This is a genomic window from Nitrosomonas sp., assembly GCA_031316255.1.
Classification (GTDB): Bacteria; Pseudomonadota; Gammaproteobacteria; order Burkholderiales; family Nitrosomonadaceae; genus Nitrosomonas.
In genome coordinates this window covers 461,374-519,044 of the sequence record JALDQW010000001.1, presented here as the reverse complement: position 1 = coordinate 519,044, position 57,671 = coordinate 461,374, and the positions used below count along the sequence as shown (strand labels likewise).

Below are 57,671 nucleotides of genomic sequence, written 5' to 3'. Positions count from 1 at the left end.
ATATTTGAAGCGCCGGTAGCCTCCAGCCTGATCGGACATTTTGCTGCGGCGGTCAGTGGCAGCAACCTTTATCGCAAATCTTCTTTTCTGTTGAACAGCGCAGGTCAAAGGATTTTTGCAGAAAATATTAATATTCGTGAATTGCCACACTTACCCAAAGGACTGGCCAGTAGCGTATTTGATGATGAAGGTGTTGCGACTGCTGAGCGTAGTGTGGTTGAAAGCGGTGTGGTTAAGGGTTATTTTCTGAGCAGCTATTCAGCGCGCAAACTCGGTATGCAGACGACAGGAAATGCCGGTGGCGTCCATAATCTGATTATAGATAATGGCAATCCTGTGGATTTTGACGCCATGCTTAAAAAAATGAATAAAGGCTTGCTGGTCACCGAATTGATGGGGCATGGCGTTAATTCGGTAACAGGCGATTATTCACGTGGCGCATCCGGATACTGGGTGGAAAATGGTGAAATCTGTTATCCGGTCGAAGAAATCACTATTGCCGGCAACCTCAAAGAAATGTTTGCGGATATTACAGCCATTGGTAACGACATTGTGGTGCGTGGTTCAAAACAAAGCGGTTCGATTCTCATAGACCATATGACTATCGCGGGCGGATAAGTATTGCGGGTTATGGGTGCCTTGCGGAAATTTGAGCGGGTGATTGGCCGGATATCGGGTGCTTTCGGCTGGCTGGCCGGTTGGCTGTGCATTCTCATGATTGTAATCGTTTTTGTTGACGTTATCGCACGCTATCTATTTGAGTCGGGCTCGATGGCCATGCAGGAAATGGAGTGGCATCTTTTTGCCGCGGTTTTTTTGCTGGGTGCTGCGTATACCATGCGTGAAGACGCCAATGTCCGTGTTGATGTTTTTTATGCAAAAATGTCCAGGCGCAAGAAAGCTGTCGTCGATATTTTTGGTACAGTGTTTTTTGTCATCCCGATGTGCACGTTGATTGTGTACAGTTCTTACGATTTTGTTGCATATGCGTATGAAGTTCGGGAAGTATCTAACGATCCGGGTGGACTGCCCTATCGTTTTGCGTTCAAGGCGCTGCTTCCACTCGGTTATTTTCTGGTTTTGATTCAGGCATTCGCTGTTATTTCACGAAATATCAGAATACTGGGCGGCGATACCGAAATGCTGGCCCATATTACATCAACGCATCAGGAAAAGTTATGATCGCAGTGGTCATGTTTGTTGTCTGTCTGTTGATGCTGACGCTGGGTTATCCTGTTGCATTTACCTTTGGCGGCGTGGCGGTGTTTTTTGGGTTGTATACCCAGGGCCTTGATCTTTTTCTGCTGATCGCCTATCGCATGCACGCCATTATGACCAATGTCACGTTAATGGCGGTGCCGCTCTTTATTTTTATGGGCTTGATTCTGGAGAAATCCGGCATCGCGGAACGAATGCTTGAATCCATGGGATTGTTATTCGGACATGTCCGTGGTGGACTGGCGGTTTCAACTGTTGTTGTGGGCATGCTGCTGGCCGCATCGACCGGAGTGGTCGGTGCTTCGGTTGTGACCATGGGGTTGATCGCCCTGCCCGTGATGTTGAAATATCATTATGATAAACAGCTGGCCAGTGGCGTAATTTGCGCTTCGGGGACATTGGGTCAGATTATTCCACCATCAATCGTGCTCATTATTTTGGGTGATGTTTTGCACCAGCCGGTTGGCGATTTTTATCGTGCGGCGCTGCTGCCGGGGCTGTTGCTGGTCGTGCTCTATATATTTTTTTGTCTGGCCGTTGCCTATTTGAATAAAGATTCTGCACCCCCTTTGCCGCGTAGTACGAAACTTGCCGCTTTGGATTATTGGCGCGCTTTTAAGACGATAGTACCTGCATTGATGCTGGTTGTGGTGGTTTTGGGTACCGTTATTGCAGGTGTTGCCACGCCGACCGAATCAGCAGCAATGGGTGCTGTCGGTGCTATTATTCTTGCATTGCTTGGAGGTAGCCTGCGTTTTTCAATGCTGCATCAGGTTGCAATGGAAACCACGAAAATCAGTGCCATGGTTTTTACCATTCTGGCGGGCGCGACATTTTTCTCGATGGTGTTTACCTATACGGGTGGCGATGAAGCGGTTGAAGCAATTATGGTGCATATCCCGGGCGGTCAATGGGGTTTTGTCGTGCTGATGATGATCATCATTTTCTTGCTGGGGTTTTTCATAGATTTTGTCGAGATTGCCTATATATTCGTTCCTATGATCGCGCCAGTTCTGCTTAAACTGGGTATTGATCCGCTCTGGTTTGGTATTCTAATTGCTTTAAATTTACAGGCTTCCTTTCTGACGCCGCCATTTGGTTTCTCATTGTTTTATTTGCGTGGTGTTGCATCCGAAGCCATCAGCACGATGGAAATTTACCGTGGCGTGATTCCATTTATTTTTTTACAATTGATTGCACTGGTCATTGTGATGCTGTTTCCAGGGATTGTTCGGGTATTCTGATGCAGGTGCTGCAGTTATCAGTGACTTGAGAACTGTTAAGATGGGCCAATGCGTTGAGCAGGGCAGAAATCATGAATAACTCGCTCAGTCCTTCTTTATGTGCTAAGCCGGTCGAATTGACAAACTGAAGGTGTAAACGGTAAGTCAATCAGCGATTGTTTACCATTTTATAAGGTAGACTAATTCTAATTAAACTGATCTCGTGGAATCGCTATGGAAAAGAAAGAGACATCAAATATTTTGGAATCAAACAAATCCACTGATATGCGCAGGCGGTATCGTATTGTCGATGAAGGTGATATCGCGCCGGAATTAACTGAAAATGACATTGAATCGTATGAAGTGAATGAGGCGATCAAAGCGGCGCAAACTTCCAAAGAGACAGAGTTACAAGATATTCTGAGTAACATCAGACCTGGTGATACTGCAGAATTGGCCAGAACGCTTGACGCCGTGATTGGTGGTATGTCACCGGATGACGCCTATCGGCTGCGCAATGAATTAGTAAAAAAAATTCCGTTGATCACCCGGAAAAAAGTGAATTCTGATGAGGAATTGGCGAAAGACTGGCGGGAAGGCGGCTACCCGTATAAGAATTTGATGACGCGCAAGAATTATGAGAGGGACAAATATCAGTTACAAGTCGAGTTATTGAAACTGCAATCCTGGGTCAGAGAGAACAAGAAGCGCGTTGTTATTTTATTTGAAGGGCGTGATGCGGCCGGTAAAGGCGGAACAATCAAACGGTTTATGGAACATTTGAATCCACGGGGCGCACGCGTGGTGGCACTGGAAAAACCATCGGAAATTGAACAAGGCCAGTGGTATTTCCAACGCTATATCCAGCATCTGCCTACAGCCGGTGAAATCGTGTTGTTTGATCGTTCCTGGTATAACCGGGCGGGTGTTGAGTGCGTTATGGGATTTTGCGCTGAAGAGGAATATTTGGAGTTTATGCAGCAGGCTCCTGTGTTTGAGCGTAATTTAGTACGTAGCGGCATCTATCTGATTAAGTTCTGGTTTTCTGTTAGCCGAAAAGAGCAGCGCCGCAGATTTAAGGAACGGGAAACCCATCCTCTAAAACAGTGGAAATTGTCACCGATCGATAAAGCGTCGTTGGATAAATGGGAAGACTATACTCGCGCCAAGGAAGCGATGTTCTATTACACCGATACAGCCGATTCACCCTGGACTGTAATTAAATCCGACTGCAAGAAACGGGCGCGGCTCAACGCCATGCGCTATGTGTTGCACAAATTGCCGTACAAAAATAAAAATCCTGACCATATCGGTTCGCTTGATCCGCTATTGGTCGGGCGTGCACATGTTGTGTATGAAAAAGGCGAGAACAGTCAGCCAATATTGTAAATTCAAACGGTGCTTTCTTGTTTTCTGCTCAAATTCATTTTATAGACCATTTGAGCAATGTGTAAGGTTATTTACAAGACTATCCAACATTCATTTATAAAAAGTGGGTATCGCAAACTGTCGATTAAGAAGTAAGCCAGAATGGCGATTGCATGCGACGAGTAATCCAAATTCTGACTCAAGTTGGACGGTGAGCAGACGATAAGCAATGGATATGTAAGATAGATCAGGGACACACAGGATCAGATATGAAAGAAGTCTTTCTTGGCAGACTACCAATACTGGACAGCAAACAAAATATCGTGGCATTCGAACTGTTATTTCGTTCCAATCAGCAGAATGAAGTGAATGTTACCGACAATCGGGCGGCATCAGCAAATGTCATTATCGATACATACGGACAAATAGGTATTGAAAATGTCATGGGTAAGCGGCGCGCTTTTATTAAAGTCGATGCCCAATTTTTATTGGGTGATTCGATTTTCCTGCTTCCAAAAAACCAAATTGTTTTTGAATTATTAAGAGATGTTGAAATTACCGATGAGATCATGCATCGTTGTTCCGAACTAAAGAGCAAAGGTTATCAGATAGCGATTCCCAATGAGATTCATATGGACGGACAATTTGATCGTCTGATGCCACTGGTTAATGTGGTTAAAGTGAACGTAAGCGCGTTGGAAGATGGTGAGTTAGCTGCATTGGTTAAGAAAATAAAACGGTGGCCAGTATTGTTGCTGGCAGAGAAAGTTGAAAACCGCGATATGGCCAAAAAATGTAAAGACTTGGGTTTCAGCTTGTTGCAAGGCTTTTATTTTGCAAAACCGGAGATTATTTCAGGAAAACGTGTTGATCCATCCAAACTGTCCTTGTTGAAATTGCTTTTGCTTATCGCGAAAGACAGCGATGTTTCAGAAATTGAGAATGAGCTTAAATATCAGCCTGGCTTAAGTTATAACCTGATGCGTATGGTCAATTCAGCTGGTACGGGAGTGTCAAAAACGGTAAATTCAATAAAACGGGCCATCATGATACTGGGCCGCAAACAACTCCAGCGATGGATACAGATATTACTCTATACCGCCAAGCAAAAAGACGGCAGTTCATCGGATGCGTTAGTACATACAGCAGCAATTCGTGGGAAGTTACTCGAATCGATTGCAATAGCAGACAGGCCTCACGACAAGAATCATCAAGACCGTGCGTTTATGGTGGGTGTATTATCATTACTGGATACGTTGCTAGGCATGAAAATGTCCGAACTCGTGGAAACGCTCAGTATTCAGAAAGATATGAGTGAAGCTTTATTGTCGAGACGCGGATACCTGGGACGTCAACTGGCTTTGATAGAAGCGCAAGAAAAAGGTGAATTTGATATGGTTTCAACGATGCTGGCAGAATTGGGTTTCCTCAGTATGCGTGAATTTACGCAGCTGGAACTGGAAGCGCTGGCCTGGGCAAGCCGTATCAGCGAAATGGTTAATTCGTCCGGTTAACCGCCGTCAAGTCTAAATTACTACATGGCCGTACTAACATTTGGAAATTTCCATATCTTGCAGCGCTTTTAATTCAATTGCTGTAAAGCCCGCCTTCTGTCTCGCTTCATGATGAAAAGGGCCCGACAGCTGGCCGGTATAATATCGCTTTAGCAATTCGCGGAATGTTTGATCGGAACTCAATCCGCGTTTTTCGCAGAAATATTTAAACCAGTGCGATCCGATTTTTACATGTCCGATTTCGTCCCGTAAAATAATCTCCAGAATCGCGACGGTTTTTATGTCATCAGCACTGCGTAAACGCTTAATAATGCCCGGTGTAACATCCAGGCCTCTGGCTTCCAGAACGCGCGGGACCAGTGCCATACGGACCATTGGATCGAAAGCTGTTTTTTTGGCCATTTCCCATAAACCGTTGTGAGCCGGAAGATCGCCATAATCGTGACCAAGCGCATTCAGCCGTTTGCGTAATAATTGAAAATGATGCGCTTCCTCTTCGGCGACATGTATCCAATCGCTGTAAAATTTATTGGGGAGGTAACGAAAACGATACACCGCATCCCAGGCAAGATTAATGGCATTGAATTCGATATGTGTCACCGCATGTATGAGTGCCACAAGCCCGGCTTTTGTGCCTAAACCGCGCTTCGGTACGTTACCAGGCATAACCAGTTTAGGCCTTGCGGGGCGCCCCGGTTCATCAATAGGTTCAGGTATGTTTGTTGATTCGATCGATAAAGAGCCTTCCCGCCATGCTTGAACGGTTTGCTGTGTCAGGCGCAGTTTTTCTTCGATCTCGCTGGTTTTCAAACAGCGGTTGGCTGCTTCGTGCAGGGATTCCATAAGGATTGGTCATAAACGGATGTATTGTAAGCCGGTATTGTCGCTCTTTTTTTGTTCAGGGAAAAGTTATCCTTGAATCAGTGTTCCAGATGACAAATTTTTTTATCCTCAGAAAAGTTGTATCGGTATGAAGCCGTCAATTCAACTCAAAACGAAATGCTTGATTGCCAGGTCGTTTCGGAGAATTGCGGAGCGGGCTTTAACGCGTTATTGTTTCATCAAATACTGTTTGAATTTTCCCGGTGTCATGGGTCTCGCATAATGATATCCCTGTCCCAAAACGCAATGCTCCGATGCAAGAAAATCATGTTGTTTTTTTGTTTCAACGCCTTCGGCTATCACTTCGAGCCCTAGAATGTTACCCAGGCCAAGAATTGCTCTGGCAATTGCGATATCATTGGCATCATTAGGAATATCTCTGACAAAAGACTTGTCCAGTTTTATCTTGGTTACGGGCAGGCGTTTCAGATAGCTTAATGACGAATAACCTGTGCCGAAATCATCAATGGCAATGCCAAATCCCAATTCACGCAATTTATTCAGTGTGTTAATTGCACCCTCGCTTTCTTTCATAATAAAACTTTCGGTGATTTCAAATACAATTTTTTCCGGCGAACACTCAGAACTTTCCAGAATGTGATGAACCTGGGTTATAAAATTGTCTGAAATTAATTGCTTGCCCGATACATTTATCGATAATATGCCCGGGTCAATATCCGCATTCTGCCAGTCCCACATTTGCCGGCAAGCGCTTAGCATAACCCATTCGCCAATGACATGAATTAAGTCGCTGTCTTCGGCGATGGAAATAAACTTATTTGGAGGCACCCAGCCCAGATTGTGATGTTTCCAACGCAGCAATGCTTCTGCGCCTACATGCGTTTTTGTGTGAATGTCAATGATCGGTTGATAATAAAGCTGAAGCTTGTTTTTATGCAATGCCTGGTGCAAATCGGTATACAGCAGCATCCGTTCTTGCATTCTATTAGACATTTCCTGTGTATAAAAATGAAAGTGGTTGCGGCCGGCTTCTTTGGAACGATACATTGCCAGATCGGCATGTTTGAGTAGCGTATCGACAGTCTCGCCATCATCCGGGAAAAGCGCCAAACCTATACTGGCGGAGATAAATGTTGATCCATCGGGTAATAATTTAAATGGTTTTGCAATTGTTGTCAGGATTTTCTCCGCAATCAGCCGAACTTTATCTTCATTGATTTGGTCTTCGATCAGAATTGTAAATTCGTCGCCACTGTGTCTGGAAACGGTATCACTGGACCGCATAATAGTGTTCAAACGGGCTGCGACCTGACAGAGCAATTCATCGCCCACTGGGTGTCCATGTGAATCATTGATATGTTTGAAGTTATCGAGATCGATGAAGAGTATCGCTAATTGGGTGTTGTTTCTTCTTGCTTTTGCAATGGCATGTTCGAGACGTTCGGTAAACAGAGTGCGGTTCGGCAGTTTGGTCAGCGCGTCATAATGCGCCAGGTAGTTAATTTTTTCATTATAATGCTTTTGTTCGCTCATGTCGTACATGACAGCGATGTAATGGTCTGCTTTGCTGTTGTCCTTTTTTAAGGCAGAAATGCTCAGCCAGATGGGCACGAGATGGCCGGTTTTGTGTCTGTCCCAGACTTCCCCGTGCCAGGAACCTTTTTCGTTAATGTCATGCCACATGGCGGCATAGAATGCTTTGTCGTGGATATGAGATTTGAACATACTTGTATGTTTGCCGATCACTTCTTTTGCAGTGTAGCCAAGAATATCTTCAAAAGCGGTGTTTACTTTGATAATTCGGGCATTTCCGTCGGTAATAATAATGCCGTCTAATACATTGGTAAATACACTTGCGGCAAGCCGCAGCTCATCCTCCGCTTTTTTCTGTTCAGTGATATCTTGAATGAGTGAAATAAAATAATGCGGGGTATTCGCGCCTCTGTTTACCAGCGCTTTATTTAGATTAACATGAATTATCTGGCCGTTTTTGTGCAGATAACGTTTTGCCACAGCAATACTATCGAGTTCGCCATTGAGCATCTGATGTTGTTGCTGCTGGTGCTCTGCCAGATCGTCCGGATGTATAACCGTTCTGATATCGAGTTGCAGCAGTTCGTCTTTGGTATAGCCCAGAATCTTGCATAATGCTGGATTGACTTCAAGTATGGCATTGTCAGTTGATTGCAGGGTAATTCCGATGGGTGCATACAGCATGGCTTTGCGAAAAATATCTTCGCTTTTGCGTTGAGCGGCTTCGGCGATATGTTGAGCACTGATGTCGTTAAACAATAATATTGCGCCAGCGATTTCGTTTTGTGCTGTGCGGTATGGCATTACGTGTAATAGAAAAACTTTATTTGTATCTGGATGGCTAAGTATCGTTTCAATACGGGCGCCTTCTCGTATTGCTTTCCGGACTTTTGAATTTAAACCCGGTATTTCCAATAGCCACTGGATGCTGTTCAACGAACAGCCTTCAATCACGTTTTCAAATGCAATAACCATTTTGCAAGCGGTGTTTGCCTGGGTGATGTGTAATTGCCTGTCTACAACGATCATTGGGTAATCCAGGCTTTGCTTGACGTTGACAAGATCGGTGGTGATTTTTTCCAGTTCCGTTGTTTTAACCTGAAGTTCTTCATTTACGGTTAGCAATTCCTCGTTGGTCGATTGCAATTCTTCGTTGAGGGTTTGCAATTCCTCATTGGTTGATTGCAATTCTTCATTCGATGAATTTAATTCTTCATTCAGTGACTGAAGTTCTTCATTAGAAGTTTCAAGTTCCTCGATAACGCTATTAAGGTGAGCGCGAGAATTGGCAATTTCTTCCTCAAGCTCTTTGATAATGAGAGTGTCACGTTCAACTGTTTTTTCAGAAACGGGTTTGTCGGTTAAGCTCTGATTAACAGTCTGTGTGAGAAATGATATCAGTAGCGGTGATTCCCGGGTGTCTTCAAGTGGGCGGATGACAGGAATTACCTGATGAGGTTTGTGGTTAATTTCAATCGGTCTGGCTATGCCTTCTGTCGGTTTGGACTCGCGACGGCAGCGATATATAAGCGCCCGCAATTCTGCGCGTAAAGCTGGGATAACCATGTTAAATAAATACATTCCCGCTGTGCCGCTGGGAAAATTCAAATAGGGCTTGAGATCACCATAAAAGTTGAGGATATTGTTAGTTTCATCAATGATTACAGAGGGTGGTGCATAGAATTGCGTTAACTCAACGAGCGCGCGATTGCTGATGTAGTCAGTGCTTGCGGCCGTATCATTGTGTAATTTTTTTCGTTTGGGTTGCGATATTGAAGTGACTTGGGTTTGAGGCAGCATATAGTGCGTTGAACCCGGTTGCCTGCTGTAAATACATGCCTTTTTATTGACTAATTTGAATAAATCTTTGTGTGAGTCAATGCCCTCTGACTTTCCTAAAAAAAGGTAACCGTCAGGATTCAGCGCATAGTGAAATGCTCTCAACATCTTTTTTTGTGCGTCCGGATTCAGATAGATCATCAAATTCCGGCAACTGATGAGATCCAGGCGTCCAAAAGGCGGATCCACGATTACATTTTGATGGGCAAAAACAATTTGATTGCGGACATTTTTCAAAATGCGACGATGTTCACCCTCATTTTCCGTATAGGTTTCCAAAAAATGTTTCGGTACTGTTTCAAGTGCGTTATTTGAGTATAGCGCTGTACGCGCTTTTTCTATTGCCGCTTCGTCCAGATCGGATGCGAAAATCAGATACTGCAGATCTGACCTTTTTTGCGTGCGTAAGGCTTCCTCAAGTAGCAATGCGATACTGTAGACTTCCTCTCCTGAAGCGCAACCAGGTACCCAGCATCGGATAATTTTATGGTGAGCCTGTTTGCGGACGATGTCTTCAATGATTTTTTCGAGAGTAGTAAAGGATAATTGGTCACGAAAGAAAAATGTAACGCTGATAAACATACTGCGAACCATTAACCGGGATTCTTCCTGATGGTTTCTGAGGTGTTCTATGTACGCCTTGAGCGAATGAATACCTAAAATACTCATGCGGCGTGCAATTCGCCGTTTTACTGTACTTTCTTTATAGGCATCAAGTTTGAAAGCGGTAAATTTCTTGACCAAACTATAGATCTGACTGTAATCATCGAGTTTCTGATCACTTTTACTGGTGTTGAAAAATTCCACGGGATGTTTCAGTAGGCGCATCAGTGCAGGTCCAATTTCGGTGCAACTCAGAATTAAATCATTATGTCCCGTATTAATAGCTGCTTTTGGCATGCTGTCATATTTTGCGGTTTCCGGGTCCTGAGTAATCGTAATGCCGTCTGATGCCTTGATAGCAGTTATGCCAGATGCACCGTCTGTGCCTGTGCCTGACAAAATTATGCCAATGGCATGTTCTTTGAGTTCGTCTGCGAGTGAACAGAAAAAACGATTTATAGAAGGTTTGGGTCCAATCGTATGTTGTGGCTTAGTAAGTATCAATTGGCCTTTTTCGAGTACGACATCGTTATTGGGTGGCGTAATATAGATAAAGCCAGGTTCCGGTTTTTGTTTTTTCTCGAGATTTCTGACCTGAAGCGGAGTTAGCGGTGCCAGCAAATTGATCAGCATGCTGACATGACTTGGAGAAACATGCTGAGCGATAACATAAGATAGGCAGTCAGATTCGGGTAATGAGCCTATTAAATCGCGCAATGCTTCAAGTCCACCAGCGGATGCACCTATTCCGACCAGTCTGACGGAGTGCGAACGGACCTTATTGCTCTTTGATGTCATTTTCACTAAATTGCCTCCTACCCCAGAAGTTTTTGCTGTTATCTGTAATGCTAGTGCGGCTATCCATCTGATATTGTGCTAAACGCTTGTTAAGAAACTGATTTGACGAGCGTTTGGCTATTTATACAAGTACAAAAATAGTGTTTCCAATCTGTCGATTGGTATGTATGCACATTACAACGCGTAATTTTCAGGCGTATTTGTACAATAATGCGGATAACCGTGCAATTTTAGGCATAGTTAGTTTTCGTCAATAAATCTTTGTTTTTCGACTTAGTGAATAATAGATATAGATAAAAAGTATATGGTATTCAGTTGCTTTTCATTGCGCTCAAAATACACTTTTCAAATATTTGACCATTTCTCAATTAATTGATTATGGATTGAATACAGCGCTAAAAATGACTGCATAATTTGTTGTAATCAAAAGTACTAATCGTAATAATCAGTAGTGTTTTAAATTCCTGAGCACGGTAAAGGGTGTCTTGGTTGAATTAAGTTGAGTTAATCTTGATTGAATTAAAATTCCTAAGAAATTGCATATCCATGTTATTTGATTGGGCGATCAAAAAATTGGCGTACAACAACAGTTATAAATCCACTATTCCACCATAGGATGTGATCAGATTTATAGTTAAAATTGCCATAGATTACTTCTATTTATGTCATAAATGCAAATATAATTGTGAGCGTTAAATATTGAAATCCCCTAGATAACAATATTTACAAGTTTGCCCGGCACCACAATAATCTTCCTGATTGTTGCGCCTTCGATGAATTTTTGTACCTGTTCATTTTCTAGCGCAGTCTGTTCGATGGTTTTCCGGTCCGCATCCTTGGCGGCATTAATTTGTCCGCGTAGTTTTCCGTTGACCTGCACAACAAGCTTGATTTGATCCTGTACCAGTGCTGACTGGTCGGCCTGTGGCCAGGGTTGGTCGAGCAATTCAGTGCCCGGACGAAGTTCGCGCCATAATGCATGGCAGATATGCGGTACGATGGGAGAGAGCAGCAGTACAATGTTTTCCATTGCTTCCTGCAACAGGTTACGGGCAGCAGGATCGGTTTCATGTACTTTTGCCAGATTGTTCATTAATTCCATGACGGCAGCGATTGCCGTGTTGAAGGTGTGGCGCCGCTCAAGATCATCGGTGAATTTTGCGACGGTGTGGTGTAACTGGAAACGCAGGGTTTTAAGGTCTGCAGGCAGATTCCGATGCATGGCAGGGTCAACCGTAACGATACCTTGCTCGACATGTGTGTATACCTGTTTCCACAAGCGCCTGAGAAAACGATAGGCGCCGTCAACACCCGTGTCAGACCATTCCAGTGTTTGCGTCGGCGGACTAGCGAACATCATGAACAAGCGAGCGGTGTCCGCACCGTATTCCTCAACCAGTTTTTGCGGGTCGACACCGTTATTTTTGGATTTTGACATGGTGCCGATACCATCGGATTCGACAGGTTGCCGGTCTGTAAGCAATATTGCGCCACACCGCTTGCCGTCTTCGTCAAACTGTATATCGACTTCAGTTGGATTGTAATAGGTAATGCGCCCGCTGCCGGTCTTGCGGTAAAAAATTTCGTTCAGAACCATGCCTTGCGTGAGGAGGTTCGTGAATGGTTCGTCTGTATCCAGCAGACCGGTGTCGCGCATGACCTTGCTCCAGAAACGCGAATACAGCAGATGCAAAATGGCGTGTTCAATACCCCCGATATACTGGTCGACCGGCAGCCAGTAATTCGCGCGTTCATCGGTCATTGCCTGATTCTGCTCAGGACAGGCATAACGCGCGTAATACCATGAGGAATCAACAAAGGTATCCATCGTGTCCGTTTCCCGCCGGGCGGCATTGCCACATTGCGGGCAAGTACATTCGTAGAAAGACGATGTCTTGCCCAGTGGATTTCCAGTGCCATCGGGCACCAGATCCTGTGGCAGAATAACAGGTAACTGATCGTCCGGTACCGGTACAATACCGCAAGACTCACAGTGGATCAACGGGATAGGACAACCCCAGTACCGCTGACGCGAGATTCCCCAGTCACGCAGGCGGTACTGAACGCGTTTGTTGCCGAGCCCCTTTTTCTGTAAAGCCGCGGCAATTGCATCTATTGCGTCCTGAAATTCGAGATCGGAGAACTCTCCTGAATCGAAAGTGATGCCATGATCAATATACGCCTCATTCAAAGGGTGTTGCAGGTCCTCGTGAAGCGGTTTGATCACAGCTTTGATCTGCAGTGCATATTGTTTGGCAAATTCGAAATCACGTTCGTCATGGGCTGGTACCGCCATGACTGCGCCTTCTCCGTAGCCCATTAAAACATAGTTGGCAATCCAAATCGGCAAGCGCTTTCCATTGAGTGGATGGATTACGAACAGGCCGGTGTCCATACCTTTCTTTTCCTGAGTAGCCAGATCGGCTTCTTTAGTCGCACCGAGTTTGCATTCCTGAATAAAATTATGCAGCGTCAGATTATCCTTGGCGGCGTGCAATGCAATCGGGTGCTCTGCGGCGACCGCAACATAAGTCGCACCCATCAGTGTATCCGCACGCGTGGTGAACACTTTCAGGTTTTGTGGTGTGCCGGATTCCTTGTCGGCAGGGAATGTAATATCGACACCGTAGCTTTTTCCAATCCAGTTCGCCTGCATGGTTTTGACGCGTTCAGGCCAGCCCGGCAACGTGTCGAGCGCTTCCAGCAACTCGTCGGCGTATGCAGTAATTCTCAGGTAATACATTGGAATTTCACGTTTTTCGACCGGTGCGCCGGTGCGCCAGCCACACCCGTCAATAACCTGTTCATTGGCCAGAACGGTCTGGTCGATCGGGTCCCAGTTGACGGTGCCGGTGGTCTGATAGGCAATCCCCTTTTCCAGCATGCGCAGAAAAAGCCATTGGTTCCAACGGTAATAATCCGGATCACATGTTGCCAGTTCGCGATCCCAGTCTATGGCCAGCCCGAGACTTTTCAGTTGTTTGCGCATATACGCGATATTGTCGTAAGTCCATTTAGCCGGGGAAACATTATTTTGCATCGCTGCATTTTCAGCCGGCAGGCCAAAAGCATCCCAGCCCATCGGTTGCAGGACGTTATAACCCTGCATGCGACGATAGCGCGACAAAACATCACCGATTGTGTAATTGCGAACATGCCCCATATGCAGTTTTCCCGACGGGTAAGGGAACATGGACAGACAATAATATTTTGATCTGTTTGTGGCTTCTACCGCTTTGAATTGGGCGGCCTCTTCCCAATAGTGTTGCGCTTTTTTTTCGATTTCCTGGGGATGATATTTTTCTTGCATGGACGTTGACTTTTTTTACTTTTAAAATCGATCATTATACCGTGAAGTGTAAAGGTAAGAACATGTGGCGCGTTATAATAATTGCCATTACTAATGTTTTTCGTAATTCGTATTTCAACCAGGCGGGGGATCAATGAAACGATTATTTGAGTATAAAACTTGCATATTATTGATAGTGTTCTGTGGTTTGAGCGGCTGTTCTGCTATTTCGGCCAAACCGGAAGCACAGTCCGTAGTCATCTTAAAAGAAGCACCGGATGCCGAACGGTGCCGTTTTCTCGGTGAAGTGGCGGGATCGCAGGGTAACTGGTTTACCGGTGCGTATACTTCAGATAAAAACTTGCTGATGGGCGCCAGAAATGATTTGAGAAACGAAACCGCTGAACTCGGTGGTAATACTGTGTATATTCAGCATGTCAGCAACTCGGGTAGATATGAGGCTTCAGGCAATGCCAATACAACGATTATCGGCAATGCGTATGACTGTAATTAAAATCGTTGTGCTCGACAATTGATTTGACGTGTCATGTTTAATTGTGTGTCGTTGTTGAAACGATAGGATTATTGTCGGTACCTGAATTGTCATTGGTAATTTCATTGTCTGTTTCGATATCAGCGATTGCAAATTTGTGAGCTCCCAATGAGGCGGTGAGTTTTAGAAAATAAAATACTAAAAAGTGGAGTCAGTCGAGAACGAATGACAATAGGTGTTTTTATCGGTCAAAGCCTCGATTCGTAATCGCCATCAAAAAACTGCTCATGGTCCGGATTTTTCATGCGTGTGATCTTTAGAAGCGCCCGTTGATATTGAGGAATCATCATCTGGATTCTGGTGTCCGGCTTGCATGTTTTGCCGGAATTTTGCTTTGCCATCGGTGTCCTGGATATAGCTGTCTTCAGAGCTATCTTCTGTTTCATTTGGATGGCGGTTTATTGTTTTCAAAGCGGATTACATCGATATCTTGAGCAAACTGGGAATGTTTCAGTTCAATTTTGTCAGCAACAAACCGGTTATCTTCGATTAGATGACCGATAATCTGTATACGCTGATTCTGCTGCGGATTCTCATGCGTTACACCGGTAATTTCACGCCCTGTCTAATGTTAATGTTTTGGTTGTTTACTCTGAGTGTCTGTTCATCTGTTGCATGAACATAGCCTTCCAGAACAATATGCTCAACATTCCCCAGAACATGCCCCGTTGGATCGATTTGTATTGCCTGTGCATGAATATGCGCACCGTCCCAGTAGCCCTTGATTGAAATCTCCATGCCTTCGGACAGATCGGTCGGCTGAGACTGCGGATCAAATTCAACGCGGGTACCATCAACGATCAGTTCACCGGGATTAATCTGTGTAATTCGCCCGTTAATGTCGATATGTGTTATCGGACCAACAGCGGCATGCATAATTGTAATATGTTTGGCGGTTAACGCCTTGCCAAAGCCCTCGGCGCGAACTACGACAATCTGGCCTGTTGCTAATTCCATTAAGGTTGAAGGCGATCCATCCATCGTAAATGGCGTGTCGGCGGTGTAATGTATTTCAGTTCCATTCACACAAATGCTGGCAAAACCGGTAATGATTCCAATGATGCCGGTGCCGCCAATTCCACCGCTCTGGGCCATTTTTCCATGGGAATCAACGATGTTGTTGATATTACCCGGACTGTCGTTGTCGATGCCTGTGCCACTGATTCCGGACTGCATCGATGCAAGTGGATTGAGTGGGGAGCTTCCTGTATCGCACATATACTTCCCTTGTGCGACTAGAGGTACAACCAGGATCAGAGTAATAACAGCGTGATTTACGGTCCGGGATAATGCGTTCAGTAATTTCGTGTGCACATAGATATGTTGCTGTCTTGTTACGGTATTTTGAGTGGTGGCAATAATGCCATTATTCGGTGACTTGGTTGTTTTTGCCATCAGTATTTTTGGGTTCAACAGGTACGCTGTAAAAATAAATACCCATTGTCATACGATGCCGTATATCTTTTGTCTGCGTGTCCTCTTTCTCAAGTTCCATGGCTTTTTTATTAATCGCCAGAAGTGCATGCATACCCATAAGCTCGGATTGTTCTGCGAGTATCCTGACCGATTCAGTACTTAAAGCATCATAATGTACACTTCGTTCTAGGAAAGGCAGTTTTTCACCAATCAAATTCGATGCGGCAGCGGCGAAATGATCATGCAGGTTATGACCAAAGTAATATGCTTTTTCGTCAAAACCTTTCGCCGGAACAAATGCTTCTACATTCAGGCAAACACGACGTTGATCATCAATATGAACGACGTCCAGCCGTAGCCATTCATCCAGTACAACACGCGAGCGAATATCTTTACTGATGCTGGCAACGAGTCCTTCAAAAGAAATTTTTCCATTGTCTCGCATAAAACGCGGTAAAGGCTTTGGTGCGTTGTTTTCATCGAGATAATCTGGATCGCTAGTCCACTGGCTGACGAGCCGGGCACCCATTGATACTGTTTCTGGAACAATCTCGGCATTTGTATTGACAGCGGGACGCAATCGTTTGATGTCCTTGCGGTGTATGCCGGTAAGCAGGCTTAAGTGACTGTCCGTTGTGGGTTTATCGTTCATGCGAAATTCTTTGTCTCCTACTTCCACATATATTTTCTTCAAAATATCTGTCAGGTAGATATATGTCACGCCTTTGGCCAGCATGAGCTTTATCAAGGGGCGTAGTACTTTACACAAGGCAGAAATGAGTGCTGGAGAAACAGTGGTTACACCGGAATTCTTTTCGGAGGAGGGTGTTCGCATTAATGTTAAGTTGAAAGAGTAAAAGTTAAAAGATAAAAGGATAATTTTAATATACGTGGGAAATATTTACAAATATTGATGCTGATTGGTGTTTTTCGCACATTATATAGTTTTTTCAAGGAATTCTTGATATGAGTATTTTGAATCCTTTTGATATTGTACTGATGAGATAATTGATGTTGTATTTGCACGGAGCATCTGAATCACATTCATAACAATCTCAATAAGTTTTTAACAGCCTGCTAAAATAACCATAGACAGGATGATTAAGAGGAAGTGGCATATGTGTACTGATTGGCTGTAACTGTTGAGATGTCTGAATATATTCGATTCTTGTCGAAAAAGGTGCTCGACCAGATGCCGTTGACGGTAGCTGAAATCACTGGAAGTATTGAGCGTCTGATACTTGAACGCAATCAGGGTCGAGTTTGGAATGCACCCAAAGTTGTGATTACGCCGCCTGACGGAAGATATATGATGGCGACATTGGCGGCCGCAGATGACCCACAGATTTTGGCAGTAAAAACATTGCTGCTGAATCCAAGAAATACCCTTCGTGGTCTGAAAAGTATTTATGCTTTGGTGACATTACTCGATAGTGACACCGGCTTGCCGCTGGCGCTATTGGATGGCGGTTGGGTGACAGCGGTTCGAACAGCCGGTTTGAGCGCTGTAGCGGCGAAAAGACTGGCCAGAGAAGATGCAACGGTTGCAGCATTTGTTGGGTGTGGCGTACAGGCGCGTAGTCACTTAAAAGCTTTTGCTGATCTGTTCGCGTTAAAGGAAGTGCGTGTTTTGGGGCGTGGTGCTGAAAATAGAACTGCGTTCTGCAAAAGCGTAACGGAAATGGGGTTAACCGCAACTGCGTGTGAAACAGCCCGGGAAGCGTTGTGTGACGCAGATTTGATTGTAACTTCGGTAACAATTTCGCCTGAGTTGGTGCCTTTTTTAAATGCGCGATGGTTAAAGCCAGGTGCTTTTGTTACCATGACTGATCTGGCAGCCCCCTGGCTTGCAGATGGTATGACGATCTTTGACCGCATTGTTATTGATGATCTGGAACAGGAAGCGCAGATGTCTAAACCTTTGGTTTGTCCAGATCTGGTTTCGGGTGATTTAGCAGATCTGGTCAGTGAAAAGATTCTGGGACGCACGAATGCGACCGAGCGTACCGCATTTATCTTCCGTGGTCTGGCATTAGGTGATTTGGCGCTTTCAGCGTTAGCGTATTGGCGTGCCTGTAAGATGTCGCAGGGCATATTGATTGAAATTTAACCGGTCAATGAAAAACGATCTGCGTTGTCTTGCTGCGTTAGAAGCAGACTCAAGCCACTAATTTATTAAGTACGATTCCATTTATTGACTGTTTTTGTCGTGTATTGGCTGCTTCGGGAACGTTTTTTAACATCCTGCTAATGTTTAAATCAGAATTTGGAAGTTGTTGTAAAAGTGTACCAATTTCATCGCCTGTTCCAGGAATCTGTTACGTGAAGCGCAAATTGATTTATAATTTGCAGTTTATAAGAAGAAAAATTCTGTTTTATTCATAAAAAAGTTTTTGTTTGCAAGCTTGTTGGCAAGATAAGGGAGATCATCAATGCATATAGGCATACCCGCAGAGATTCGCGGGGGAGAAACACGTGTAGCAGCTACACCGGAGACCATTAAAAAATATACTGCAAAAGGTGTACACGTTGTATCTGTGCAATCAGGTGCGGGTGTAAAGGCAAGTATACCTGATTCGGAATTTGAAGCCGCAGGTGCAAAAATCGTTGCGGATGCGCAGTCGTTGTATAGCCAGGCGGAAATTGTGCTCAAGGTACGTGGACCGGAAGCGGATGAGTTAGCCATGATGCGTAACGATTCAGTGCTACTGGGTCTTTTGGCGCCGCATCAATCAAATGGAATCGAAGCGCTCGCCAAGCATGGCTTAACCGCGTTTGCAATGGAAAAATTGCCTCGGATTACGCGTGCCCAGAATATGGATGTGTTGTCATCGCAGGCAAATATTGCCGGCTACAAAGCGGTGATTATGGCGGCTGATGTTTATCAACGTTTTTTCCCGATGTTGATGACTGCGGCGGGAACAGTTAAAGCCGCGCGCGTGCTGATTCTTGGTGCCGGTGTGGCGGGGTTGCAGGCGATCGCTACCGCAAAAAGACTGGGTGCTGTTGTCGAAGCTTTTGATGTGCGTCCGGCTGTAAAAGAACAGGTTGAAAGTTTGGGTGCTAAATTTGTCGAAGTGCCGCTGAGTGATGAAGAAAAAGCCAGTGCAGAAACGGCGGGTGGTTACGCCACAGAAATGTCGGAAGATTATAAACGACGTCAGGGAGAACTGGTTCATGAGCGGGCTGCAGCTGCAGATATAATTATTACCACTGCATTAATTCCAGGGCGTCCGGCGCCTGTCCTGATAAAAGAAGAAACCGTAAAAGCGATGAAACCCGGTTCTGTTATAGTGGACTTGGCCGTTGAGGCTGGCGGTAACTGTCCGTTATCCGAACTGGACAAAACAGTTGTCAAACATGGTGTTCACTTGGTTGGCATTGCTAATTTCCCTGGTTTGGTTGCGGCTGATTCCAGCACGTTATACGCGCGTAATTTAATGAATTTTCTGAATCTGATTGTCGATGTTGAAAACGGAACGTTAAACATTAACCGCGAGGACGAAATTGTAGCCGGAACACTGGTTTGTAGTGATGGCAGTGTCTCGATTCAGGCATAGTTTTGATGGAAGTACGAAATACTGCTGTTATTTTTTCTTCTACCTTAAGGCATATAGTTAACGAATTTAAAAGGAGTGAATATGATAGGTGATATCGATCCACTTATTATCAATCTAACAATTTTTGTACTGGCAATTTTTGTCGGCTACCATGTGGTGTGGAATGTTACGCCTGCCCTGCATACACCGCTGATGTCTGTTACCAATGCAATTTCAAGTATTATTATTGTGGGTGCTATGCTGGCTGCGGGCCCTGCGGATATGGATTGGGGCGTCTGGTTAGGCGCAATTGCCGTAACCCTTGCGGCAGTAAATGTATTTGGCGGGTTTCTGGTCAGTCAACGGATGCTGGAAATGTTCAAGAAAAAAGATAAAAAAGGAAGTGCGTAAATGTCAGCAAATATGGTAGCACTCGCATATTTGGTTGCCTCAGTGTTTTTTATACTGGCGCTAAAAGGCCTAAGTTCTCCGGAATCTGCGCGTCGTGGAAACTTGTTTGGTATCGTCGGTATGATAATTGCTGTTGCTACCACAATGACCCTGACCGAGAACTGGATGTTGATTGTTGGCTGTATAGCCATCGGCGGTACAATAGGTACGATTATTGCAAAACGGGTACAGATGACAGCAATGCCGGAGCTGGTGGCTTTTATGCATTCACTGGTGGGGCTGGCGGCAGTGTTTATTGCAATTGCAGCGATTAATAATCCTGTTTCGTTTGGCTTGCCGGAAGTATTGCCTGCGGGTAGTAAGCTGGAATTGTTCCTGGGAACTTTTATTGGCGCCATGACATGGTCTGGATCGGTAATCGCATTTCTTAAATTATCGGGCCGTATGAGTGGCACCCCAATTGTCTTCACTGGTCAACATATGCTTAATTTGTTACTTGCAATTGTGATGATCGGTTTTGGATTGTGGTTCTTCTTCAGTGAAACAACAAACTGGACCGCGTTTATCGTTATGACGGCGATCGCTTTTCTGCTGGGTTTTCTGATTATCATACCTATCGGCGGTGCTGATATGCCTGTTGTAATTTCAATGCTCAATTCGTATTCCGGCTGGGCTGCTGCAGGTATCGGTTTTTCTTTGGGAAATCCAATGCTCATTATTGCAGGCTCACTGGTGGGCAGTTCAGGTGCGATTCTCTCGTATATCATGTGTAAAGCGATGAACCGCCCATTTTTATCGGTCATTTTAGGCGGTTTTGGGAGTGATGGTGGTGCGGCAGTTGTTGATAGTGGCGAGCAAAAAACCTATCGCAGTGGCAGTGCAGAGGATGCGGCATTCTTGATGGGTAACGCAGACAGTGTGATTATTATTCCGGGTTATGGTTTGGCTGTTGCCAGAGCGCAGCATGCTGTTAAGGAATTGGCTGAAATGTTGCAAGAGAAAGGTGTCAATGTGCGATTTGCCATACACCCTGTCGCAGGGCGTATGCCCGGACATATGAATGTGTTACTGGCAGAGGCGGAAATACCCTACGAGCAGGTTCTAGAAATGGATGAAATTAACAGCGATTTTTCGAATACTGATGTGGTGCTGGTACTCGGAGCTAATGACGTGGTTAATCCTGCAGCTAATGTTCCCGGCAGTCCTATTTACGGTATGCCTATTCTTGAGGCCCATAAGGCGCGCACTGTTATGGTCGTTAAACGGAGTATGGGTGTGGGTTATGCGGGTCTGGATAATGATCTGTTTTATATGGATAAAACGATGATGATTTTTGGCGACGCTAAAAAAGTCGTAGAAAGTATGGTCAAGGCGGTTTGATAACCATTACACATTTTATTCAATCGAAAGCGACAGTATTTATGTTCTAAATACTGTCGCGCAGTATCTTTTTAAGCTGTTTACTGAATCAATTTCTCGTTCTGAGGGATGTCATTTAGAGTATCTAATGGACAAGGTTTGCCAATACCGAATCCTTGAGCATAGTCAATTCCGATTTCGCGTAATTTGGCGATAGTTTCTTCCGTTTCGACCAGTTCAGCAATTGTTATAATATTCAATTTACGTGCAATTTGGTGTATTCCTTTTATGCGCACGAGATCTTCATCATCATAGAGCATGTTGCAAACAATGCCGCCGTCAATTTTCAGAAAATCTATTTTAAGTTTTTTCAATAAATTTATTGAAGCTGCACTCTGGCCAAAGCTACATAATGTAACAAGACAATCCAATTCCCGGACTTTGTCTGAGAAATAGATTGTTTCATCAAGTTTGCTTTTGGCATCGAGTTCTTCAATCTCAAAACATAACAGATTTGCAGGTATTTTAGATTGCTGTATCTTTTCTTGAATGAAATTGATAAATGTTTTATCGCATAGTGTATCCTTGGCGACATTCAAGCAAAAAATAGGCTTGTTATCCTTGGAATGTGATGCCAGCCATTTGATGATATGATTTACAACCCATCGATCAAGTTGTGGCATCATCTTGAACTGATCAACCAAAGGCAGGAAAGAACCGGGAGGCATAAGATTGCTTTCTTCCTCGGCCATACGAATCAGAATTTCATAGCGGACTGCAGATTGGGCATCTGAATTAAGGGGAATTATTTTCTGACAATACAGATTGAATTCTCCATCTTTAATGGCCTGAGCAATTCGATCTGCCGTAATTCCGGCTTTGGAGGATTCATTAACCGTGTTATTCACGGCATTTGCATTGTCGCGATCTGTTTCCGGTTTCGTTGTCAGATCATTCTGGTTTTTTCTTGGCGAAACGATACGTTTTTTATCTTGTGCGTTCGGGGTGTGCAGCGTATAAAAACCTATCGTTTTACCTTTACTATCCAGATGAGGAATATACTGTTCGTTGAAGATATAAGGAAACCCTTTTGTGGATTTCAGGATACGTTCTTCATAGATCGTTTTTCCAGACAGAATGTCTTCTAAGTTATTTTTAATACTGGAAGAAAATTCTTCGTTTGCGAATTCTTCCAAGAGTAAGCCATCAATTTGATCGGGTTTTAATCCAAACCACCTGCGGAAGATTCGGTTGTGATAGCGACAGCGTTGGTCAACGTTGAAGTAAGCCAGCAAAACAGGGAAATTTTCATCAACAATCTGTGATTTTACCTTGGCTTCAGCAGTTGTTTTTTCGGCCCAAAGTCTATGTTTGATTTCATTCGCCAATCTTTCTTTGTTGGCGGTTAACTGAGAAGAGTAATTATGAATTTCCTTTTCTGCATGTACAAATTGTCCAAACATCACCAGAATGGCAATAAAAAGAAAAATCCATAGTATAGCAACCCAGAATAGAGCAATATCATTAAAATAGAGATTGATGATGACCAGAATGGTTGCCATAAACAAGGCACCGCTGGCAGCAATAAATGGTTTGATTGTGTTTAGCATATTATAGTCAGTATTTATGATGTTATAGATGCTGTGAATAACAGCAAAAATATAATTACTGACTAACGGCATAAAAGGGCAATGGTTTTATAGTTGTCCAGAATTTCCAGAGATCATTACGCTTTATGACGAAATCGCAGGAGAAATTTTCATTGATTGTGGAAATCCTGAGCGTATTAATCTGATTATTTTTCAGCGCAGTATATAATGGTGAGAACCACTCTTTTTCCAGTGCCTTTAAATTTTCACGCCATTCGAATGCAAGGTTATACATATCGCTGGTCTGTAAAGTATTGAGTATAACGAGCTGATCTTCCGACCTGTTATCTCTTAACCAATTTTCAACGTTTTCTGGCAGCAAGTTACTGGAAGTATTGCTGATGTTGGCCAAGCTTCGCGAAAAAGGTTCATCACTCCATATGTGGGTGTAAGCTGAATGAGTGGACTGGGGAAGATGGCCGCCTCCCCAGAACCAAATACTGTTTATTGCAATCTGGTTACGGGCAATACGTACCTGATTGAGCGGGTGATCATACAATAACATTTGTATTTCATTAAAAATCCTATGCCATTTCACACTGTCTTTTCCTGTTGGCAGAAGGGTGTTAATGTTTTTGCAAGCTGCTGAATTCAATGCATGCGTGAGTATTTCGGGCGTATTGGTTAGTCGTATGTACCATCGATATGGATGAAAAGGTAAAAATGTTATATCGTCATTTCTTAGGTGCTGATTTATAACACCGGTAAACTGTATTGCTTCTTCTTGGGTAAGTTCAAAAGCATGACTGTCGGCTAACATGATATGATTTTGCTCGACGCGTAGGTGAACTGGGTCTGCACGTAACCAGTAATCGTATTTTGATGCGGCATCATGGTTGCTCCTGTCGGTTTGCGACATGATTGGGGCAATAGGCCAGTCAAGCTGTTTTTCTATATTGAACGCTTGGCAGAGCCATGCGTTATAGTCAGATGCAGGATGGGTAGTTGCCTTGGATTTGGATAAAAGTTTCTCTAAAGAAGATAAGGGCAGATCTTGGTAAATTTCTGGAAATGTGGTGTCTGACCAAAACAGCGAAGGTATAAAGAGATGCAAATTCATGGGATGTTAAATACGTTGAAATGAATGTATGGCTACTATTATGAATTATAATAAATAAACAAGTTGTTCACGCCGACAGAGAAGTTATTAAATTATAGATTACAGTATTGTCTATACTACAGGGTGTTTATTATAAAAACACAAGTAAAAGAAACATAGTTTATGGTTCAAGGGTTTATCAGTGTACTGGTAATCTGGATCACGATTTTTGCAATGGCTTATCTTTACTTTGATACCCAACTGGAGCCGAGAGTTTCTATTGCACAAAGTGATTTGGAAAGCGGTGAGGTGGTTATTTCAAGATCATGGGACGGGCATTATTATGTACCCGGCTCAATAAATGGATACCCAGTCAAATTTCTTGTCGATACAGGCGCAAGTGTAGTATCAGTTGGCGCGGAACTTGCGCGACAGGCAAGCTTGCCAAAAGGCAGGCCGGCGAGTTTTACTACAGCCGGTGGTGTTGTTCATGGAGAAATGGTGTTCGATCAGATTGTTGAAGCTGGTGGTATCGTGATTAACGGTTTGCATGTATCGGTTGGTTTGCACGGTGATATGGCGCTGCTCGGACAGAACTTCTTGCGTAAAATTGATGTTATTCAATCCAATGACACCATGACATTGCGTGTCAGAACGGAGTAGTTAAGAACTTCATGGTGTAGTTTGTAAGAATCTGGTGAATGAAATTCGTAAAATGGTGTGCCGGTTTATCCCATGCAGCAGTTAGTTGAATGCAAGCACCATATAGGGTGTTACCGTAGCGAGCGGTATGACCTTTTGGATGGAGTAATGGTATAACTGTCATGAACAATTATTTCTGGAGATACGATGTATCAGCATATAAAAATACCCGATGGTGGTGAAAGAATACAAGTCAATCAGGATCTAACGCTAAAGGTGCCGGATAATCCGATTATTCCTTACATTGAAGGAGATGGTATCGGCATAGATATTACGCCAGTAATGCAGGCAGTTGTTAATGCAGCTGTTGCCAATGCATATAACAATCAACGTAGAATAGCATGGATGGAGATATATGCCGGTGAGAAGTCAACCCAAGTCTACGGTCGGGATGTTTGGCTTCCTGATGAAACATTGGAAGCGGCGAAAGAATTTGTGGTTTCTATCAAAGGGCCATTGACCACACCCGTCGGAGGAGGAATTCGATCAATTAATGTGGCTTTGCGGCAGCAACTGGATCTTTATGTTTGTTTGCGGCCTGTGCGATATTTCAAGGGTGTGCCAAGTCCGCTCAAAAACCCGGAAAAAACCGATATGGTGATATTTCGCGAGAACTCAGAGGATATCTATGCCGGCGTCGAATGGGAGGCTGAATCGCCGGAATCAAGGAAAGTCATTGATTTTCTGATAAAAGAAATGGGTGTTAATAAAATTCGCTTTCCGGATACTTCGGGTATCGGTATCAAGCCGATTTCAAAGGAAGGCACTGAGCGGCTTGTCAGAAAGGCAATTCAGTACGCAATAGATAATAAGCAAAAGTCTGTGACCCTGGTGCACAAGGGTAACATTATGAAATTTACCGAAGGGGCATTTAAAAACTGGGGATATGCGCTTGCAGCAAAGGAGTTCGGTGCGGAACTTCTGGATGGTGGTCCATGGATGAAGCTTCCCGAAGAGAATGGCGGCGTTATTATCAAAGATGTCATTGCCGATGCGTTTTTACAGCAAATTTTGTTGCGCCCCGAAGAATATGATGTGGTGACAACAATGAATCTGAATGGGGACTATATTTCAGATGCGTTAGCTGCACAGGTTGGGGGCATCGGCATTGCACCAGGGGCAAATTTGAGTGATTCAGTGGCAATTTTTGAAGCGACACACGGGACTGCACCGAAATATGCAGGTAAGGACCAAGTTAATCCGGGTTCAATTATTCTGTCTGCGGAAATGATGTTGCGGCATATGGGATGGATTGAAGCGGCGGATATGATAATTCGGGCTATGGAGAGTACAATCCAAGACAAAATCGTGACGTATGACTTTGCACGTTTGATGCCGGGTGCGCAGAAGGTATCTTGCTCAAGCTTCGGCGAAGCGTTGATAGAGCGTTTGAAATAAGCGTTTAGGCAATACGATAAATTCCCCCTATACCGATAAAAGAATCAATGAAGGGGGAATATCTTCAAATTAACGTTTTAATCTAGGGTCTGACTAAGTCTTCTAGTCTACGTAACCTGCGCCAGTACTCTTTAAAAACGTACAGTTATAATTATAGTTATGTTGATTGAGATTGGATATTTGCAGCTTGTTTGCCTTTAGGTCCTTGAGTAACGTCAAAACTTACTTTCTGACCTTCTTTTAGCGTTTTAAAGCCAGACATGTTGATTGCTGAAAAGTGAGCAAACAAATCTTCACTCCCATCGTCGGGAGTAATAAAGCCAAAACCTTTAGAATCATTAAACCATTTTACTGTACCTGTTGCCATTTCTACTTCCTATAATTTAAGAAACTGGGCCGGAAACCCTAATACTATTTGAATTTCAAGGCCGCAAACGGCTAAAACTGGTACCGCAGTGAACTTGAAGCCAAACGCCACCTAAAGTTTTACGCAAAACCGGTGTTAAAGTCAAGCGGTTACAGAATTTTTATAAATTTTCTCAGGATAATTGGCTTAAGGCACTTGAAAAAATTGTCGTAATCGTCAACTATGTTAATAGCATGTATTAAAGAGATATTGGCTGTTTGACTTTTACTGATTAAAATTGTACGGGTGCTTGTTGTGACGGAAAGGAATCTGGAAACCGTTATACTAACAAAGGATGAGAGTGAACTGAAAGTTCCTCCAATGTATAAGATATTATTATTAAATGATGATTTCACACCTATGGATTTTGTGGTTGAGGTGCTAAGAATTTTTTTCTCAATGGATCAGGAGCAGGCAACTCAAATAATGTTAAAGGTTCATACTGAAGGTTCGGCTGTTTGCGGCGTGTATCCCAGCGATATTGCCAGTACCAAGGTAAATCAGGTTATTGAATTTGCACGAAGTAATCAACATCCGTTAAGATGTGTGATGGAGGAAAATTGAGATGATTGCTCCAGATTTGGAAGTGAGCTTGCATATGGCTTTTGTCGAATCGAGGCAGAAACGCCATGAATTTATTACGGTGGAGCACTTATTGCTGGCCATGATTGATAATGCCAGTGCAGCCGAGGTTTTAAACGCGTGTCTGGTCGATCTGGAAGACTTGCGTACTATTTTGTTGGATCATATTTCCCGTCATACGCCCATTATCAACAGCGATTCAGAAGTGGATACGCAGCCTACCCTAGGCTTTCAGCGCGTCATTCAAAGGGCTATACTTCATGTCCAGTCTTCGGGAAAAAAAGAGGTGACGGGCGCAAATGTGCTTGTTGCAATATTTGGCGAGAAGGACTCGCATGCGGTTTATTTTTTGCAGCAAAGAGGGGTAAGCCGGCTGGATGTGGTGAATTTTATATCGCATAATATTCGTAAAACACCTCCAGGAAATGAGAACAAGGCGATTGGCGAGAGTGAGCAGGAACAGGTGCAACAACAGGAGCAAGGCCCGGCGGGTAACAACATATTGGAGAACTATACGGTTAATCTGAATATGCTCGCGCTAACCAATAAAATTGATCCTTTGGTTGGCCGTGATCAGGAAATTGAACGCGTTATTCAAACCTTATGTCGTAGACGCAAAAATAACCCACTGCTGGTCGGTGAAGCAGGTGTCGGTAAAACGGCCATTGCAGAAGGACTTGCCAAACGCATTGTAGAAGGAAATGTCCCTGAACTGCTTTTAAATCATCAAGTCTACGCGTTGGATATGGGCGCATTATTGGCGGGCACCAAATATCGTGGCGATTTTGAACAACGGTTAAAAGCGGTGATCAAGCAATTGATTGATAATCATGAAACCGTCCTCTTTGTGGATGAAATTCATACGTTGATCGGCGCGGGCGCGGCTTCCGGTGGTGTACTGGATGCATCCAATCTGTTGAAACCAGTTTTGAATACCGGTCAGCTGCGGTGTATCGGTGCCACGACATATACGGAATACCGCGGTATTTTTGAGAAAGATCATGCCTTATCCAGGCGTTTTCAACAAATCGACATACAAGAACCGACTGTGAGTGAGACGATAGCGATTTTGCGCGGTTTGAAGTCGCGATACGAATCGCATCATAATGTCAAATATACTGCCAGTGCATTAAGTTCGGCTGCTGAGCTGTCAGAACGCTACATTAATGACAGGCATTTGCCGGATAAGGCGATTGATGTCATCGATGAAGCCGGTGCTGCGCAGCGGATAATGCCCAAGTCAAAGAAACGAAAGATCATTGGCAAATCAGAGATCGAAAATGTGATTGCCAAAATCGCGCGTATTCCGCCCCAGAACATATCCAGTAACGACCGCAATCGTTTGAAAACGCTGGAGCGCGATATGAAATCGGTCGTGTTTGGGCAGGACAAGGCGATCAATTCCTTGTGCGCAGCGATCAAGATGGCCAGAAGCGGGCTTGGTAATCCACGAAAACCCGTCGGCTCATTTCTGTTTTCTGGCCCTACCGGAGTTGGAAAGACGGAAGTTGCGCGACAGCTTGCATATGCGCTGGGTATCCAGTTGCATCGATTTGACATGTCTGAATATATGGAAAGGCATGCTGTGTCGCGCTTGATTGGTGCGCCGCCGGGCTATGTGGGATTCGATCAGGGCGGCCTGTTAACAGAGACAGTGGTCAAACATCCCTATGCAGTGCTGTTGCTTGATGAAATTGAAAAAGCCCATACGGATATCTTTAATATTCTGCTGCAAGTTCTGGATTACGGGACATTGACAGATAATAATGGCCGTAAGGCAGATTTCCGTAATGTCATTATTATCATGACGACAAATGCAGGTGCCGAATCACTCACAAAATCGACGATTGGATTTACCACGTCGGCCCAGGCGGGTGATGAAATGGCTGATATCAAGCGGATGTTTTCACCGGAATTCAGAAATCGGCTGGATGCAATCATCTCATTCTCATCGTTGAATGAAGACGTCATCTTACAGGTCACCGATAAATTCCTGATGCAACTTGAAGCGCAATTGCAAGAGAAAAAAGTCGAAGCCACTTTTACCGACAATTTGCGTAAGTTTCTTGCAAAAAATGGTTTTGACCCGCTTATGGGCGCGCGGCCGATGGAGCGCCTTATTCAGGATACCATACGCAGCGCGCTGGCTGACGAACTGTTGTTCGGTCGTTTGGTCAACGGCGGGAAAGTCACTGTAGATATCGATCTGAATGATACTGTAATGCTTTCTTTTGAGGAAGAAACGGTTCCGGCTTAATCATCTTCAGCAGTTTCAAGGCTGCAACGGCAACAGGTGCCGTAACTATGGTATTTTTCAGGAAACTAAAAACAGTGTGGCTGTTGAAACAATATTTGGACAGCGCCGCACTGTTTTTTCTTGCGGGTATCCTGTTTTTTCCGGTCGTGCCGGTTAATGCGCAACCACAAACGCCAATCTATCAATGGCGGCTCGCGATGTCCTGGCCTGAAGGAACCCCCATGTTGCATAATGCCGCAGCGCGTTTTGCGCGGAACGTGGAAAACATGTCCGGCGGGCGCTTTACAATTACTGTCGATTCCCCTGGGCGGCATAAAGCGCCGTTGTCTATTCTGGATATGGTGCGATCCGGTGCATACGAGATGGGCCATAGCGCATCGTATTATTACAAAGGCAAGGATCCTGCGACCACATTCTTTACCACCACGCCTTTCGGCATGAATCCAACTGAAATGAATGCCTGGTACTACTACGGTGGCGGACTTGAATTGCTGAACAAGGTTTATGCGCGTCATAATGTTGTGGCATTTCCGGCAGGTAATACGCATATTCAAATGGGCGGATGGTTCAGAAAAGAAATCAAATCCGTTCAGGACCTGAAAGGATTAAAAATACGTATGCCGGGACATGCGGGTGAAGTTGTCGGCAAAGCAGGAATGAATCCCGTGAGTATTCCACCCGGCGAGCTGTATACTGCACTGGAGCGGGGCACGATCGACGCCGTCGAATGGGTCGGGCCTGCCAATGATATTAAAATGGGTTTTCATGAAATTGCGCCTTATTACTATACAGGCTGGCATGAGCCCGGTGCGGAAGTTCATCTCTTCGTCAACAAGCCTAAATTTGACGCTTTGCCGGATGACCTGAAGGCAATTATCGCTATCGCTGCCAAGGAGGTTTCGTTCGATATGCTGTCTGAATCTTTTTTCCGTAATGCAATTGCGTGGGAAGAGATGAAAAACCAGAGTGATATCAAAATTCGTACATTGCCTGAAGATGTCCTCGATCTGTTTAAAAAAGCAAATGAAGAACTCTTGGACGAAGTAGCCGCAAAATCACAACTCGCAATGGAAGTTATTGCGAGTCAACGTGCTTTTCTTGAGAGAGCAAAAGACTGGTCAAAAATTACCGATGAAGATTACCTGCGGCTGAGATAATTTTCAACGCCAGCGTGATTTTCAGTTTTCTTTCCATTAGCGCCTCTCCGGGGCGAATCCATGAAACATTTTTGTGAGTGTTGATCTTATATACTGTGTACAGTGGTAATAATGGTAATATATGCAGTTTCTCAGTTTCTTAAATTATATAAAGTGATAAAGGTCTGATAACACCATGTTTTCGCAGAGTCATACGATAGAGAACGTTGATCCGGATTTATGGCAAGCCATGAAAGGCGAGATGCAACGGCAGGAAGAATATATTGAATTAATCGCATCAGAGAACTATGCCAGTCCGGCGGTGATGCAGGCACAAGGTTCCGTGCTGACCAACAAATATGCCGAAGGGTATCCAAGAAAACGATACTACGGTGGTTGCAATTATGTGGATGCCGTCGAGCAGTTGGCGATAGACCGGCTTAAGGCATTGTTCAACGCTGAATATGTCAATGTTCAACCGCATTCCGGTTCACAGGCCAATGCGGCTGTTTATCTTTGCGCGCTTAAACCAGGCGATACTTTGCTCGGGATGTCGCTTGCGCACGGCGGGCATTTAACGCATGGCGCGACGGTGAATATGAGCGGTAAGATTTTTAATTCCGTGTCGTACGGATTGCGTCCGGATACCGAGGAACTTGATTACGATCAGGTTGAACAATTGGCGCATGAACATAAGCCAAAAATGATCGTGGCCGGTGCTTCCGCTTATGCCCGCGTGATCGACTGGAAGCGCTTTCGTAAAATCGCCGATTCAGTGGGCGCTTATCTGTTTGTCGACATGGCGCATTATGCGGGTCTGATTGCTGCCGGTTATTATCCGAATCCGGTTGGTATTGCCGATTTTGTCACCAGCACCACGCATAAAACACTGCGCGGGCCGCGTGGTGGCATCATCATGGCCAACCCCGAGCATGAAAAAGCGCTTAATTCAGCGATTTTTCCGCAGACCCAGGGTGGCCCGCTCATGCATGTGATCGCGGCAAAAGCGGTTGCGTTCAAGGAAGCCTCAACAAAGGAATTCAAGAAATATCAGGAACAGGTCATCGAAAACGCGCGCGTCATGGCAAAAATACTGCAAATGCGCGGTTTGCGTATCGTGTCCGGCAAGACGGACTGTCACATGTTTCTTGTCGATCTGCAAGCAATTAACCTCACCGGAAAGGAAGCCGAAGCGGTGCTCGAACACGCGCATATTACGGTGAATAAAAACGCCATTCCGAACGATCCGCAAAAACCGTTTGTTACCAGCGGTATCCGTATCGGTTCGCCAGCGATGACTACCCGTGGATTCAAGGAACTGGAAGCCGAACAGCTGGCAAACATGATTGCCGATGTACTCGAGGCGCCGAATGATGCCGCCGTTATTTCACGGGTAGCCGGAGAAGCAAAAGCACTCTGCGCAAAATTCCCGGTTTATAGAAAATGAGTTGAACTGACTGTTGCAAACGCTGAGCGCAGTATGATCACTTACGCGAGCACTCGATCATGAAATGTCCTTTTTGTAATGCGGACGATACCAATGTCATCGATTCTCGCGTAAGTGAAGAAGGGAACCGTATCCGCCGCAGGCGGCGTTGTCCGGCCTGCGACAAACGGTTTACCACCTACGAAACTGTTGAATTGCGTTTGCCCCAGGTGGTCAAGCATGACGGCACGCGCGCCGAATTTGATCGCAACAAATTGCTGACCGGGTTCAAACGCGCGCTGCATAAACGCCCGGTGCCTACCGATTATGTCGACGCCGCGATTGACCGCATCATACAAAAATTCCTGGGTCTCGGTGAACGCGAAGTGACTTCCAGAAGTATAGGTGAGAGCGTCATGGAAGAACTCTACAAGCTCGACAAGGTTGCCTATATCCGGTTTGCGTCAGTGTATAAAAGTTTCCAGGATGTCGATGATTTCCGCGATGCAATCCGCGAGGTGAATGAGGTCGATGAAACCAGAGAAGATGAAACAGACGGAGAAGCAAACTCGCCCGGAAAGTAGTCTGTACAAGTCGCATCACTTAAAGGGCGCTTATGTTTAAGCCCATAGACCATGTCATGATGTCGCAAGCTCTGCAACTGGCTGAAAAAGGGCTTAATACGACGTCACCAAACCCGCGCGTCGGCTGCGTCATTACACAGGATGACCGAATAGTCGGCAGCGGCTGGCATGAAAAAGCGGGCCAGGCGCATGCGGAAATCAATGCATTGTCAATGGCCGGTGATCAAGCGCATGGCGCAACCGCCTATGTCACGCTTGAGCCATGCAGTCATCATGGCCGCACGCCGCCTTGTGTCGATGCATTAATCAAGGCTGGCATCGCCCGCGTCGTAATTGCCATGGAAGATCCCAATCCACTGGTGCTGGGTAATGGTATTAAAGCCCTGAGACAAGCCGGAATCGACGTTCAGACAGGATTGCTGCACGAACAGGCGCAGGCACTCAACATCGGTTTCGTAACACGCATACAGCATGGCCGACCGTGGGTGCGGCTGAAAATCGCCGCAAGCCTGGACGGCAAAACTGCATTGAACAACGGGCTGAGTCAGTGGATCACCAGCGAGCCCGCGCGCAAGGACGGCCATCGCTGGCGCGCGCGTTCATGCGCGATGATGACGGGTATCAATACTGTTCTCGCTGATAATGCGCGTCTGACCGTGCGCCATATTCCGACATCCCGGCAGCCTAAAAAAATCATCATCGATAACCGCCTGCAGATTCCACTCGATGCCAATGTGCTGCAGGGCGAAGAAACATTTGTTTTTACCGCCGCTGCTGCAAACACCGAGAAGATTAGCGCACTGGAAAAAATGGGTGTGCGAGTACTGGTTTGCGGAAAGGCGGATAAAGTCGATCTGATCGCCATGATGGCAACATTGGCTGAACAGGAACTCAATGAAATACTCGTCGAAGCCGGCAGCGGGCTGAATGGCGCTCTGCTTCAGACCGGGCTTGTGGATGAACTCATTATTTATATGGCGCCCAGTCTTCTGGGGAGTGACGCAAAAGCCATGCTTCAGTTACCTGAATTGACCCGTCTCGATCAGAAAATTGCGCTCAGGATAGTAGATGTACGCATGATCGGGCAGGATATCCGGGTGATTGCACGGCTTTGATGCATATGTTATGAACCGGGCGTCTGGCTTTTAAGCAAGGTTCGGCTCATGCATAATACAGGTTGATAACAAAAAAGGCCTGTCATGAGTTGGAAGCAATCGTTGGTTGACCTGATGTTGAGTTCGGGCAGTGTGATATTGCCGGAGGATTGGAAGCGTAAGGCCATAACGCGACTACAAGACTTTAACCCATACTGTGTTATAGCGACCAATCAAGACCTTCTACGCGCAGCGCGGCTGGCTTGGGTCAAAGCCGCGCTGGAAATGCTGGATACGGTCAAAGAAAGTGCGCAGTCCAGCGGCATGGCGTTTGATCAGAAAAATGGCATTCTGCGTTTTGAGGCGATAGCGCGCCAAAGCCTGATCAAAATTCGATCCGATGCGCTTGACCGGTGCACACATCCCGGTGACAGTCCGATTGATCATCACCTGGAAACAACCATCAATGGCGCGTCCGAATTCATTTCGCCGGGCGAGAATCGTTCATTGGTTCAACCATTAACCCTGGGCTTTGACCAAACGATTGCAGCGATAACCGGATGGCCGGTGCATGAAATACCCGCCATGTTCAAACAGATTGCGCGAGATGGCCTTCCTACGGTGGATCAAGGTGAGCAACGGAGGCCTTTTGGCGAATTGGTCTTTGCCGCTTTTGCAGAAATCCTTAAAAATCCGGATCAATATCCCGAAGCAGGAGCGGCGTTTACCATCGCCATGCAGAATGCTGCGCGCAAGCTGTCTGATGAAATACTGGCTATTGTCCGGGGCATCGATGAAAAAGTGGATGCATTGATCGAACAAACCCAGAAATCAAATCCCGCCGTCAGCGAGAAAGCTCTCGTTGCCAGATATCGCGAACAATGCATCGTCGCATGGTCGCAGCCGATATACAAAATCGACAAACAATTTACACCATTGACGCTGTTGTTGGACCGCGGCGATGATACTCAGGGTGATCGATACCAGCCGCAAGACAGGACGTATTATGACCTGCGAGAGATATTGAACGCTGTCGATCCGGATCAAACACGGGTCATCGTCGTTACCGGAGGGCCGGGCAGCGGCAAAAGCACGTTGCTGCGCCGTCTGGAACTTGATCTGGCCAGACAAGCATTGGATGAGAATGGTGATGCTGAGGATTCGGTGCCGCTGACTTTGTTTCGTCCGTTAAACGCTTTCGGACAGGATGGCAGGATTCCTGAACCCTATGACTGGCTTGCAGCGCACTGGACACGGGTAACCGATGGTTTGCTGGATTTCAAAACCCTGTTTCAGAAACCGTTAATCCTGTTGCTCGATGGCTTGAACGAAATGCCGCGCGCAGGATTGATGGCCTGGAAAAATTTTTTAAACGATCTGGTGCAGCATCATCAGAACGTGTGCGTTATTTTCAGTTGTCGCACGCGCGATTACGGCAGCCAGCTCACCACCAAGGAATTGCCGCGCGTGCCGCAGGTCGAAATCACGCCGTTAGACGATACGCAGGTAGAGAAGTTTCTGCAGGTGTATAGTCCGGACACTGCGGCGCATTTGTGGGATCAACTCAAGGGTTCCGAACAGCTTGATTTATACCGTTCCCCGTATTATCTCAAGTTGTTGATCGATCAGACCAGCGATGGTCAAATACCCGAAGGCCGCGCGGCATTATTTACCGGTTTTGTGCGCGCCATGCTCGCGCGTGAAATGGACAACACTCGTTTGCGCAATGCGGATTGGCTGTTGACGCAACGCGATCTGAAACATATCGGAAAATGGCGCGATGCTTATGAATTGCCTGGCCGTGGCGTCTTGTTTAACGCACTGGCGGATTTTGCGTTTCAATTGCAAACCCAGCGCAGCGATGGCGACACGGAAAACACCGGCAACAAAATGCAGGTGCGCATCGATATTGACGATGCGCTCGACTGCTTGTCAACGCATGTAAAAGAAGAATCGCAGCGTGAATATTTGCTTGATGCCGCCGTCGATCTGCAAATTCTGGATATGCCGGGTGACGATGTGTTGTTCGTGCACCAATTGTTGCAGGAGTATTTTGCCGCGCGGCATCTGGCAGCGCATTTAAATACTGCGCAAAAGGCGAACGATGCGAATCAAAGCGCAGAATTAGTCAAATTGGCCGCAGCAGCCTGGCTTGAGGCCGATATTTTGCCGACTGTACAAGAGGAACTTGCAATCTTGCCGCGCTCGGGTACTTTGTCTGATCTGCCGACAACCGGCTGGGAAGAAACGTTCATGCTCACGGCGGCGATGACCGATGCACCCGATGGTTTTCTGCATACGCTGGCGCAGATCAATCTGCCGCTCGCGTGGCGCTGTGCGGCGCAGCCCGATGTAAAAGTTTCAGATGAGTTGCGCCGCGATGTGCAACAACGATTGGTCGCGCGCAGCCGTGATCCGGCAACCGATTTGCGTGCACGCATTCACGCGGGCGATGCGCTCGGCCGACTGGGCGATCCGCGGTTTGAACCGCGGCAGGGCAAGCATAACCGTTATGTGTTGCCGCCGATGGTTGAAATCGAAGGCGGAATCTACAGCATCGGCAGCGATAAAGGTATCGCAGACAATGAATCGCCGCGGCATGACGTCGAGCTTGAGCCGTTTGCATTGGGTCAGTTTCCGGTGACTAACGCGGAATTCAAATGCTTTATCGATGCGGGGGGGTACGACGATGAACGCTGGTGGGATACGTTAGAGGCGCAGCGCTGGCGGCGCGGCGAAGGTACAGGTGAAGCAGGCCGGGAAAACTTACGCAACGTTCGCGATCAGCTTAAAAACGATGCGACATTGTTTTCGAAAGCTGTTGAGGAACTAGCCTAGACTGAGGAACTGGTCCAGCGATGGAACAGTTATTTTGAAATGACCGATGAAGCGTTTGAAGCAATGCTAGGGGATCAGTGGCCGGATCAGCGTTTTATACAGCCCTATAACTGGAATGATCAGAAATTTAATGTCCCAAACCAGCCGGTTGTCGGGATTTGCTGGTTTGAGGCACGCGCGTACTGTGCCTGGTTGAGCGCGCAGACGGGACAACATTACCGGCTGCCGAGCGAAGCGGAATGGGAAGCTGTCGCTGGCGGCAAAGCGGGCAGGCGCTATCCTTGGGGCGATGCATTCGATGCGACAATGTGCAATACGATTGAAACCCGGCTGCGGCGCGTGACGCCAGTGGGTGTTTTTCCAGCCAGCGACACGCCGTCGTCGGTATCAGAAGCCAGTATTGCGGATTTGCTGGGTAATGTCTGGGAATGGACCGGCAGTCATTATCAGGCTTATCCGTACCGGGCCGGTGATGGCCGGGAAGCGGTCGACGGTGATTCCCGGCGCGTGTTGCGCGGCGGCTCGTGGTTCTACAGCGGCAGGTCCTGCCGTTCTGCCATCCGTAGTCACCTTGATCCGTCTCTTCGCTACGACAGCGACGGCTTTCGTCTTGCCCGAGGTCACTGAGCTCAGTCAGGCAGGTCAGGCCAGGTCTGCCGGCAGCCACCATTTGGCAGCCGCGCGACGGAGCGCGCGGGGGACAAATGGGGGGTGGCGGCAATGCGCAGCAAAAAACGCGATTTGAGAAGGGGTTTTTGGGTTTGGAATTCCGATCTGTTCATCGATGAATTGACCGTCGATTAAGCTGCGGCTTGTTTTTTCTCGTACACAAACTTGCCTTCGCCCTTGACGATGTTGCGCACGAACGATTCGAACATCAGCAGCGTCCATAGCGGCGCGCTGTAGTCGCGTTTGCCGGACTGGTGATGGTCGACGAGTTCTTCAAGATAGTCGCGGTTGAAAATGCCGGTTTCGGCGAGTACCGGGCCTAAAACGGCGTCGCGCACGCGCTGGCGCAACGGGCCGCGGAACCAGTCGGCGGTCGGTATCGAGAATCCCATTTTGTTGCGGTAGAGGATGTTGTCGGACAGATGCGGCTCGAGCGCTTTTTTGAAAATATACTTGCCTTCGCCATTCTTGAGTTTAATCGAGGCGGGCAGGGTGGAAATCCATTCGACGAACTCATGGTCAAGCAGCGGCACCCGGACTTCGAGCGCGTGCGCCATGCTGGCGCGGTCGACTTTGGTGAGGATGTCGCCGACCAGATAGGTCTTCATGTCGAGATACTGCACGCGCGACAGCGGATCGTCTGTGGGGCATTGTTCTGCGTAGGCGCGCAGCACATTGACCGCCTGGTATGCCTGCAGGTCTTTTTTAAACGATGGCGCAAACAGGCGCCGGCGCATGGCGTCGCTCAGGATCGAGACGCTGTGAAAATAGCCTTCGACGGAATCGCGCGCGAGCGCTTCGAATGTAGCCTTGGCGCGAAAGACGCGCGGCGCCCAGTCGGCCTTGGGATAAACAAGACCGAGAAAACCGAATAGCGGTTTACGGACGGATAACGGCAGCGAGGCGCGCATTTTTTCTTCGAGCATATACCAGCGATAACGCCTGTAGCCGGCGAAATTCTCATCGCCGCCATCGCCCGAGAGCGCTACGGTGACGCGTTCGCGCGCGAGTTCGCAAACGCGGTAGGTCGGCAGTGCTGAACTGTCGGCATACGGTTCGTCGTACAGCAAGGCCAGTTTGTCGATGAGGTCGAAATCGTCGTGTTCGACCTGTTTGACATGGTGGTTGGTGTGGTAGCGGTCGGCGACTTCCTGCGCGTAGCGCGATTCGTTGAATGCGGGATCGCCGAACGAGATCGAACAGGTATTGACGGGTTCATTCATAATGCCGCTCATCATCGCGACTACCGCGCTTGAATCGACGCCGCCGGACAGGAACGCACCGAGCGGCACTTCCGTCATCAGGTGGATATCGACGGATTCGCGCAGCTTGGCGATCAACGTTTCCTGAACTTCGGATTCGTCGATTGTGTCCCGCCGGTTAAACGGCACGTCCCAGTATTGCTGCGGCTGCACATCTGTTTGTCCCCGTTGCACTTTCAGCATAAAGCCCGGCGACAGTTTGCTCGCCTGTTTGAAGATTGTTTTCGGCTCCGGAATATAACCGTAGGCAAAATAGTCTTCCACGGCGCAGGGGTCCATTTCCCGGCTTAATTCCGGGTGCGCGATAATTCCCTTGAGTTCGGATGAAAAAACAAACTGGCCGTTATCCAGCAGCGCATAGTACAGCGGTTTGATGCCGAGGCGGTCGCGTGCAAGAAACAATACTTCCTGGTTTCTGTCCCACAGGCCGAACGCAAACATGCCGCGGAAATGGTTGACGCATTGTTCGCCCCATTCTTCCCAGGCGTGCACAATGACTTCGGTATCGCAATGTGTTTTAAACTGATGTCCGGCTTCGATCAGCCGTTTCGCAAGAATCTGATAGTTATAGATCTCGCCATTGAAGACCACAACAACGCTGCCATCTTCGTTAAAAAGCGGTTGCTGACCGCTGGCGACATCCATAATCGACAAGCGGCGATGGCCGAGTCCCAGGCCCGGTTCGGTATACAATTCACCCTCGTCGGGTCCGCGATGAAGCTGGGTCTGGTTCATTCGTTCAAGCAGCGACCGGTCAATTTCATTTTTACTGCGGGTATCAAGCAGGCCCACAATTCCGCACATAGTTTTTTCTCACTTTTGATTTGATGTTTTGAACAGGTTTGTTTTTATCTTGAAATCCGTAAAAAAAACCAGACAGCAATATGAAATGTTATTCTACGCAAGATTTTTTATACGCTCCAGAACATTTCTCGATGAATGGGTGCTTGCGCGTCTAAACAAATCATTTGTCGTTGCAGTATATAATTAATCGTTTTTTTATTACGGTTGAAATAAAACCAAGAATTGGGTGTAATCAGGCAATGAATTATATTGATGTTTTTAATGGCGATGCCGACGGCATCTGTTCGCTGGTTCAGATACGCAACGCAAATCCACAAAATACACGGTTAATAACCGGCGTCAAGCGCGATATCGATTTGCTCAAACGTTTAGATGCGAGCCCGGATGATCATATTACCGTACTCGATATTTCGTATGAAAAAAACAGCGCTGACGTACAGCGATTGCTGGATCAGGGTGCGGTGATCGAATACTTTGATCATCATAAAAGCGGTGCGATGGCAAACCACCCGCGGTTGAAAACGGTAATTAATGATCAGTCGTCGACCGTGTGCACGGGATTGCTGGTCGATCAACATATTGGCGGACAATTTCGTGCATGGGCGCTGGTCGCGGCATTTGGCGACAATCTGAATGACGTGGCCATGGCGCTGGGCAAGGAATCCGGGTTCGATCAGGAATCGTTGGGTCTGCTGCAGCGGTTGGGCGTTTATATCAACTACAACAGTTACGGCGAGAGCCTGTCCGACCTGTTTTTTCATCCGGATGCGCTTTTTCAACATCTGCAACCATACGCCACGCCATTTGATTTCATGCAGGACAACAAAACGATTTTCAGTACCCTGGAGACGGGCTATAAGGAAGACATGGCAATGGCGGAAGCAAGCACCTATCTGTACCAAACTGACGAATCCGCTGCAATTTTGTTTCAGAATGCACAATGGGCGCGTCGCGTCAGCGGCGTGTATATCAACGATCTGGCCAATCGGTATCCCGCGCGGGCGCATGCCCTTATCACCGAAAATGCCGATGGCACCCTTAGAATCAGCATTCGTTCACCGCTTGAACGAAAAGGACTGCATGCTGACGAATTGGCAAGCCAATTTGTTTCCGGTGGCGGAAGAAAGGGAGCGGCCGGAATCAATGCGCTGCCTGCAGATGAATTCAACCGGTTTATCGATACGTTTAAGGCGTTTTTTCAATAAAAAGAATCGGCAGGCTTTTACTCATGGCAATGGGTTTAAGCGGCGGTAGCATCAAACATCGGGCAGCAGCAGATTCTGAAATGGGTGATAATTTTTCCAGCGATAGGTTTTAAAATCTCGCGTGTCGGTGGAGAGAATTTGACCGTGCCCTAATTCTTCTGCGAGCAGAACTAAAGGTGTATCGGTTAAATCCATTGGCAAATCTTCATATTGTTTGATTAATTGGCGAATTCTGATTAGATGTGAAGTTTGCAGATCAAAAACCTCGATATAACCCGTTTCTAAAACCGAAATAAATCTTAATTGACTGGACACACCCAGGCGCTTACCCAATAAATAACTGGTTTCAGTAACAACAGGCCAAGTCGTTATCAAGACTTCTTCGAGCTTCTGCATTTGTTCAACAGCCATTGAATGAAATCGATCTTTAGCGTTAAAAAATGCAAGCCAGAATCCGGTATCACTCAATTAGCATTAATAATGCTTTTCTAAGCTGCCTGTGCGGCAGCGAACCAAAAGCATGCGCGTTGAAGGTGGCCAGTATTTTTCTAAGCTGCCTGTGCGGCAGCGAACATTTTTAACGCAGCCGCAGCCGCAGCGATTCATTTCTAAGCTGCCTGTGCGGCAGCGAACGTTTGGTTTGTGCCATATAATGTCCTGTCTCATTTCTAAGCTGCCTGTGCGGCAGCGAACGACGTGATTATTTCAGCCGCGCCGGGGTCTATTTTCTAAGCTGCCTGTGCGGCAGCGAACCTGGAACCGCCGAAAAATCAGAACTTGCCGAATTTCTAAGCTGCCTGTGCGGCAGCGAACGATGTTGGGTACTCCGTACTAACTACGTACTGTTTCTAAGCTGCCTGTGCGGCAGCGAACATCAAAAAGCGGGGCAATCGGTCCGCGGAATTTTTCTAAGCTGCCTGTGCGGCAGCGAACGCTGTAATCATCTGCGCGCCTACCGATTGACTTTTCTAAGCTGCCTGTGCGGCAGCGAACCTTCGGTATGAATACCGCCGCATTCTATACACTTTCTAAGCTGCCTGTGCGGCAGCGAACACCGCTCGGTCGTTTTGGCGAATCCGCAAGTTTTTCTAAGCTGCCTGTGCGGCAGCGAACATCAGTTGGTGTGCTGCCTACAACACCGGTGTTTTCTAAGCTGCCTGTGCGGCAGCGAACCTACCAAGTATTCATCATCGCTGGCTTCATTTTTTCTAAGCTGCCTGTGCGGCAGCGAACCCGGCGTCGGGCAGCTTATCAGACGCATTGCATTTCTAAGCTGCCTGTGCGGCAGCGAACAGCGGAACAACGGCCAACTACCTCAGCATACTTTTCTAAGCTGCCTGTGCGGCAGCGAACATTGGCGCAGGTATGAATTGCGGCCAATTGGTTTTCTAAGCTGCCTGTGCGGCAGCGAACTGAGGCTGGCATTATTGAAGTCTGCGATAGTCTTTCTAAGCTGCCTGTGCGGCAGCGAACTTAGCAGCGGTTCAGCGGAACGGCCGGGCACTTTTCTAAGCTGCCTGTGCGGCAGCGAACCAGGGTCCGACGTGCTAACCGTAACTGTGTATTTTCTAAGCTGCCTGTGCGGCAGCGAACACAAACGGCGCTGCGCCGTATAACTACATTGTTTTCTAAGCTGCCTGTGCGGCAGCGAACCGTCCGGTGCACCACGTAAACCTGTCGCTGGTTTTCTAAGCTGCCTGTGCGGCAGCGAACACCAATAAGTGATTAACCCAGGTTACGACGCATTTCTAAGCTGCCTGTGCGGCAGCGAACGTCCTTGCCGGTTCGCCTGCTCATCTTTGAGCTTTCTAAGCTGCCTGTGCGGCAGCGAACAGAGGGTCGAGGTATTCCTCAATTTGAGGATTTTTCTAAGCTGCCTGTGCGGCAGCGAACAAGCCAGCGGCATTGGCGGCCTGCTTGGGTTATTTCTAAGCTGCCTGTGCGGCAGCGAACGTGCCGGTTTGTGAGTAGTCCTTTGCTTTTTATTTCTAAGCTGCCTGTGCGGCAGCGAACTTACCAAAGGTCTCAGTGACAGGATTGTCAATTTTCTAAGCTGCCTGTGCGGCAGCGAACAACAATTCAATTGTCCGAAAGCGGAAAAAATATTTCTAAGCTGCCTGTGCGGCAGCGAACAGTACGGTTGGCACTACGGCGGTGGTTCATCTTTTCTAAGCTGCCTGTGCGGCAGCGAACGGTAGGACAATGCGCCAGGGATGTAATTCGACTTTCTAAGCTGCCTGTGCGGCAGCGAACAAAATAAAATATGGAAAATACAATTGCTGTATTTTCTAAGCTGCCTGTGCGGCAGCGAACACACGTCTCGGTCCCGTATATCAGCGCATACCTTTCTAAGCTGCCTGTGCGGCAGCGAACTAGCATCGCTGCCAAAGCTTTTTTTATGGGATTTTCTAAGCTGCCTGTGCGGCAGCGAACGGAAACTGAACGCTCTTTGAAAAGCGCATTTATTTCTAAGCTGCCTGTGCGGCAGCGAACATTTGCTGAATAGCCTGACCGCTATTAACAAATTTCTAAGCTGCCTGTGCGGCAGCGAACTGACCCATATACGTTAGTACATTAGTCCAAGCTTTCTAAGCTGCCTGTGCGGCAGCGAACCTGATCACCGAGCAGCTCAATGATCAACTCAATTTCTAAGCTGCCTGTGCGGCAGCGAACATACCCTTCGGTACTGTTAGACTACCTTCTGATTTCTAAGCTGCCTGTGCGGCAGCGAACAGACAACCCATCCATCGTTAACATATGGCCAGTTTCTAAGCTGCCTGTGCGGCAGCGAACATCGTGCCTGGTTGCAGATAGCTCTAATAACTTTTCTAAGCTGCCTGTGCGGCAGCGAACCTTGCAACGGGTGCCGATGCACGACGATATAATTTCTAAGCTGCCTGTGCGGCAGCGAACAATCTCGATAACTTCAGGCGGCGCGCCCGATATTTCTAAGCTGCCTGTGCGGCAGCGAACTTCGGCTAAACACTACGTGAATGCTCGTTTACTTTCTAAGCTGCCTGTGCGGCAGCGAACGATACCAGTAATCACCTGCGCTGGAAATCATTTTTCTAAGCTGCCTGTGCGGCAGCGAACGCGAATTGAATTCATGGAATCCTTATTGTGAATTTCTAAGCTGCCTGTGCGGCAGCGAACTGGTAAACGATACAAGAATGATCCGTTTTATTTTTCTAAGCTGCCTGTGCGGCAGCGAACTGTTGTTTCTGCGATTGACTGCTGCTCTGACATTTCTAAGCTGCCTGTGCGGCAGCGAACCCATTGAGCGGCTTGGCAATATCATCGTCGACTTTCTAAGCTGCCTGTGCGGCAGCGAACATTATTGCTGCGATTTATGGGCGATATGCTCTTTTCTAAGCTGCCTGTGCGGCAGCGAACCTTTTATATACGGATGATTAGCATCAACCGTTTTTCTAAGCTGCCTGTGCGGCAGCGAACGTTTTTCTTCATTGTCCGGCTGTGCGATTTTTTTTCTAAGCTGCCTGTGCGGCAGCGAACCCAGTTCTTCTTTGTTTCCAAGCCCTTCGTCTTTTCTAAGCTGCCTGTGCGGCAGCGAACGTTACTCGATGCTACCCTGACAAAGCTGGCTATTTCTAAGCTGCCTGTGCGGCAGCGAACGCGTAATGATCAGCTCGTCATTGCCGCTTACATTTCTAAGCTGCCTGTGCGGCAGCGAACATGGAGCGGGCAGGGCGGTTGAGCCGGTTGAATTTCTAAGCTGCCTGTGCGGCAGCGAACAACCAGTATCAAGCATGTCGCAGCATGCTATTTTTCTAAGCTGCCTGTGCGGCAGCGAACAATGCGCAACCGGAGGATCAGGCGCATCATCATTTCTAAGCTGCCTGTGCGGCAGCGAACGTACCGTACCAAAATCTGGTTGGACTTGAAGATTTCTAAGCTGCCTGTGCGGCAGCGAACTCCACGCTGGAGAGCAATGGATATCATCAACTTTTCTAAGCTGCCTGTGCGGCAGCGAACCCAGTAGGCAAAGATGGGCATTACAGAATTGATTTCTAAGCTGCCTGTGCGGCAGCGAACCAACAACCGGATCGATAACCGTATCAGGAGCTTTTCTAAGCTGCCTGTGCGGCAGCGAACAATAAGGGGACAATCATGAAAAGCAAAGATCATTTCTAAGCTGCCTGTGCGGCAGCGAACTATAGCCAACGCATCGTTGTATTCATTTGTGATTTCTAAGCTGCCTGTGCGGCAGCGAACAGCGGATGCTCGACCGGTATGCGCTGATATACTTTCTAAGCTGCCTGTGCGGCAGCGAACCGGGGCTTCTTCCAGGTCTGTCATGTGCCGCTTTTCTAAGCTGCCTGTGCGGCAGCGAACATATGGAATAAGTATAGAGAAGAATTTAGAAATTTCTAAGCTGCCTGTGCGGCAGCGAACTAATATATTGTGCCAGTTAAATTTACACAAATTTTCTAAGCTGCCTGTGCGGCAGCGAACATGACGGCTGGACATATACGGTTGACTGGGGTTTTCTAAGCTGCCTGTGCGGCAGCGAACAGGATCAGGGTTGCTCGCCTGGCTTTTCGCCATTTCTAAGCTGCCTGTGCGGCAGCGAACTATGGAATCCTGCGGTAGTTTCTGCGCTTGAATTTCTAAGCTGCCTGTGCGGCAGCGAACCAACAAGCTTTTTGATTACAGGACCAACCAAATTTCTAAGCTGCCTGTGCGGCAGCGAACCGAAGTATAACACTCAGAAAACGATAAACAACAATTGCTTAACATGAAAACAGCGGAAATACCCAAAATTTCTCCGCTATCAACAAGTAACTGATTTTATATATTTTGTTAAAGAGCAGAAGAAAATGGGTATAAATGTCACAAATAATCCGACAGCAGTTCCTGGCACCACGCCGGGACTGATGTTTGATTTAATTCAAGGCATCCGCTGCGTATCGCGCCTATTTGCTGAAACGGATTATCCGCACAAGAATTATCCAGGATGTATGCATGATCACATAACGGTAAAACCTGTTTGACCAATTGCAATACCCTGGGAATCCGTGTTTTAACTTTTTCATCCGGCACAGTGTGACCGCCTTCGCTCATGCGTTGCGCAATACGCGCAAGATTGAGCTGTATCTGTTCAAGGTGAATAAAAACCAGCACAATTTCATAACCCAATGCTTTTGCATTGGCAACAAAATCGATTTTAGAGGGATGAGAAAAAACGGTTTCAAAACAGAATGTGCGCCCGTCCTGTAAAAGCCGCAAGCGAATGGCTTCGGCAATTTTAGCCGCTTCATAGCTGTGTTGTTCGGGTTGTTCGGGATGCAATTGCTTTGCCAGAATATCTGCATTCACAAACGGTATACCGAGCGGTTCAAGTTGCAACTGGTAAAAGGTGGTTTTCCCTGCGCCGTTGCCACCCGTAAGCAGCCAGAGTTGTTTTTCTTTTTTCAAGCGGTTTTTTCGTTCAAGGGGATAAACTGACCGTTTGTAAACCGGCCGGTTGTGATTTTGTTTTGCCGATCGATACGATCCAGATAACCGGGATGTTCCGATGAAGCCTGATAGCGGTGTGCGGCGGTTGTAACACGTTTGGGCAATGTTCCGTTTTTCCGCTGTTTTTCCAGTGACTCAAAAACCACACTCGGATCGACCGGCGCGCCATAAACGGGTTCCACTTTTATTCTTGAAAGCCCCGATTTGACGGATAACACCACATCGGGGTCAAGCGTATCTGCTACAGAGCGTCCAAGCTCCGCCCAAAACTCTATCTGCTCGGCCGTGCTTCGATGAAAACGTCCGGCCGTCAGCTCTGCTGCTTTCATCAATTCTTCTTGCAACCGAATGGGGGATGCGGATTTTGCCATAACCAACCTTACACTTTATATAAACATAACAATATTGTAGCAGTTTGCTACAAATGATTTGTAATAGTTTAAATTGTGACCGCCAGACTGTTTGCGTTACAGAAAAGTCAGTCTCAACCCTAAAACTCGGGAACGGTTGCTGTGGTACTTAAACCATACGTCGTAAACAATCCGTCATTACTACTTTCCACTTCACTTTTTTTGATCCATAGGCAAAACGTGTTGCCGCTGCTCAAACTTTTTAGCCGAATAAACGGAGTAGCGATGGTTTGGTGAGGCATTTGGCTGTAACTCATTAACGTTTTTCCGCATTCCGCTCCTGCTTCAGGCTTGACACTTAATTCAACTTTACAATTCAACGCAGCTTCGTAATCCATGTTATGCCGTTTAGCATAGCGTCGCGCCAAGCGCTCCTTGCTTGTTTTGGGTTGTTTACGCTGATAAATGGCATAGCAATTAATCTTGCCCGGCACCGGGCGGATACTGGTGCAATGCACATAGTCGCTCAAACGAGCGAGCCATTTGTTTGCGTCAAACCGGGTTAGCATAGCTTCATCCGGCGCAAACAACCGCAGCTTGCTGCCCAGGGCACCGAAATTTTCACCCATTTTGTATTCGGGAAACGATAAGCCGATTGGAGCCTGTTTCTGCTCGTTCTGTATTTCAACTAGGCCGAGGTGAATTTGGTGGAAGGTTTTGGATAAAAGGAAGTATTGGTCGATATCGGCATTTCGTATTAGAGTTATTTCCTGGTAGAACTTCATGATCTAATCCTTGCCGCTTTGTCCAAAAACCCCGCCGCGCACCAATACAGCCATGACATAATGTTTCTCTATGTCAGTAAGCGCTTCTCCCAATGCATAGCGGTCGAATAGGGTATAGAAATCAGCTTTGTCTTTAGGGGTACGGAATGCTTTGCCCAGATTTGTAACTGCACCATAAGGTTCGATTGCAATTGGCCCGATTCCGGTTTCCAAGTTATCGCAACCAGGATACCAAGTATCGATTGTGCGTAAAGCATTACCTATTTTTTGCGAGTGCATCGCAGCTACACCATTGACTTCATAAAGGATTTTGCTTTTATTGCCCTTTCCTTTGTCCAAAACCAACTCTTCGCTGGGATAAACTTCTTGTGCTGTACCGATCAATGCATAAGCTTCAATGCTGATAAGCAAATAGGGCAAGCGTCCGCATAATGCCTCGGCGATTTTATTTGCGAGTGCCTGTAAATCCGAATTACTGGAATCAAAGTGATTTAGCGCAAAATCTTTAGCGCTAAAGATGAATGTCTGACCGTCTCCGGTATCGACAATCACTTCGATTTTTTCCGCGCCTACCCGGTTGCGCCATAAATACCGCCCATTAGCAATGTTAGTGGCATAGCGCCTAGCCAGCTCATTAAATCTTTCATGTTCGATGTAGGTTTGCGCAACTTTTGGATAAGATTCATTAAACTTAGGGCCGTTACTGGCTGAGGGCTTTTCTACTCCACCAAGAATCTTTAGCGTGAAATAGAGCTTCAATGTATCTTGATTTTCACCTAATGCACAAGCATCGACAGTTTGCAAATTAGGTTTTTCCACTTCAGCATTCAGTTTTAATGGATCACTCTGCATTGCTGGCTTTAATCGATTGGAAATCGTGCCGCGCACGGATTTTTCATTCAATTTTAATGCAATCGCTTTCTCCTTCTGAAAGCGTTCATTCCATGTTGTGCCATACAGATAGCCATCCGAAGATACTAGTTTCTTTTCAAAAGCCAATACGGTTGCGTCGTTTTTAACAGCCATGTTCAGTCTCCATAGGTTGATGATAAGGTTTGGCAAAGATATAAATTTTGTTCAGGTACAACACGGTATTGCCAAAGCATGTCGTCCAGTTTGGTAACGCGATAAGGCATCTTGAATTCACCCAATGTGATTACGCTTTCGGCAAAACGATGCGGTGTATCGCGGTCACGTTGATTTCTGGCTATGCCAAGCTCGGAAATGCCTTGAAAGCCGACGGCAATTGGCACTAGCCAACCCGGTATTTTGCGTTGACTGCTCCAGGTAACTTTGCCGTTCTCGTCTTGAGTACTGCGATGCATCACTTTTAGATGATCGAGTAATGCATCCAGAGCATCTTTGTTTTCTTCCTGCATAGTTTTCCGCATCAAATCGCGGCGTTCGACCAGTACATGCCCCGGCATCAAGCGATTGAGCAATTTTTTCGTTTCGTACTCGTCATCTTCATCCACCGGCAGGATTTCAACTGGTTTGACGGCCAATACGTCACCACTAGCCCATTTCATACGCTGTAGCTCGGTATCAATTAAATTTTTAAAACGATCATGATCATCGCTGTCCAGTCCGTGAAATTCAACCAGTAACGAGATTTCCAGATGACAGCGCGCTTCTTCGACGAAAGACGGGCGACTGCCGTCTTTATCCAATGGATTAGCCGTGCCGACAATCGAATGTACGAAATCGCCTCGCCCTTTGTAAGTTTGCAAATTGAATCGATGACAACTCACTGCGGCACCGATCAACTCCACCGCATTCAAGCCTTGCAAGCGAAGATGTCGCTGCAAGGCATGCACCGCACCCAGCCAGGCTGTCATTGCCGGAAAGCCAATGGTATACGGGCTGCTCATGGCATTGGCATTGTGGACTTTAAGATGCGGTATTAATAAAAAACGCCTCATGTTCATTTGAAAAACTCCTGGTCGCTATCCAGTGCTTCCGATATGAGTTTTTTCACTTCAAGCAACTCGTAGTCACTCAGTTTCACTTGAGTGTCTTTGTGCAGATACTCATAGCTACTTAACAGCCATCTGGCAAATGCTGCTTCAACCTCCTTCAGCCAATCGTCATGATTCTGCCGCTGTTCCAGCTTGGCATCATCCAGCCATATTCGCTGAGCAAGTGGTAGATTCTCATAATGCTCAGCCTCTGACCAGCCTGGGCCTGTCGTTCGAATCTGAAAAGCGCGTTGCATGACCTGGTCAATCAAAAATTTAAGCGTGTTGTGAATACCGTCTCGAATTGGTTTGTTATTGATGCTGCTTTTGATGAGACGATCCAGAGTCTGAAAACTCTCCTGAAACTGCCGTGGCCGCAGACTATTCCTGAAAAAGTTACTTGTGGGGAGTCGAATCTGGCGTTGATGCAAAGTAGGTGGAATGCTTGGCAGTAAATAAGCAATTCCTTTGTTTCTGACATTCAAATAACTTACATTACCCATCTTGGTGAATTCATTGTGACTGAATCCAACTTCAGTTAAGTTGTATATTTCATCGTATCCATCGGGTTCAAATTTGTTATTTTTCCTTAAATTACGCACGTGCTGCCCTTCAATCCAACGATCAAATGATTCAATCCTATTTTTTGCCTCAAACATCAACATTGATGCAGTAACAACTGATAGCAGGTGATAGCTATTTTTTTTCTCATCTACAGGAAAAAAGACTTGGCGAATCATTTCATGTGTGGATGGTGTCGCTTCCTTGCCATAATAAACTTCAAGACATTTAGCTTTCATCAAGGAAAAATCGATATTCAAAGAATTTAGAAACTTAATTAATTCAGGATTCTCTTCTTCAAATAATTTGATTACTGTTTTTCCATTTTTTAATCTCTTTTCAAGAAAAACATACAACTCAAATATGATTGTGTTTGTGGCGGCATTTCCAGAAACATCGACCCTTACACGGGAACGCACATTTCCAGTTTTCACATATCCATCTTTTATTTCTGATCCATAAAAAAGCAGGCTGCTCGAATCGCTTATTTTCGGATTGGTAAACTTGGCAGGATGAGTGGTCACGTAGGGTTTGGCCTTATTACAAGCATCAATAAACCAATTAGCTATCTCATATTTATCATTAGCTTCTGGCTGAAATTTAGCCTTGGCTTTCAGAACAGCTTCATCAAATTTATGTTTTTCATTAACAATTTTGTCATCATCAGAGCTATTGGTAGATTTTTCGATTAATAAATCAAGTTTCTTCTTTTTTTCTCTGGTCTCTTGAGTTATTTTCTTTTCCAAATAATCCATTTTCAGATTTTCCAGAAACTCTTTTGCTAATAAATTAATTTCGTTCATAATTTCTCACCATTATTGATTCTGAAACAAACCCAGCTGATCCGAATAAAACCATTCTCGATCATTGTTATCTCGTTTGGGAAACGTAATTTCTCCGTAGCGCTCCGATTTTTTTGTGATTAACTGCTCAATGTCATTATCGAATTGATTTTCGGTATCAATTTGTTCAAGCAATGCTTGCCGGTAATCTCTTTCCAGCCACAATCTGCCAAGCATTGTTTCCGTCATTGCATCGGCTCTGGCAATGTTATTACTTGATTGACGAGAAATGAATTCGCCGCGTTCGTCCTTTTCACAAAACACCGCTTTACCGTCTCGCCAAACCAGATATAAATTCATGTCCGGTTCGCTCTCACGAAACCGGTTCAGTTGTTGCGGTACCGCAGTTAACCACCAGCATTCGCTAAGCCACGCTTGCAAGCATTGCGGGCCTTTCTGGTCATATCGCGTTAATACCAGATGCATTGCCTGGTGTTCCAGATCGGCCAAGCGTTGGTTGGGCTGTATGGATTCCGGTTGCTGGATGCGGGGAACGGCATTGACTACATGGTTTAAAGCAGTTTCATCGATCAACTGGCAAAGGTCATGCGTTGTCAGCCGTAGCGTTTTCGCCGTTTCGTAACCGGGGCGGCAATAAACCGGTCTGTCATCCTGGCGCAATGCATTCAGGTTGTATTGCATCACAGCGATATTGGCTTGCTCGACGCCGCCTTGCCGGTGCCGCTGCACGCGTCCGGCTAATTGAATGATGGAGCGAAAGGAAGACGGCTCGATGATTGCCCAATCGAAATCGTGGTCCCGTCCAACTTCTTCGACCGGCGTAGCTACCAAGATAAACATGACATGCTTGGCATGTGTATTATCAAGGTGATGCCGGATAACTGGATCTTTTAATCCTTCCGGTATTTCGCCGAGTTTCTCCTTGCGTTTTAATACCTTATCCAGGTGCTTTTCCTGTTCATGACGCAAAAGCAAAACCTGTCGGCTGTGATAAGCCATAATCCTGGGTACGCAACTTTCTTCCCATTCGGCTTCCAACAAATATTGGGTTAAAGCAACGCAAGGTGAAATATTCGCTGTGCGAATGACGCCAAAGGACACTTTCTTGCCGGTTACCGCATCAACCGTATGATGACCGCCATGAAGGCGACAAATAGTCTGGCAGATTTTTTCAAAATAGCGCTGTTGCCGGGACAATTCATCATTTTTTTTCACGAGCAAATCGTCGCAACGCACGATGAAAGCTTTACGCTTAACCACTTGTTGCTGCAAATTGGCTACCCGTTTGTCGATAAATTGCCGATGCAGGCTTTGATACTGGTTGCAACGGTTATCTGCATCACTCTGATCGACTCGCTCCACGCGGGCAGTAAATTCATCAACCCACGCACAGGCAATTACGGAGCTTGCTTGTTTAAAATGGCTATGCAATTTCCAACCGGCTTGATAGGCATTAAAAAAACCTTCCGCCAATGCCGGGGGAATAGTGGCCGAAGAAATCATTACTTTCCGTCCGAGCATACCGGCGAGATGAACCAGGCGGCCGATGGCAACTAAATCGGCACCGTCAAAATCATCGACCTCATCAATCACTAAATCCGATGATAACAACCGCAGGCAGGGCAGAATATACTTCCCGCCACGCAAAGTCTCGGTGGCAGCAATGATATGATCGATGGTGCAGGTCAATACAGGTTTATATAGAAACGCTTTGTGTTTCTCAGCGAGCTTCGGTTGTTTTTTGGGGAACAGCACATCCAGAAATTCTGCGGTAGGCGCATCACCGTAATCCAACTCTTCTTCTAACAGTTGTTCCAGCGATTCCGCGCCTAACTCCTCAAAAGCCGGTTTTTGCTCATGCGTTTTTTGTGCCTGCTCGCGCAGTTCTTTTATTGCTGCCGAACCGATTAAAACAGCCAGTTCGTCATTTTTCAAACCAATACGGTAGCGGTATTCGTCTCCGGTTTGCAACGTCAATGTTCGCAAACCCAACGCCAAAATGTAGCGCAAGCTTTCACCTTCACCGGACAAGACGCGCATAATCTTGGCGTTGGCAATAGTTTTGCCGCATCCGGTACTAGCCATGTTCACGATAAACCAGCCATAGTCTTTTTCCTGAAAAGCTTTGTGTTGGGTCTTGAATTGCTTGATGTTGTCAACAGCTTTATCCTGCCACTCAAATCCGGCAGGGCTTTTTTGTTTTAGGGCTTTAATATCATAGGCGGATTCCATTTCCGATGAAAAACGCGATAGAGTCTGACTGATTCTTAGCGCGTGTTCACAGACGCCTACCAGATGTTCGTCAAGTTTTTGTTTGTAATTACGTTTTTCATCGGTATTGGCGAACAATGCTACAGAGCTTTGCCAAGCATTATCCGCCGGGCAGGAAGAGTAATAATGATCGCCCAGCATCAAGCACAAGCGCGCATGATGCAATAGCAACCGGTAGCCGCCATTGTCGAGTAATTGCTGAATTTGCGGCTGCGCCTGTAATAAACGGTTTGACCATTTTTTCAAGTATTTGAGCCATTGTGAAGACTGAGAAAGTAAGCCATCGGGGAATTCAAAACAATCGACCACACGTTTTTTATACTCCGTTTCGTCGAATTTATTTTGATAACCCCATACTGCTGCGATACTTTTCATCAAAGCGTTTAATGTGTTTTTTTCTTCACCCTGACGTAAGTTACGTTCCGTTTTATCCAGAAGCTGCGGCAAACGGTGATGTGAAACTACCAACCAGGCAACCAATTGCGCCAGCGGCGGCAAATCTGCTAAGGGCTTGATGACATTTTGTATAACAATGGTTTTTAATCCCTGTTCATCCAATTCACCCGATTGCAATAGGCTTAACCAAGCCTCATCGCCATTACCTGCATGTCGTACCAAAGCATTTAATAACAAACAAGAAATCCATTCGTGACGTAAGGGATCGCCTTTGGCGGTTCCGGATTTGAGCTTGGCTTGAAACAAAGCTGTTGCCTTGCCCCAATCGTGTAACAAAGCAGAGACAGCTATTAACGCCTTGATAGCAGGCAAATAAGTCCAGTTATTCTCCCATTGCTTGTTTAGCAGGTTCTTGGCTGTGGAATTCACCGGCACAATCCCTTCCCGATTAAATTTGTTCCGATTCCCCACAATCCACACCAGCTCGCTCCGGTTCCGCGATCTGATCCAATGGCAGGAAACGGCGGTGTTCTTGGTGGCGGTTTTGCGCAGCAGGGTTTTGACAACGATCAATCCTTCTTCCGTGATCACGGTTTGCCAGGTATTGTCGCCGATACGGTTGGCGAAAGCATCCAATACCCGCCGGGTGCGATTGAGCGCTTTTTTCTGGCATTGACTGACGAAAGTGACCATCATGATTGATGCCCCTCACCGCGGCCATCTCCAAGCGGGAGAGGGGGATTGTTTTGTAGGGCTTGTTGCTTGACCTGGTCGAACATTAAATCCATCGCCTTATGCTCGGTAAATTTCTGCAGGATTTGCTGGCGGAATTCCTGTTCGGTCATTTTTTCCTTGGCGCAGATAAATGCCCAAGGCAGGACGATGGCGTCTTTGATCAAATCGGCCACGTCGAACACCAATGCACCGCGGCGGGTCTTGCCGTGCATTACAGCAAAACCATGCGGTATTCCCAGTACCCAGAGCGTACTTGCAGCCAGACCGTAGGCCAGGTAATTGCCGTGATTCAGAAAGGCATTCGCACTGTCGGCACCATCGTAATTGCGAGCAAAGTCTTTTTGCTCGGTACGGCTGACAGCGGTTTTGTAAAGGTTTTTGGTGAGCTGTGCTTCAATTAAAAGCAGCTCGGTAACGTTTTTCGCTTGTTCTACCTTGCTTGAATAGCCTGAAAACGCTTGTTGGATATCAAGGTCGTCAACAAAGAAGCCTTCATTTTTCAAATCTCTGTCTTTACTCCATACTTTTTGCAGATATTCGATGCGAGAAAACTGGAAATGCCTGGCAACCTTTAAACGCTGCGCTTCATCGAACCAGAACGATAACCATCCCTGAACATATTCTGTGGGACGGTATTCACTTTGAGGCGTGAGCCATTCTATTTCAGTGCCTGCCAGCAACGGTGTGCCACCGCCACCGCTGAAACCAACCAGGACGCCTGCCGAAGCCAGCATGCGCACTGCGGCTTGAGTAATTGATGTGCCTGTTCCGAGTAGTATAACCGTGGTATTGGCAATCGGGATATTCCAATAGCGGTTTTCTTCCTTATCTTCCGTCAAATAGAGAACCCGCCCGTCTTTCTGCATAACGCGGCATTTTTCAAGATAGTAGATATTGGCTCGCTTGGAATGCAATATTGCTTTCAGGTCGGTTAATTGTTCCATTATTTAAAGCCTTTTATCTCGATTCGGAAATAATTCTGTCTATGAGTTGATTTGGATTCGCCATTTCACCTCCACCTCAATCCGTTCCCACGGATTATGACTTTTTTTCAACCCTGTTATCAAAGCTGACAATATTTCGCCGCGATCCACTAACTGCGAAATTGCCACGTTGTCATCTCTGGGAACATAGCCGAGTTTGAGGCCTTGCCAGTCGATGCGTATGGCGCGTTTGTCGTGGGAATTATCCGGTTCCCGTATCAGTATGAGTCGCTGGTTTGCCTTAAGAAGCCGCCATACTGTTTTGCTCTGGTGCGGGTGACCAATCGAACTTCGCCTGTGTGATGGCAGGAAGGGCCAGCCCACCCAGTAAAGCAGTAATTGATTTTAAAAATGTGCGCCGTGACATGATTTCCCCTTTTCAAAAATACATGGTTTTATTATCCATTGTCACAGGCTCAAAAACCGATACTGTCCCGCTATTTTTTTCCATCTGTATAAATTTTTTGCATTTCGTTCAGATTTTTTATGATGATTTGGCGCAGCGATGCCGGGGAAATGACCTCGACTGCTGAACCGTGTTTGAGGATGTCCATGATCAGCTCGGTTTCGTTGGCGTAGGGAATGTGCAGTTCATAGCGGCCATCCGGGAGGAATGTTTCTTGCTGTTGCGGGTGCCATTGTTCGTCGGCAACCCAGCGGGCGCGTTCGACGGTGAAGCGCAGCACTGCGGTCTGGCTGGCCTTACCGGCGAAAATGCCGTAGCTGGTCGCAAAATGTTCGTCCAATTCGGCTTCGCTGATGTCTCGTGCAGCGACTTCAACTGGCGTAGCCTTCTTGATGCATTCGAGTGCAAAGCTTCTTAGCGCTCCGCGTTTATGGCACCAGGCATCAAGATACCAGTTGTCGCGATAATGCGTGAGACGCTGTGGTGATACGGTACGGTTTGTTTGTTCGCCGTTGCCGCGACTGAAATAGGCAATTTCGAGTTGTTGGCGTTGCAGCAAAGCACTGGCAACGTGTTGAAAATGCAAAACGGTTTTATTCCGCCCCATCATGCTCAAGATGCGGACACGGCTGGCGATTTCCCAGTTGTTCAGGCTTTGCGCCGCGAGAATTTTCTCGAGTTTGTCCTTGATCGGCTGGAGTTGGACGCCCAGCAGACCCGGCTGGATATGCTCCAGCAGATGCTGTGCGGTGAGCAATGCATACAGTTCATCAGCGTCGAACCAGACGCCGGGCAGTTCGAATGCACAGCCACCCCGGATTTCGTAATAATAGCCGTTTCGCTCACGGTTATATTCCAGCGGTGCATTGAACGTATTCCGCAATGTTTCAATGGTGCGTAATATCGTGGCGCGGGAGCATTCGAGGCGTTCTTCAAGCACTTTACGCGCTACTGGCAGGCGGCGCGAGGCCAGGATGCGATGCAGTTGATAAATCCGCTGAAAACTATTCATTGTGTGAATTGCTTCCGTTGTGAAATGATCGGTTCTGCCTGTGGGTAAACGGGTTGCGATTCGGTATTCTGGCAGTCTTTCCGGGATGATCAATCTATCATTGATGTAATTGCTTTGTCCAGCAACTGAATGACCTGAATGCAGTAGAGATTATTTCAGTTTTCTGTTTGGATCCTGTCTCAGAATTTATACATATTGGGGAAAAATTTTGTGGCTGAAAATCGTTTTTAAACAGATCGAAATAATGACCTGTTACTTTTGATTTGACCGGTTCAGTCTCGTGATATTGTTGCCGATAACAAAATCAAAAATCACTTTTACGTTTAATACTAGTACTGATATAGATTTTTTATCCGAAAATGCCCACACTACGTTTTAAAATAAACATTTCAAAAAAAACCGATAAACCGATTCGTAACAAAATTTCGCAGCAAAATTTTAGGCATACATTAAAAAAGTATTTTCACAAGTTGTTCAATAGTGATTCACTTCCTTATATCATGGCGCCGTTGCTCTTTTTTGCAATGATGTATCTGGAATGGTTGTATCTGTTTCTGCTATAGCCAAGCGTCGTTGCGACATTTGGAGAACAGAGCTGGCAAGGCGGTGCAGTTCAGCAGAGTGATTGAACAAGGCCGAAGAATTATCGCGCTTCGTGGTTGATTGCCTTCTCCCTGTGGGAGAAGGCTTTAATGATGATAATTCTGTTGCAGGAGTTATTAGTCTGTCCGTTTAACCGGAAACTACAGTTGCTTCAATCTCGGCAAAAGTTTTTGCTACTTCGGTAAGTGGGATGGCTTGTCCCAATTGTTTCTCGATTTGTGTCAGCGAGAAAATGCCGCAGATATTCACGCCGCCATCACTGTTTCGATCCATGACCAGCGTGTGCTGACGTCCGGCATCGCGCAGACTGGCGATGACATGTCCTACCTTTGCACGCTGAACTTCATCAATCGAAATTGCTTCCAGGTTGTTCAATGGCGTCATGATGTCTGAAACCATGATTTCACTGTGTTTGATGTGCCGGTCCTGATTAAAGCGCATTGGTTTTTCGCCAAGAATGTCGGTGGCGGTGATGACGCCTTGCAGCATGTGGTCGCCGTTGAGCACGAATAACGAACGAACGCCGCGCTGTTTCATATAGTCGTTGGCCCATTCGATACTGGCTTGCGGTTCGATAGTTGCCACATGGCTATGGCGCAAATCGGTCATAATGTCGAAAGCGGGCGATTCAAGGGTGACGCGTTTGGCGGGTGCTGACTTGAAAACTCGGACTGCGCCAGACAAGCGTTGTGCCGGAAGCACATGATAATCGGTCATGATAATCCTCCTTTGTCAATGAATAACTGAGACCATCAATAAGATAAAACCAGAGT

The 57,671-nt window shown here is 46.4% G+C and carries 42 protein-coding genes and 1 CRISPR repeat array (1 of these 43 running past the window's edge); of the genes, 21 read left to right on the top strand and 21 right to left on the bottom strand.

The features are described from left to right. From pmbA to MRK00_02405, 5 genes are all read left to right on the top strand, one after another. On the top strand, positions 1-618 hold the 3' portion of the coding sequence (pmbA, locus tag MRK00_02425) for a metalloprotease PmbA (GenBank protein MDR4516237.1). It extends 747 nt beyond the left edge of the window; only the last 618 of its 1,365 coding nucleotides appear in the window; the start codon falls outside the window, past its left edge; it ends in the stop codon at positions 616-618. A gap of 12 nt (positions 619-630) precedes the next feature. Further along, positions 631-1,182: a TRAP transporter small permease subunit gene (locus MRK00_02420; protein MDR4516236.1), complete on the top strand. Its 552-nt coding sequence runs from the start codon at positions 631-633 to the stop codon at positions 1,180-1,182. Beyond that, on the top strand, positions 1,179-2,462 hold the full coding sequence (locus MRK00_02415) for a TRAP transporter large permease subunit (protein ID MDR4516235.1): 1,284 nt from the start codon (positions 1,179-1,181) through the stop codon (positions 2,460-2,462). Before MRK00_02420 ends, MRK00_02415 begins: the two co-directional genes overlap by 4 nt. A gap of 213 nt (positions 2,463-2,675) precedes the next feature. Beyond that, positions 2,676-3,830, top strand: coding sequence for a polyphosphate kinase 2 (gene ppk2, locus MRK00_02410; protein MDR4516234.1), 1,155 nt, complete (start codon positions 2,676-2,678; stop codon positions 3,828-3,830). A 248-nt stretch (positions 3,831-4,078) separates the two neighbouring features. After that, entirely contained in the window at positions 4,079-5,323 is a 1,245-nt protein-coding gene (locus MRK00_02405; protein MDR4516233.1) for an HDOD domain-containing protein, read from the top strand. Positions 5,324-5,356: 33 nt separating this feature from the next. On the opposite strand, the gene MRK00_02400 is transcribed toward MRK00_02405, so the two are convergent. The 3 genes from MRK00_02400 to leuS all read right to left on the bottom strand — a co-directional run bounded on the left by MRK00_02400 (position 5,357) and on the right by leuS (position 14,249). Then, positions 5,357-6,166: a ferritin-like domain-containing protein gene (locus MRK00_02400; GenBank protein MDR4516232.1), complete on the bottom strand. Its 810-nt coding sequence runs from the start codon at positions 6,164-6,166 to the stop codon at positions 5,357-5,359. Positions 6,167-6,373: 207 nt separating this feature from the next. Beyond that, on the bottom strand, positions 6,374-10,939 hold the full coding sequence (locus MRK00_02395; protein MDR4516231.1) for an EAL domain-containing protein: 4,566 nt from the start codon (positions 10,937-10,939) through the stop codon (positions 6,374-6,376). A 709-nt stretch (positions 10,940-11,648) separates the two neighbouring features. Next, entirely contained in the window at positions 11,649-14,249 is a 2,601-nt protein-coding gene (gene leuS / locus MRK00_02390; protein MDR4516230.1) for a leucine--tRNA ligase, read from the bottom strand. 133 nt (positions 14,250-14,382) lie between these two features. On the opposite strand from leuS, the gene MRK00_02385 reads away from it, so the two are divergent. Beyond that, the gene (locus tag MRK00_02385) at positions 14,383-14,742 is read left to right on the top strand and encodes a DUF4156 domain-containing protein (GenBank protein ID MDR4516229.1); all 360 of its coding nucleotides are present in this window, start codon (positions 14,383-14,385) and stop codon (positions 14,740-14,742) included. A gap of 264 nt (positions 14,743-15,006) precedes the next feature. Here the strand turns inward: MRK00_02385 and MRK00_02380 are convergent, their stop codons facing one another. The 3 genes from MRK00_02380 to MRK00_02370 form a co-directional block, all read right to left on the bottom strand. Continuing rightward, positions 15,007-15,192, bottom strand: coding sequence for a hypothetical protein (locus tag MRK00_02380; protein ID MDR4516228.1), 186 nt, complete (start codon positions 15,190-15,192; stop codon positions 15,007-15,009). A 129-nt stretch (positions 15,193-15,321) separates the two neighbouring features. After that, the gene (locus MRK00_02375; protein MDR4516227.1) at positions 15,322-16,176 is read right to left on the bottom strand and encodes a DUF5666 domain-containing protein; all 855 of its coding nucleotides are present in this window, start codon (positions 16,174-16,176) and stop codon (positions 15,322-15,324) included. Beyond that, positions 16,148-17,032, bottom strand: a complete 885-nt coding sequence (locus MRK00_02370; protein ID MDR4516226.1) for a DUF6502 family protein — start codon at positions 17,030-17,032, stop codon at positions 16,148-16,150. Before MRK00_02370 ends, MRK00_02375 begins: the two co-directional genes overlap by 29 nt. A gap of 312 nt (positions 17,033-17,344) precedes the next feature. Between MRK00_02370 and MRK00_02365 the strand changes: the two genes are divergently transcribed. From MRK00_02365 to MRK00_02350, 4 genes are all read left to right on the top strand, one after another. Further along, the gene (locus tag MRK00_02365; GenBank protein ID MDR4516225.1) at positions 17,345-18,307 is read left to right on the top strand and encodes an ornithine cyclodeaminase family protein; all 963 of its coding nucleotides are present in this window, start codon (positions 17,345-17,347) and stop codon (positions 18,305-18,307) included. Between the two features lie 322 nt (positions 18,308-18,629). Further along, positions 18,630-19,757: a Re/Si-specific NAD(P)(+) transhydrogenase subunit alpha gene (locus MRK00_02360; GenBank protein MDR4516224.1), complete on the top strand. Its 1,128-nt coding sequence runs from the start codon at positions 18,630-18,632 to the stop codon at positions 19,755-19,757. An 81-nt stretch (positions 19,758-19,838) separates the two neighbouring features. Next, positions 19,839-20,147 (top strand): NAD(P) transhydrogenase subunit alpha, encoded by a 309-nt coding sequence (locus tag MRK00_02355; protein MDR4516223.1) that lies wholly within the window; start codon positions 19,839-19,841, stop codon positions 20,145-20,147. Further along, positions 20,148-21,527 (top strand): NAD(P)(+) transhydrogenase (Re/Si-specific) subunit beta, encoded by a 1,380-nt coding sequence (locus MRK00_02350; GenBank protein MDR4516222.1) that lies wholly within the window; start codon positions 20,148-20,150, stop codon positions 21,525-21,527. An 80-nt stretch (positions 21,528-21,607) separates the two neighbouring features. On the opposite strand, the gene MRK00_02345 is transcribed toward MRK00_02350, so the two are convergent. Then, the gene (locus MRK00_02345) at positions 21,608-23,116 is read right to left on the bottom strand and encodes an EAL domain-containing protein (GenBank protein MDR4516221.1); all 1,509 of its coding nucleotides are present in this window, start codon (positions 23,114-23,116) and stop codon (positions 21,608-21,610) included. 55 nt (positions 23,117-23,171) lie between these two features. Then, a complete protein-coding gene (locus MRK00_02340; protein MDR4516220.1) occupies positions 23,172-24,215 on the bottom strand; it encodes a phosphoglycerate mutase in 1,044 nt (347 codons plus the stop codon). Between the two features lie 162 nt (positions 24,216-24,377). On the opposite strand from MRK00_02340, the gene MRK00_02335 reads away from it, so the two are divergent. After that, entirely contained in the window at positions 24,378-24,857 is a 480-nt protein-coding gene (locus MRK00_02335; protein ID MDR4516219.1) for a retroviral-like aspartic protease family protein, read from the top strand. A gap of 186 nt (positions 24,858-25,043) precedes the next feature. After that, entirely contained in the window at positions 25,044-26,294 is a 1,251-nt protein-coding gene (gene icd, locus MRK00_02330; GenBank protein MDR4516218.1) for an NADP-dependent isocitrate dehydrogenase, read from the top strand. Between the two features lie 157 nt (positions 26,295-26,451). Here icd and MRK00_02325 read toward each other — a convergent pair whose 3' ends face one another. Beyond that, positions 26,452-26,661, bottom strand: coding sequence for a cold-shock protein (locus tag MRK00_02325; protein ID MDR4516217.1), 210 nt, complete (start codon positions 26,659-26,661; stop codon positions 26,452-26,454). Positions 26,662-27,021: 360 nt separating this feature from the next. Here MRK00_02325 and clpS point away from each other — a divergent pair, with 360 nt between their 5' ends. The 8 genes from clpS to MRK00_02285 all read left to right on the top strand — a co-directional run bounded on the left by clpS (position 27,022) and on the right by MRK00_02285 (position 37,244). Further along, a complete protein-coding gene (clpS, locus tag MRK00_02320; protein ID MDR4516216.1) occupies positions 27,022-27,264 on the top strand; it encodes an ATP-dependent Clp protease adapter ClpS in 243 nt (80 codons plus the stop codon). Position 27,265: 1 nt separating this feature from the next. After that, complete coding sequence (gene clpA / locus MRK00_02315; protein MDR4516215.1) at positions 27,266-29,539, top strand: ATP-dependent Clp protease ATP-binding subunit ClpA; 2,274 nt, start codon at positions 27,266-27,268, stop codon at positions 29,537-29,539. A 74-nt stretch (positions 29,540-29,613) separates the two neighbouring features. After that, the gene (locus MRK00_02310) at positions 29,614-30,696 is read left to right on the top strand and encodes a TRAP transporter substrate-binding protein (protein MDR4516214.1); all 1,083 of its coding nucleotides are present in this window, start codon (positions 29,614-29,616) and stop codon (positions 30,694-30,696) included. Between the two features lie 175 nt (positions 30,697-30,871). Continuing rightward, the gene (locus tag MRK00_02305) at positions 30,872-32,122 is read left to right on the top strand and encodes a serine hydroxymethyltransferase (protein ID MDR4516213.1); all 1,251 of its coding nucleotides are present in this window, start codon (positions 30,872-30,874) and stop codon (positions 32,120-32,122) included. 59 nt (positions 32,123-32,181) lie between these two features. Then, positions 32,182-32,685 carry a transcriptional regulator NrdR gene (nrdR, locus tag MRK00_02300; GenBank protein MDR4516212.1) on the top strand — a complete coding sequence of 168 codons (504 nt, stop codon included), beginning with the start codon at positions 32,182-32,184 and terminating at the stop codon, positions 32,683-32,685. A 32-nt stretch (positions 32,686-32,717) separates the two neighbouring features. Continuing rightward, on the top strand, positions 32,718-33,800 hold the full coding sequence (gene ribD, locus MRK00_02295; GenBank protein MDR4516211.1) for a bifunctional diaminohydroxyphosphoribosylaminopyrimidine deaminase/5-amino-6-(5-phosphoribosylamino)uracil reductase RibD: 1,083 nt from the start codon (positions 32,718-32,720) through the stop codon (positions 33,798-33,800). Between the two features lie 84 nt (positions 33,801-33,884). Continuing rightward, positions 33,885-36,617: an SUMF1/EgtB/PvdO family nonheme iron enzyme gene (locus tag MRK00_02290; protein ID MDR4516210.1), complete on the top strand. Its 2,733-nt coding sequence runs from the start codon at positions 33,885-33,887 to the stop codon at positions 36,615-36,617. A gap of 39 nt (positions 36,618-36,656) precedes the next feature. Then, positions 36,657-37,244 carry a formylglycine-generating enzyme family protein gene (locus MRK00_02285; GenBank protein MDR4516209.1) on the top strand — a complete coding sequence of 196 codons (588 nt, stop codon included), beginning with the start codon at positions 36,657-36,659 and terminating at the stop codon, positions 37,242-37,244. Positions 37,245-37,417: 173 nt separating this feature from the next. Here the strand turns inward: MRK00_02285 and MRK00_02280 are convergent, their stop codons facing one another. Then, positions 37,418-39,352 (bottom strand): amidotransferase 1, exosortase A system-associated, encoded by a 1,935-nt coding sequence (locus MRK00_02280; protein MDR4516208.1) that lies wholly within the window; start codon positions 39,350-39,352, stop codon positions 37,418-37,420. A 239-nt stretch (positions 39,353-39,591) separates the two neighbouring features. On the opposite strand from MRK00_02280, the gene MRK00_02275 reads away from it, so the two are divergent. Then, positions 39,592-40,557, top strand: coding sequence for a DHH family phosphoesterase (locus MRK00_02275; GenBank protein MDR4516207.1), 966 nt, complete (start codon positions 39,592-39,594; stop codon positions 40,555-40,557). A gap of 51 nt (positions 40,558-40,608) precedes the next feature. Here MRK00_02275 and MRK00_02270 read toward each other — a convergent pair whose 3' ends face one another. The 11 genes from MRK00_02270 to MRK00_02220 all read right to left on the bottom strand — a co-directional run bounded on the left by MRK00_02270 (position 40,609) and on the right by MRK00_02220 (position 57,615). After that, positions 40,609-40,968, bottom strand: coding sequence for a VapC toxin family PIN domain ribonuclease (locus MRK00_02270; protein MDR4516206.1), 360 nt, complete (start codon positions 40,966-40,968; stop codon positions 40,609-40,611). A gap of 74 nt (positions 40,969-41,042) precedes the next feature. After that, positions 41,043-45,270: direct repeats of the CRISPR family, unit length 28 nt; unit sequence TTTCTAAGCTGCCTGTGCGGCAGCGAAC. Positions 45,271-45,408: 138 nt separating this feature from the next. After that, a complete protein-coding gene (locus tag MRK00_02265; GenBank protein ID MDR4516205.1) occupies positions 45,409-45,993 on the bottom strand; it encodes a dephospho-CoA kinase in 585 nt (194 codons plus the stop codon). Then, complete coding sequence (locus MRK00_02260; protein MDR4516204.1) at positions 45,990-46,406, bottom strand: ParD-like family protein; 417 nt, start codon at positions 46,404-46,406, stop codon at positions 45,990-45,992. Before MRK00_02260 ends, MRK00_02265 begins: the two co-directional genes overlap by 4 nt. 119 nt (positions 46,407-46,525) lie before the next feature. After that, entirely contained in the window at positions 46,526-47,170 is a 645-nt protein-coding gene (gene cas6f / locus MRK00_02255) for a type I-F CRISPR-associated endoribonuclease Cas6/Csy4 (GenBank protein MDR4516203.1), read from the bottom strand. Positions 47,171-47,173: 3 nt separating this feature from the next. Continuing rightward, positions 47,174-48,196: a type I-F CRISPR-associated protein Csy3 gene (gene csy3 / locus MRK00_02250; protein MDR4516202.1), complete on the bottom strand. Its 1,023-nt coding sequence runs from the start codon at positions 48,194-48,196 to the stop codon at positions 47,174-47,176. 2 nt (positions 48,197-48,198) lie between these two features. After that, the gene (gene csy2, locus MRK00_02245; protein MDR4516201.1) at positions 48,199-49,098 is read right to left on the bottom strand and encodes a type I-F CRISPR-associated protein Csy2; all 900 of its coding nucleotides are present in this window, start codon (positions 49,096-49,098) and stop codon (positions 48,199-48,201) included. After that, complete coding sequence (locus MRK00_02240) at positions 49,095-50,492, bottom strand: type I-F CRISPR-associated protein Csy1 (protein MDR4516200.1); 1,398 nt, start codon at positions 50,490-50,492, stop codon at positions 49,095-49,097. Before MRK00_02240 ends, csy2 begins: the two co-directional genes overlap by 4 nt. 12 nt (positions 50,493-50,504) lie before the next feature. Then, a complete protein-coding gene (cas3f, locus tag MRK00_02235; protein ID MDR4516199.1) occupies positions 50,505-53,855 on the bottom strand; it encodes a type I-F CRISPR-associated helicase Cas3f in 3,351 nt (1,116 codons plus the stop codon). Next, positions 53,852-54,838, bottom strand: a complete 987-nt coding sequence (gene cas1f, locus MRK00_02230) for a type I-F CRISPR-associated endonuclease Cas1f (protein MDR4516198.1) — start codon at positions 54,836-54,838, stop codon at positions 53,852-53,854. The genes cas3f and cas1f overlap by 4 nt, the downstream gene beginning before the upstream one ends. A 476-nt stretch (positions 54,839-55,314) precedes the next feature. Next, a complete protein-coding gene (locus tag MRK00_02225; GenBank protein ID MDR4516197.1) occupies positions 55,315-56,295 on the bottom strand; it encodes a YafY family transcriptional regulator in 981 nt (326 codons plus the stop codon). A gap of 732 nt (positions 56,296-57,027) precedes the next feature. Further along, the gene (locus tag MRK00_02220; GenBank protein ID MDR4516196.1) at positions 57,028-57,615 is read right to left on the bottom strand and encodes a CBS domain-containing protein; all 588 of its coding nucleotides are present in this window, start codon (positions 57,613-57,615) and stop codon (positions 57,028-57,030) included. Positions 57,616-57,671: the final 56 nt, after the last annotated feature.

What these genes read in the sequence shown, in the direction of transcription:
- MRK00_02420 (MDR4516236.1), top strand. Translation starts at nt 631, where the DNA reads ATGGGTGCCTTGCGGAAATTTGAGCGGGTGATTGGCCGGATATCGGGT.
- MRK00_02415 (MDR4516235.1), top strand. Translation starts at nt 1,179, where the DNA reads ATGATCGCAGTGGTCATGTTTGTTGTCTGTCTGTTGATGCTGACGCTG.
- ppk2 (MDR4516234.1), top strand. Translation starts at nt 2,676, where the DNA reads ATGGAAAAGAAAGAGACATCAAATATTTTGGAATCAAACAAATCCACT.
- MRK00_02405 (MDR4516233.1), top strand. Translation starts at nt 4,079, where the DNA reads ATGAAAGAAGTCTTTCTTGGCAGACTACCAATACTGGACAGCAAACAA.
- MRK00_02400 (MDR4516232.1), bottom strand. Translation starts at nt 6,166, where the DNA reads ATGGAATCCCTGCACGAAGCAGCCAACCGCTGTTTGAAAACCAGCGAG.
- MRK00_02395 (MDR4516231.1), bottom strand. Translation starts at nt 10,939, where the DNA reads ATGACATCAAAGAGCAATAAGGTCCGTTCGCACTCCGTCAGACTGGTC.
- leuS (MDR4516230.1), bottom strand. Translation starts at nt 14,249, where the DNA reads ATGCAAGAAAAATATCATCCCCAGGAAATCGAAAAAAAAGCGCAACAC.
- MRK00_02385 (MDR4516229.1), top strand. Translation starts at nt 14,383, where the DNA reads ATGAAACGATTATTTGAGTATAAAACTTGCATATTATTGATAGTGTTC.
- MRK00_02375 (MDR4516227.1), bottom strand. Translation starts at nt 16,176, where the DNA reads ATGGCAAAAACAACCAAGTCACCGAATAATGGCATTATTGCCACCACT.
- MRK00_02370 (MDR4516226.1), bottom strand. Translation starts at nt 17,032, where the DNA reads ATGCGAACACCCTCCTCCGAAAAGAATTCCGGTGTAACCACTGTTTCT.
- MRK00_02365 (MDR4516225.1), top strand. Translation starts at nt 17,345, where the DNA reads ATGTCTGAATATATTCGATTCTTGTCGAAAAAGGTGCTCGACCAGATG.
- MRK00_02360 (MDR4516224.1), top strand. Translation starts at nt 18,630, where the DNA reads ATGCATATAGGCATACCCGCAGAGATTCGCGGGGGAGAAACACGTGTA.
- MRK00_02355 (MDR4516223.1), top strand. Translation starts at nt 19,839, where the DNA reads ATGATAGGTGATATCGATCCACTTATTATCAATCTAACAATTTTTGTA.
- MRK00_02350 (MDR4516222.1), top strand. Translation starts at nt 20,148, where the DNA reads ATGTCAGCAAATATGGTAGCACTCGCATATTTGGTTGCCTCAGTGTTT.
- MRK00_02345 (MDR4516221.1), bottom strand. Translation starts at nt 23,116, where the DNA reads ATGCTAAACACAATCAAACCATTTATTGCTGCCAGCGGTGCCTTGTTT.
- MRK00_02340 (MDR4516220.1), bottom strand. Translation starts at nt 24,215, where the DNA reads ATGAATTTGCATCTCTTTATACCTTCGCTGTTTTGGTCAGACACCACA.
- MRK00_02335 (MDR4516219.1), top strand. Translation starts at nt 24,378, where the DNA reads ATGGTTCAAGGGTTTATCAGTGTACTGGTAATCTGGATCACGATTTTT.
- icd (MDR4516218.1), top strand. Translation starts at nt 25,044, where the DNA reads ATGTATCAGCATATAAAAATACCCGATGGTGGTGAAAGAATACAAGTC.
- MRK00_02325 (MDR4516217.1), bottom strand. Translation starts at nt 26,661, where the DNA reads ATGGCAACAGGTACAGTAAAATGGTTTAATGATTCTAAAGGTTTTGGC.
- clpS (MDR4516216.1), top strand. Translation starts at nt 27,022, where the DNA reads ATGTATAAGATATTATTATTAAATGATGATTTCACACCTATGGATTTT.
- clpA (MDR4516215.1), top strand. Translation starts at nt 27,266, where the DNA reads ATGATTGCTCCAGATTTGGAAGTGAGCTTGCATATGGCTTTTGTCGAA.
- MRK00_02305 (MDR4516213.1), top strand. Translation starts at nt 30,872, where the DNA reads ATGTTTTCGCAGAGTCATACGATAGAGAACGTTGATCCGGATTTATGG.
- nrdR (MDR4516212.1), top strand. Translation starts at nt 32,182, where the DNA reads ATGAAATGTCCTTTTTGTAATGCGGACGATACCAATGTCATCGATTCT.
- ribD (MDR4516211.1), top strand. Translation starts at nt 32,718, where the DNA reads ATGTTTAAGCCCATAGACCATGTCATGATGTCGCAAGCTCTGCAACTG.
- MRK00_02290 (MDR4516210.1), top strand. Translation starts at nt 33,885, where the DNA reads ATGAGTTGGAAGCAATCGTTGGTTGACCTGATGTTGAGTTCGGGCAGT.
- MRK00_02285 (MDR4516209.1), top strand. Translation starts at nt 36,657, where the DNA reads ATGACCGATGAAGCGTTTGAAGCAATGCTAGGGGATCAGTGGCCGGAT.
- MRK00_02280 (MDR4516208.1), bottom strand. Translation starts at nt 39,352, where the DNA reads ATGTGCGGAATTGTGGGCCTGCTTGATACCCGCAGTAAAAATGAAATT.
- MRK00_02275 (MDR4516207.1), top strand. Translation starts at nt 39,592, where the DNA reads ATGAATTATATTGATGTTTTTAATGGCGATGCCGACGGCATCTGTTCG.
- MRK00_02270 (MDR4516206.1), bottom strand. Translation starts at nt 40,968, where the DNA reads ATGGCTGTTGAACAAATGCAGAAGCTCGAAGAAGTCTTGATAACGACT.
- MRK00_02260 (MDR4516204.1), bottom strand. Translation starts at nt 46,406, where the DNA reads ATGGCAAAATCCGCATCCCCCATTCGGTTGCAAGAAGAATTGATGAAA.
- cas6f (MDR4516203.1), bottom strand. Translation starts at nt 47,170, where the DNA reads ATGAAGTTCTACCAGGAAATAACTCTAATACGAAATGCCGATATCGAC.
- csy3 (MDR4516202.1), bottom strand. Translation starts at nt 48,196, where the DNA reads ATGGCTGTTAAAAACGACGCAACCGTATTGGCTTTTGAAAAGAAACTA.
- csy2 (MDR4516201.1), bottom strand. Translation starts at nt 49,098, where the DNA reads ATGAACATGAGGCGTTTTTTATTAATACCGCATCTTAAAGTCCACAAT.
- MRK00_02240 (MDR4516200.1), bottom strand. Translation starts at nt 50,492, where the DNA reads ATGAACGAAATTAATTTATTAGCAAAAGAGTTTCTGGAAAATCTGAAA.
- cas3f (MDR4516199.1), bottom strand. Translation starts at nt 53,855, where the DNA reads ATGATGGTCACTTTCGTCAGTCAATGCCAGAAAAAAGCGCTCAATCGC.
- cas1f (MDR4516198.1), bottom strand. Translation starts at nt 54,838, where the DNA reads ATGGAACAATTAACCGACCTGAAAGCAATATTGCATTCCAAGCGAGCC.
- MRK00_02225 (MDR4516197.1), bottom strand. Translation starts at nt 56,295, where the DNA reads ATGAATAGTTTTCAGCGGATTTATCAACTGCATCGCATCCTGGCCTCG.
- MRK00_02220 (MDR4516196.1), bottom strand. Translation starts at nt 57,615, where the DNA reads ATGACCGATTATCATGTGCTTCCGGCACAACGCTTGTCTGGCGCAGTC.